58 protein-coding genes (2 of these 58 cut by a window edge) are annotated in these 56,463 nt (G+C 55.4%); 21 read left to right on the forward strand and 37 right to left on the reverse strand.

The features are described 5' to 3' along the window. Positions 1–165: the 3' portion of a DNA-binding transcriptional activator PunR gene (gene punR / locus ABFV38_RS09505; protein ID WP_039266192.1), read on the forward strand. The gene continues 747 nt to the left of window position 1, outside the view; the window shows 165 of its 912 coding nt (coding positions 748–912); the start codon falls outside the window, past its left edge; it ends in the stop codon at positions 163–165. A gap of 17 nt (positions 166–182) precedes the next feature. Here the strand turns inward: punR and purR are convergent, their stop codons facing one another. Then, the gene (purR, locus tag ABFV38_RS09510) at positions 183–1,208 is read right to left on the reverse strand and encodes an HTH-type transcriptional repressor PurR (protein WP_008500597.1); all 1,026 of its coding nucleotides are present in this window, start codon (positions 1,206–1,208) and stop codon (positions 183–185) included. A gap of 297 nt (positions 1,209–1,505) precedes the next feature. On the opposite strand from purR, the gene ABFV38_RS09515 reads away from it, so the two are divergent. Continuing rightward, positions 1,506–1,595 carry a YnhF family membrane protein gene (locus ABFV38_RS09515; protein WP_008500596.1) on the forward strand — a complete coding sequence of 30 codons (90 nt, stop codon included), beginning with the start codon at positions 1,506–1,508 and terminating at the stop codon, positions 1,593–1,595. A gap of 163 nt (positions 1,596–1,758) precedes the next feature. Next, a complete protein-coding gene (locus ABFV38_RS09520) occupies positions 1,759–2,925 on the forward strand; it encodes an MFS transporter (protein WP_348959240.1) in 1,167 nt (388 codons plus the stop codon). A gap of 38 nt (positions 2,926–2,963) precedes the next feature. On the opposite strand, the gene sodB is transcribed toward ABFV38_RS09520, so the two are convergent. Both sodB and ABFV38_RS09530 read right to left on the reverse strand, forming a co-directional pair. Then, entirely contained in the window at positions 2,964–3,545 is a 582-nt protein-coding gene (sodB, locus tag ABFV38_RS09525; RefSeq protein WP_029739795.1) for a superoxide dismutase [Fe], read from the reverse strand. Positions 3,546–3,667: 122 nt separating this feature from the next. Beyond that, positions 3,668–4,441 carry a C40 family peptidase gene (locus ABFV38_RS09530; RefSeq protein ID WP_023327204.1) on the reverse strand — a complete coding sequence of 258 codons (774 nt, stop codon included), beginning with the start codon at positions 4,439–4,441 and terminating at the stop codon, positions 3,668–3,670. A 338-nt stretch (positions 4,442–4,779) separates the two neighbouring features. On the opposite strand from ABFV38_RS09530, the gene grxD reads away from it, so the two are divergent. Then, positions 4,780–5,127 (forward strand): monothiol glutaredoxin 4, encoded by a 348-nt coding sequence (gene grxD, locus ABFV38_RS09535; RefSeq protein ID WP_003832760.1) that lies wholly within the window; start codon positions 4,780–4,782, stop codon positions 5,125–5,127. 74 nt (positions 5,128–5,201) lie between these two features. On the opposite strand, the gene rnt is transcribed toward grxD, so the two are convergent. The 5 genes from rnt to eptA all read right to left on the reverse strand — a co-directional run bounded on the left by rnt (position 5,202) and on the right by eptA (position 9,883). Next, positions 5,202–5,861, reverse strand: coding sequence for a ribonuclease T (rnt, locus tag ABFV38_RS09540; protein WP_023618191.1), 660 nt, complete (start codon positions 5,859–5,861; stop codon positions 5,202–5,204). Positions 5,862–5,956: 95 nt separating this feature from the next. Beyond that, positions 5,957–6,364: a lactoylglutathione lyase gene (gloA, locus tag ABFV38_RS09545; RefSeq protein WP_008500591.1), complete on the reverse strand. Its 408-nt coding sequence runs from the start codon at positions 6,362–6,364 to the stop codon at positions 5,957–5,959. Between the two features lie 100 nt (positions 6,365–6,464). Next, on the reverse strand, positions 6,465–7,562 hold the full coding sequence (locus ABFV38_RS09550) for an alkene reductase (RefSeq protein WP_039023853.1): 1,098 nt from the start codon (positions 7,560–7,562) through the stop codon (positions 6,465–6,467). Between the two features lie 54 nt (positions 7,563–7,616). Further along, on the reverse strand, positions 7,617–8,216 hold the full coding sequence (locus ABFV38_RS09555; RefSeq protein WP_045910326.1) for a TetR/AcrR family transcriptional regulator: 600 nt from the start codon (positions 8,214–8,216) through the stop codon (positions 7,617–7,619). A 41-nt stretch (positions 8,217–8,257) separates the two neighbouring features. Then, positions 8,258–9,883, reverse strand: coding sequence for a phosphoethanolamine transferase EptA (gene eptA / locus ABFV38_RS09560; RefSeq protein WP_196364695.1), 1,626 nt, complete (start codon positions 9,881–9,883; stop codon positions 8,258–8,260). Between the two features lie 149 nt (positions 9,884–10,032). Here eptA and ABFV38_RS09565 point away from each other — a divergent pair, with 149 nt between their 5' ends. The 3 genes from ABFV38_RS09565 (at position 10,033) to sodC (ending at position 11,816) form a co-directional block, all read left to right on the forward strand. Then, entirely contained in the window at positions 10,033–10,272 is a 240-nt protein-coding gene (locus ABFV38_RS09565) for a DUF1289 domain-containing protein (RefSeq protein WP_008500587.1), read from the forward strand. A gap of 48 nt (positions 10,273–10,320) precedes the next feature. Further along, positions 10,321–11,217 carry an aldo/keto reductase family oxidoreductase gene (locus ABFV38_RS09570; protein WP_021241132.1) on the forward strand — a complete coding sequence of 299 codons (897 nt, stop codon included), beginning with the start codon at positions 10,321–10,323 and terminating at the stop codon, positions 11,215–11,217. An 80-nt stretch (positions 11,218–11,297) separates the two neighbouring features. After that, the gene (gene sodC, locus ABFV38_RS09575) at positions 11,298–11,816 is read left to right on the forward strand and encodes a superoxide dismutase [Cu-Zn] SodC (RefSeq protein ID WP_048030739.1); all 519 of its coding nucleotides are present in this window, start codon (positions 11,298–11,300) and stop codon (positions 11,814–11,816) included. Here sodC and ABFV38_RS09580 read toward each other — a convergent pair. The 3 genes from ABFV38_RS09580 to ABFV38_RS09590 are packed head-to-tail and all read right to left on the reverse strand — an operon-like array spanning position 11,795 to position 14,927. Then, the gene (locus tag ABFV38_RS09580; RefSeq protein ID WP_348959245.1) at positions 11,795–13,828 is read right to left on the reverse strand and encodes an FUSC family protein; all 2,034 of its coding nucleotides are present in this window, start codon (positions 13,826–13,828) and stop codon (positions 11,795–11,797) included. The genes sodC and ABFV38_RS09580 overlap by 22 nt on opposite strands. Further along, complete coding sequence (locus ABFV38_RS09585; RefSeq protein WP_045910330.1) at positions 13,828–14,688, reverse strand: HlyD family secretion protein; 861 nt, start codon at positions 14,686–14,688, stop codon at positions 13,828–13,830. The genes ABFV38_RS09580 and ABFV38_RS09585 overlap by 1 nt, the downstream gene beginning before the upstream one ends. Before the next feature lie 2 nt (positions 14,689–14,690). Beyond that, positions 14,691–14,927, reverse strand: a complete 237-nt coding sequence (locus tag ABFV38_RS09590; protein WP_024909360.1) for a DUF1656 domain-containing protein — start codon at positions 14,925–14,927, stop codon at positions 14,691–14,693. Between the two features lie 186 nt (positions 14,928–15,113). Between ABFV38_RS09590 and slyA the strand changes: the two genes are divergently transcribed. Then, a complete protein-coding gene (gene slyA, locus ABFV38_RS09595) occupies positions 15,114–15,554 on the forward strand; it encodes a transcriptional regulator SlyA (RefSeq protein ID WP_021241135.1) in 441 nt (146 codons plus the stop codon). Between the two features lie 35 nt (positions 15,555–15,589). Here slyA and ABFV38_RS09600 read toward each other — a convergent pair whose 3' ends face one another. Together ABFV38_RS09600 and slyB are read right to left on the reverse strand one after the other, a co-directional pair. Continuing rightward, positions 15,590–16,951 (reverse strand): GGDEF domain-containing protein, encoded by a 1,362-nt coding sequence (locus tag ABFV38_RS09600; RefSeq protein WP_063621460.1) that lies wholly within the window; start codon positions 16,949–16,951, stop codon positions 15,590–15,592. 196 nt (positions 16,952–17,147) lie between these two features. After that, on the reverse strand, positions 17,148–17,615 hold the full coding sequence (gene slyB, locus ABFV38_RS09605; protein ID WP_008500578.1) for an outer membrane lipoprotein SlyB: 468 nt from the start codon (positions 17,613–17,615) through the stop codon (positions 17,148–17,150). A 255-nt stretch (positions 17,616–17,870) separates the two neighbouring features. Between slyB and anmK the strand changes: the two genes are divergently transcribed. The 5 genes from anmK (at position 17,871) to pdxY (ending at position 22,453) form a co-directional block, all read left to right on the forward strand. Beyond that, positions 17,871–18,995, forward strand: a complete 1,125-nt coding sequence (gene anmK / locus ABFV38_RS09610) for an anhydro-N-acetylmuramic acid kinase (protein ID WP_348959248.1) — start codon at positions 17,871–17,873, stop codon at positions 18,993–18,995. A gap of 93 nt (positions 18,996–19,088) precedes the next feature. Further along, a complete protein-coding gene (gene mliC / locus ABFV38_RS09615) occupies positions 19,089–19,412 on the forward strand; it encodes a C-type lysozyme inhibitor (RefSeq protein ID WP_025758348.1) in 324 nt (107 codons plus the stop codon). A gap of 57 nt (positions 19,413–19,469) precedes the next feature. Then, a complete protein-coding gene (pdxH, locus tag ABFV38_RS09620) occupies positions 19,470–20,126 on the forward strand; it encodes a pyridoxamine 5'-phosphate oxidase (protein ID WP_008500575.1) in 657 nt (218 codons plus the stop codon). A gap of 125 nt (positions 20,127–20,251) precedes the next feature. Continuing rightward, positions 20,252–21,526, forward strand: a complete 1,275-nt coding sequence (tyrS, locus tag ABFV38_RS09625) for a tyrosine--tRNA ligase (RefSeq protein WP_023335449.1) — start codon at positions 20,252–20,254, stop codon at positions 21,524–21,526. Between the two features lie 66 nt (positions 21,527–21,592). Beyond that, on the forward strand, positions 21,593–22,453 hold the full coding sequence (gene pdxY / locus ABFV38_RS09630) for a pyridoxal kinase PdxY (protein WP_348959250.1): 861 nt from the start codon (positions 21,593–21,595) through the stop codon (positions 22,451–22,453). 90 nt (positions 22,454–22,543) lie between these two features. On the opposite strand, the gene gstA is transcribed toward pdxY, so the two are convergent. From gstA to blr, 12 genes are all read right to left on the reverse strand, one after another. Continuing rightward, the gene (gstA, locus tag ABFV38_RS09635; protein WP_008500572.1) at positions 22,544–23,149 is read right to left on the reverse strand and encodes a glutathione transferase GstA; all 606 of its coding nucleotides are present in this window, start codon (positions 23,147–23,149) and stop codon (positions 22,544–22,546) included. Between the two features lie 105 nt (positions 23,150–23,254). Further along, positions 23,255–24,763, reverse strand: a complete 1,509-nt coding sequence (dtpA, locus tag ABFV38_RS09640; RefSeq protein ID WP_348959253.1) for a dipeptide/tripeptide permease DtpA — start codon at positions 24,761–24,763, stop codon at positions 23,255–23,257. Positions 24,764–25,354: 591 nt separating this feature from the next. Further along, positions 25,355–25,990: an endonuclease III gene (gene nth / locus ABFV38_RS09645; RefSeq protein WP_008500570.1), complete on the reverse strand. Its 636-nt coding sequence runs from the start codon at positions 25,988–25,990 to the stop codon at positions 25,355–25,357. Beyond that, positions 25,987–26,673: an electron transport complex subunit RsxE gene (locus ABFV38_RS09650; RefSeq protein ID WP_008500569.1), complete on the reverse strand. Its 687-nt coding sequence runs from the start codon at positions 26,671–26,673 to the stop codon at positions 25,987–25,989. The genes nth and ABFV38_RS09650 overlap by 4 nt, the downstream gene beginning before the upstream one ends. Before the next feature lie 2 nt (positions 26,674–26,675). Beyond that, a complete protein-coding gene (rsxG, locus tag ABFV38_RS09655; RefSeq protein WP_045261492.1) occupies positions 26,676–27,296 on the reverse strand; it encodes an electron transport complex subunit RsxG in 621 nt (206 codons plus the stop codon). Positions 27,297–27,306: 10 nt separating this feature from the next. After that, positions 27,307–28,359: an electron transport complex subunit RsxD gene (gene rsxD / locus ABFV38_RS09660; protein ID WP_024909350.1), complete on the reverse strand. Its 1,053-nt coding sequence runs from the start codon at positions 28,357–28,359 to the stop codon at positions 27,307–27,309. Continuing rightward, positions 28,360–30,396 carry an electron transport complex subunit RsxC gene (gene rsxC / locus ABFV38_RS09665; protein WP_348959256.1) on the reverse strand — a complete coding sequence of 679 codons (2,037 nt, stop codon included), beginning with the start codon at positions 30,394–30,396 and terminating at the stop codon, positions 28,360–28,362. Then, on the reverse strand, positions 30,389–30,967 hold the full coding sequence (gene rsxB / locus ABFV38_RS09670) for an electron transport complex subunit RsxB (RefSeq protein ID WP_348959258.1): 579 nt from the start codon (positions 30,965–30,967) through the stop codon (positions 30,389–30,391). Before rsxB ends, rsxC begins: the two co-directional genes overlap by 8 nt. Then, positions 30,967–31,548, reverse strand: a complete 582-nt coding sequence (gene rsxA, locus ABFV38_RS09675) for an electron transport complex subunit RsxA (protein WP_008500564.1) — start codon at positions 31,546–31,548, stop codon at positions 30,967–30,969. Before rsxA ends, rsxB begins: the two co-directional genes overlap by 1 nt. Positions 31,549–31,624: 76 nt before the next feature. Next, complete coding sequence (locus tag ABFV38_RS09680; protein ID WP_045910336.1) at positions 31,625–32,065, reverse strand: DUF2569 domain-containing protein; 441 nt, start codon at positions 32,063–32,065, stop codon at positions 31,625–31,627. Positions 32,066–32,151: 86 nt separating this feature from the next. Next, positions 32,152–32,367: a transcription modulator YdgT gene (gene ydgT, locus ABFV38_RS09685; protein ID WP_013096896.1), complete on the reverse strand. Its 216-nt coding sequence runs from the start codon at positions 32,365–32,367 to the stop codon at positions 32,152–32,154. Positions 32,368–32,598: 231 nt separating this feature from the next. Next, complete coding sequence (gene blr / locus ABFV38_RS09690; RefSeq protein WP_168112406.1) at positions 32,599–32,724, reverse strand: division septum protein Blr; 126 nt, start codon at positions 32,722–32,724, stop codon at positions 32,599–32,601. 243 nt (positions 32,725–32,967) lie between these two features. Between blr and ABFV38_RS09695 the strand changes: the two genes are divergently transcribed. Then, entirely contained in the window at positions 32,968–34,008 is a 1,041-nt protein-coding gene (locus ABFV38_RS09695; RefSeq protein WP_348959260.1) for an oxidoreductase, read from the forward strand. Between the two features lie 54 nt (positions 34,009–34,062). Here the strand turns inward: ABFV38_RS09695 and add are convergent, their stop codons facing one another. The 3 genes from add to malX all read right to left on the reverse strand — a co-directional run bounded on the left by add (position 34,063) and on the right by malX (position 37,974). Beyond that, positions 34,063–35,064: an adenosine deaminase gene (add, locus tag ABFV38_RS09700; protein ID WP_348959262.1), complete on the reverse strand. Its 1,002-nt coding sequence runs from the start codon at positions 35,062–35,064 to the stop codon at positions 34,063–34,065. Between the two features lie 96 nt (positions 35,065–35,160). Next, entirely contained in the window at positions 35,161–36,333 is a 1,173-nt protein-coding gene (locus tag ABFV38_RS09705) for a MalY/PatB family protein (RefSeq protein WP_348959264.1), read from the reverse strand. A 48-nt stretch (positions 36,334–36,381) separates the two neighbouring features. Further along, a complete protein-coding gene (gene malX, locus ABFV38_RS09710; RefSeq protein ID WP_063621468.1) occupies positions 36,382–37,974 on the reverse strand; it encodes a maltose/glucose-specific PTS transporter subunit IIBC in 1,593 nt (530 codons plus the stop codon). A gap of 179 nt (positions 37,975–38,153) precedes the next feature. Between malX and ABFV38_RS09715 the strand changes: the two genes are divergently transcribed. From ABFV38_RS09715 to ABFV38_RS09725, 3 genes are all read left to right on the forward strand, one after another. Beyond that, positions 38,154–39,182, forward strand: a complete 1,029-nt coding sequence (locus ABFV38_RS09715; protein WP_235404680.1) for a Mal regulon transcriptional regulator MalI — start codon at positions 38,154–38,156, stop codon at positions 39,180–39,182. Positions 39,183–39,417: 235 nt separating this feature from the next. After that, positions 39,418–40,323: a hypothetical protein gene (locus tag ABFV38_RS09720; protein ID WP_348959267.1), complete on the forward strand. Its 906-nt coding sequence runs from the start codon at positions 39,418–39,420 to the stop codon at positions 40,321–40,323. Positions 40,324–40,745: 422 nt separating this feature from the next. Continuing rightward, a complete protein-coding gene (locus ABFV38_RS09725; RefSeq protein ID WP_235403288.1) occupies positions 40,746–41,198 on the forward strand; it encodes a hypothetical protein in 453 nt (150 codons plus the stop codon). Between the two features lie 116 nt (positions 41,199–41,314). Here the strand turns inward: ABFV38_RS09725 and ABFV38_RS09730 are convergent, their stop codons facing one another. Then, complete coding sequence (locus ABFV38_RS09730) at positions 41,315–42,847, reverse strand: YdgA family protein (RefSeq protein WP_045910341.1); 1,533 nt, start codon at positions 42,845–42,847, stop codon at positions 41,315–41,317. 214 nt (positions 42,848–43,061) lie between these two features. Beyond that, positions 43,062–44,246 carry a mannose-6-phosphate isomerase gene (manA, locus tag ABFV38_RS09735; protein WP_348959269.1) on the reverse strand — a complete coding sequence of 395 codons (1,185 nt, stop codon included), beginning with the start codon at positions 44,244–44,246 and terminating at the stop codon, positions 43,062–43,064. Positions 44,247–44,445: 199 nt separating this feature from the next. Here manA and fumA point away from each other — a divergent pair, with 199 nt between their 5' ends. Then, a complete protein-coding gene (fumA, locus tag ABFV38_RS09740; RefSeq protein ID WP_348959271.1) occupies positions 44,446–46,092 on the forward strand; it encodes a class I fumarate hydratase FumA in 1,647 nt (548 codons plus the stop codon). 189 nt (positions 46,093–46,281) lie between these two features. Further along, positions 46,282–47,676 (forward strand): class II fumarate hydratase, encoded by a 1,395-nt coding sequence (fumC, locus tag ABFV38_RS09745; RefSeq protein ID WP_126534400.1) that lies wholly within the window; start codon positions 46,282–46,284, stop codon positions 47,674–47,676. Here the strand turns inward: fumC and tus are convergent, their stop codons facing one another. From tus to rstA, 4 genes are all read right to left on the reverse strand, one after another. Beyond that, complete coding sequence (tus, locus tag ABFV38_RS09750; protein ID WP_348959273.1) at positions 47,677–48,606, reverse strand: DNA replication terminus site-binding protein; 930 nt, start codon at positions 48,604–48,606, stop codon at positions 47,677–47,679. A 73-nt stretch (positions 48,607–48,679) separates the two neighbouring features. Further along, positions 48,680–49,978: a two-component system sensor histidine kinase RstB gene (gene rstB / locus ABFV38_RS09755; protein ID WP_111965685.1), complete on the reverse strand. Its 1,299-nt coding sequence runs from the start codon at positions 49,976–49,978 to the stop codon at positions 48,680–48,682. 75 nt (positions 49,979–50,053) lie between these two features. After that, entirely contained in the window at positions 50,054–50,314 is a 261-nt protein-coding gene (locus ABFV38_RS09760; protein WP_045910345.1) for a hypothetical protein, read from the reverse strand. A 244-nt stretch (positions 50,315–50,558) separates the two neighbouring features. Continuing rightward, positions 50,559–51,275 carry a two-component system response regulator RstA gene (rstA, locus tag ABFV38_RS09765; protein ID WP_021241154.1) on the reverse strand — a complete coding sequence of 239 codons (717 nt, stop codon included), beginning with the start codon at positions 51,273–51,275 and terminating at the stop codon, positions 50,559–50,561. Between the two features lie 128 nt (positions 51,276–51,403). Here rstA and ABFV38_RS09770 point away from each other — a divergent pair, with 128 nt between their 5' ends. Beyond that, on the forward strand, positions 51,404–51,739 hold the full coding sequence (locus ABFV38_RS09770) for a GlpM family protein (RefSeq protein ID WP_045910346.1): 336 nt from the start codon (positions 51,404–51,406) through the stop codon (positions 51,737–51,739). Here ABFV38_RS09770 and folM read toward each other — a convergent pair. From folM to ydgH, 3 genes are all read right to left on the reverse strand, one after another. Then, entirely contained in the window at positions 51,736–52,458 is a 723-nt protein-coding gene (folM, locus tag ABFV38_RS09775; RefSeq protein WP_045910347.1) for a dihydromonapterin reductase, read from the reverse strand. The two genes, ABFV38_RS09770 and folM, sit on opposite strands and share 4 nt — an antisense overlap. Positions 52,459–52,497: 39 nt before the next feature. After that, positions 52,498–53,880, reverse strand: coding sequence for an amino acid permease (locus tag ABFV38_RS09780; protein ID WP_045910348.1), 1,383 nt, complete (start codon positions 53,878–53,880; stop codon positions 52,498–52,500). A 184-nt stretch (positions 53,881–54,064) separates the two neighbouring features. Further along, positions 54,065–55,009 carry a DUF1471 family protein YdgH gene (ydgH, locus tag ABFV38_RS09785; protein WP_348959277.1) on the reverse strand — a complete coding sequence of 315 codons (945 nt, stop codon included), beginning with the start codon at positions 55,007–55,009 and terminating at the stop codon, positions 54,065–54,067. 535 nt (positions 55,010–55,544) lie between these two features. Here ydgH and pntA point away from each other — a divergent pair. Further along, positions 55,545–56,463, forward strand: the 5' portion of a protein-coding gene (pntA, locus tag ABFV38_RS09790; protein WP_348959279.1) for a Re/Si-specific NAD(P)(+) transhydrogenase subunit alpha. It continues 611 nt past the right edge of the window; the window shows 919 of its 1,530 coding nt (coding positions 1–919); its start codon is at positions 55,545–55,547; its stop codon lies beyond the right edge, outside the window.

Raw genomic sequence — 56,463 nt, forward strand, 5'->3', positions numbered from 1 at the left:
GATACCGGAGAATGGGTTGAACTGACGCTGGAGAATCCGTTCCCGGACGCGGCCTGCTGCCTGACCTGGCAACAAAATGATGTCTCGCCCGCCATGGCCTGGCTGCTGGATTATCTGGGAGACAGCGAAACGCTAAACCGGGAATGGTTACGGGAGCCAGCGTAGCTGGCCCCGTCAAGGGATTAACGACGGTAGTCGCGGAACGGACCATCCGCAACGGAACGGCGTTCAATCAGACGCGGGTGAACTTCAATGGACTGCGACTCTTCGCGTTTGTTGACGATTCTGTCCAACAGCATATTGAAGGCCGTTTCGCCCAGCGAATCTTTTGGCTGGTGAATGGTTGTCAGCGCCGGGGTGAAGAAGCGCGCGTTACGCACGTTGTCATACCCGATCACGGAAATATCCTGCGGTACGCGCAGACCCAGCTCATCGGCGGCGCAGAGCGCACCCATGGCCATGATGTCACCCCCGCAGAAAACGGCGGTCGGGCGGTGCGGCTGGGAAACGATCTGCTGCATTGCGCGGTAGCCTGATTCCGGCTCAAAGTCGCCCTGCACGATCCAGTTTTCCGGCACGGTGATCAGCGCTTCTTCCATCGCTTTCATAAAACCGGCCAGACGGCCCGCGCCGGTGTTACGCTCCAGCGGACCCGGGATCACGCCAATCTCGCGGTGACCGCGTTCGATCAGGTAACGACCCGCCATGTAACCGCCTTCAAAGGCGTTGTCGATAACGGAGTCGGTGAAGTCCGCGCGCGCTTCACCCCAGTCCATGACCACCATGGGGATATGGCGATACTCTTCGAGCATCGACAGCACGGATTCCGGGTACTCGGAACACATCACCAGCAGGCCATCCACGCGCTTCTGCGCCATCATCGACAGGTAGGCACGCTGTTTTTCTATGCTGTTCCATGCGTTGCCCAGAATCAGGGTATAGCCTTTCTGGAAGCAGTTCTTCTCTACCGCTTCAATGATCTCGGCAAAATAGGCCGCTTCACTGCTGGTGGCCAGCAATCCAATGGATTTGGTGTGATTAACCTTGAGGCTGCGCGCAACCGCACTTGGCGAATAGTGCAGCTCTTTGATCGCTGCCCAGACGGCGTTGCGCGTCTCTTCCGCCACGAAGCGGGTTTTGTTAATTACATGTGATACGGTTGTAGTGGAAACGTTTGCGCGTTTTGCTACGTCTTTAATTGTTGCCATTAAATGTCACTCCAGACCATATCCTAAACTCCTGAAAAACTTGAAGGTAAACGTTTGCCTTCTCTCACCCTTATCACGCAATCTTGAATTGCGGCACGCCGGGAAAACGACACGGGACGTCAGGAGGGGGTCAATGGCCGGTACGCTAATAAATTTAGCGTGGAATTTTGTCCTATCTTGATGAAAAGGGGAAGAGGTAAAGTGTTTATCAGCCTAAATCCAGGAAGATTTTTGACGTAAATTATGCAAAAATGAGCAGGCTCACTTTTCGTGGGGGGATTAAAAGGAGAAAAATTGATGAGTTCCGATCTGAAGTTTTCGCTGTTCACCACCGTTGTTGTGCTGGCTCTGATTGTCGCGGCGGGTCTGACGGCCGCGCTGCACTGATTTACGCGGAGGGAGAGCCTTCTCCCTCCCGCTCACCCCGATTGTTACTCCTAAGGCAAAAATCTTTTGCCATTTTGTTAACTTCTCATTTTTTGTGATTGATGTCATGCTTTCCGCTTCTTTGTTCTGTGTCACCACATGACACGGCATCCGGAGTTGACGCATGAAAATCAATTTTCCCCTGCTGGCCCTGGCGATTGGCGCTTTTGGGATTGGCACCACTGAATTCTCCCCGATGGGGTTACTGCCCGTCATCGCCCGCGGCGTGGACGTCTCGATCCCTGCGGCAGGCATGTTAATCAGCGCCTACGCTATCGGCGTGATGGTGGGGGCGCCGCTGATGACGCTTCTCCTTTCGCACCGCGCGCGCCGCAATGCGCTCATTTTCCTGATGGCGATTTTCACCCTCGGTAACGTGCTTTCGGCCATTTCGCCGGACTACACCACGCTGATGCTGTCGCGTATTCTGACCAGCCTCAACCACGGCGCGTTCTTTGGGCTGGGGTCGGTTGTGGCGGCAAGTGTGGTGCCAAAACATAAGCAGGCCAGCGCCGTGGCCACCATGTTTATGGGCCTGACCATTGCTAACATCGGCGGCGTTCCTGCGGCAACCTGGCTGGGCGAGGTCATTGGCTGGAGGATGTCCTTCCTGGCGACGGCCGGACTGGGCGTAGTCGCGATGGTGGCGTTGTTCTTCTCCCTGCCAAAAGGCAGCGCGGGTGAACGCCCTGACGTACGCAGAGAGCTGTCGGTGCTGGTGCGCCCGCAGGTGCTCTCTGCGCTGCTGACCACCGTGCTGGGGGCAGGGGCGATGTTTACCCTCTACACCTATATTTCACCAGTGCTGCATGACATCACCCACGCAACGCCTCTCTTTGTGACCGCGATGCTGGTGCTGATTGGCGTGGGCTTCTCGATTGGCAACTATCTCGGCGGGAAATTTGCCGACCGTTCGGTGAGCGGAACGCTGAAGGGGTTCTTAACATTGCTGATTGTTATCATGATCGCCATTCCGTGGCTGGCGCGTAACGAGTTTGGCGCCGCGGTGGCAATGGTCGTCTGGGGGGCTGCAACGTTCGCTGTGGTGCCACCGCTGCAGATGCGCGTGATGCGCGTCGCGCATGAAGCGCCGGGCCTCTCATCCTCGGTCAATATTGGTGCCTTTAACCTGGGCAATGCGCTCGGTGCGGCGGCCGGTGGGGCCGTGATTTCTGGTGGGCTGGGGTACAGTTTTGTGCCGGTGATGGGGGCGATTATTGCCGCGCTCGGCCTGCTGCTGGTGATGATATCGGGTCGTAAACAGCCAGAAGCAGCCTGCGCTGCGGAATAAACCAAAAACGCAGAAGGGCGAACCCTTCTGCGTGTCTCTTACGCGGCGAAGTTCTTCGCCACAAAGTCCCAGTTAACCAGTGCCCAGAAGTGCTCCAGGTAGTTAGGGCGCGCGTTACGGTAATCGATGTAGTAAGCGTGTTCCCATACGTCCACGGTCATCAGCGGCTTCGCGCTGGTGGTCAGCGGGGTGCCCGCGTTAGAGGTGGACACGATAGCCAGTTTGCCATCCGCCTCTTTGACCAGCCACGTCCAGCCTGAACCGAAGTTCTTGATGGCGGCATCGGTGAACTTCGCTTTGAAATCCGCGAAGCTGCCAAAGGCGGCGTTGATGGCGGTAGCCAGTTCACCGACAGGTTCGCCACCGGCGTTTGGCGCCAGGCAGTGCCAGTAGAAGGTGTGGTTCCACACCTGAGCGGCGTTGTTGAATACGCCACCCTCAGAACTGCGCACGATCTCTTCCAGCGTTTTGCCTTCAAAATCGGTGCCCTTGATCAGGTTGTTCAGGTTGGTGACGTACGTCTGGTGATGCTTGCCGTAGTGATATTCCAGGGTTTCCGCAGAAATGTGCGGGGCCAGGGCGTCTTTTGCATACGGTAGTGCAGGTAATTCGAACGACATTGCTTCTCTCCTTATTGTATTTTGTGTTGTCAATAACCACACAGACAACAAGGACAGGATAGCAAATTGAAAGGGTATGCAAAAGAGGAACTTACCCTGCCACGGGGGTGGCAGGGCAGGGGTTAGCGAATGGTTTTCGGCGTCATCACGCGGCGTGCGCCAACGTAATGGCGTACCCAGTAGTCTTCACTGAGAGAGGTGATCTGAATATCCTGGCCGCTACGCGGTGACTGGATGAATTTTCCGTTGCCGACATAGACGCCAACGTGGTCAGCTGTCCCGCGGCCCTGCGTGCGGAAGAAGACCAGATCGCCGTTCTCCAGCTCTCCACGGTTGACCGGGGACGCGTCGCGCAGGTGGTACATTTCGTTGGCAGTGCGCGGAATGCGGAACTTGACCAGATCTTTATAGGCGTAATAGACGAGGCCGCTGCAGTCAAAACCGGTACGCGGTGAAGTCCCGCCCCAGTGATAAGGTTTGCCAATCTGCCCCATCAGCTTGTTCATTGCGGTTTTTTGCGCTTTCTGGACGCGCACTTTATGCACTTCCGCTATTTTGGTGACCTTGGTGCATTTCGCCTTATGGCCTTTACGCGCGATGCATTTTTCAGTCACGAGGTTAGCGGCGGTTTGCGAAGCTTTACTTTTGGCGGTGTGGGCAGTGCGGGAAGAAGTGGTTTTCGTCTTGCTGGAAGCGGTTTTTTTAGTCTGTGTGTTTGTCTTTTTCTTGTCGTTCTTAGCGGTGGTTTTTTTCTTACGTTCTGTGGCTTTCACCAGATGGTTTTTTTGTACAGCAGAATGCCGCGCCTGCTGAGAGGCGTTTGCCACTGGCGTGAAGGTGAGTGAAGTAAACAGTAAAGCACAGAGCGTGATCGAGATTTTATTTATCCGCGCCACTGGGCAGTCCCCTGATAAATGCAGGTCATCAATAATACCCGCGTGTGATTTACAAAGCCCGTCGATTCTAATCCATAAAAAGCCAGAAAGTTAATACCATTTTTCAATCTCTAATCCTGTTTCGTTAGCAAGTGCAAAAAAATTCATCGTTCTGTCGTACATTTGCCCATTCCCTAAGCAAAACCCTGGCCGCCGCAGGGGTAAACACCATTTGCAATGCAACTTTTCGTGACTCGGCGTAAAATGTCTATACGTGACAAAAATGTTATTTTCCGATGCCAGTCTGAACCGCTACAATGTCAGACGAATGCCGTAACAGAAGTTAAAGGAAGCAAGACATGAGCACCACTATTGAAAAAATCCAGCGCCAGATCGCTGAAAACCCGATTCTGCTGTATATGAAAGGTTCTCCAAAGCTGCCAAGCTGCGGCTTCTCCGCGCAAGCGGTTCAGGCGCTGTCTGCCTGTGGTGAGCGTTTTGCTTACGTTGATATCCTGCAGAACCCGGACATCCGCGCTGAGCTGCCGAAGTACGCGAACTGGCCGACGTTCCCACAGCTGTGGGTAGACGGTGAACTGGTTGGCGGTTGCGATATTCTGATTGAAATGTATCAGCGCGGTGAACTGCAGCAGCTGATCAAAGAAACCGCGGCGAAGTACAAAACGGAAGAGCCGGACGCAGAGTAATTTTCTGCGGAAATAAAAAAGCGACCTGCTATGTGGTCGCTTTTTTTTGTCGGATGGCGCTGCGCTTACCCGACCTACGATTGGCGCTCGGCCTCATCGCCCATCGGCAGCGGCCAGCCGCCCAGACGCTTCCAGCGGTTGACGATCTCACAGAACAGCTCTGCGGTACGCTCCGTGTCATACAACGCGGAGTGCGCCTGCGTGCCGTCGAACGGAATGCCAGCTGTAATACAGGCCTTTGATAACACCGTTTGTCCCAGCGCCAGGCCGCTCAGCGCGGCGGTGTCGAAGGTGACAAAAGGGTGGAAGGGGTTGCGTTTGAGCGACGCGCGCTCCGCGGCAGCCATGGTAAAGCTGTGATCGAAGGTGGCGTTATGGGCCACCATAATGGCGCGGCTGCAGTTGCTCTCTTTCATGCCTTTACGCACCATTTTAAAAATGGCGTGCAGCGCGTCATATTCACTGACGGCACCGCGCAGCGGGTTATGCGGATCGATACCGTTAAACGCCAGCGCTTCCGGCTGTAAGTTTGCCCCTTCGAAAGGTTCAACGTGGAAATGCAGCGTGGTGTCCGGTGTAAGCCAGCCCTGTTCATCCATCTTCAGCGTGATGGCGGCAATTTCAAGCAGCGCATCGGTTTTAGCGTTAAATCCGGCTGTTTCTACATCAATGACAACGGGATAAAAACCACGAAAACGGTCGCACAGACCGCTAAATTGAGCGTTATCGGACATCAGGGTCTCTTACATGGGGAAAAAGCAGAGCGCATTATGGCAAATTTTGCGGGGTGATGCAGTAAAACTACGGGCGCACGTTGCGCCCTGAGGGATCAGTTGCCCAGACCGCGACCGGCGTCTTTGGCTTCAATCAGCTCGATTTTGTAACCGTCCGGATCTTCCACAAACGCAATCACGGTGGTGCCGCCTTTTACCGGGCCCGCTTCGCGCGTGACGTTACCGCCATTTTTGCGAATGCGTTCGCACGCGTCGGCCGCGTTATCCACTTCCAGCGCGATATGGCCGTAGGCTGTGCCCAGCTCATAGCTGTCAACACCCCAGTTGTAGGTCAGCTCGATCACCGCTTCATCCGTTTCCGGGCCGTAACCCACGAACGCCAGCGAGTATTTGTATTCCGGGTTTTCGCTGGTGCGCAGCAGCTTCATGCCCAGGACGTTAGTGTAGAAATCGATAGAACGTTGCAGGTCGCCAACGCGCAGCATGGTGTGAAGTAGGCGCATAATTTCCTCATTAACCAATGGAATAAAAAAGCTTTTTGATCAGAAACGATGTTTTAGTATAGCGGCGAAGTGTCGCCGCTATCAATGAACAATGGCGAGATTACAGTGAAGGGTAGTCGGTGTAGCCTTCCGCGCCGCCGCCGTAGAAGCTTTCCGGACGCTGCGGGTTGAGCGCCGCTTTTTTCTGCAGGCGAGCAACCAGATCCGGGTTGGCGATGTAGTCGCGGCCAAACGCGACGGCATCGATCAGCCCTTTATTAATCAGATCTTCGGCTTTCTCAGGCGTATAGGCACCTGCACCGATGATCACCCCGTGGAAGCGCTCGCGCACTTTCTGGCGGAAGGCTTCAGTGTAAGGCTTACCGCCAGCCCAGTCAGGCTCGGACATGTGCAGATAAGCGATGCCACGTTTAGCCAGTTCTTCGATCAGGTACAGAGCATCCGCTTCCTCGTTCGGGCCGTTGTCGACGTTCTGGAAAGACCCGATTGGGGAGACGCGGATCCCGATACGGTCCGGGCTCCACTCCTTGCATACCGCATCCACCACTTCCAGCACCAGACGGGCGCGGTTTTCGACGCTGCCGCCGTACTGGTCGGTGCGATGGTTAGACGACGGTGACAGGAACTGGTGCAGCAGATAGCCATGCGCGGAGTGCAGCTCAATCAGGTCAAAACCGGCTTCACGGGCGTTGGCCACGGCCTGACGGAAATCGTTAACAATCCCCGGAATTTCGTCCAGCTCCAGCGCGCGAGGCATAGAGGTATCCACGCGGATCGCGTTGCCGTTTTCATCGCGCAGGGAAGTACGGGTATTGGCGCTCAGGGCCGACGCAGAGACCGGTGCCTGACCGCCAGGCTGGATGCTGCTGTGTGAGATACGACCGGTATGCCACAACTGGACCGCAATACGACCCTCTTCAGCGTGAACGCCTGCGGTGATTTTCTGCCATGCCGCGATCTGTTCCGGGCTGTGAAGGCCCGGCGCACCGGCGTAACCCTTCGCCTGCGCAGATATCTGCGTGGCTTCGGTGATAATCAGGCCAGAGCTTGCGCGTTGACGATAGTATTCGCCCATCAGCGGGGTTGGGATGTCACCCGGCTCAATGCTGCGCAGACGGGTCAGCGGAGCCATGAACACGCGGTTTGGCGCCGTGACGGCACCCACTTTCAATGGGGTAAACAGTTTTTCAGCTGACATAAAGACTCCTGAGTAGACCAGTCGACTAGTAATAAGGTAAATAAAAAGCGCCCGTTATACGCCAGGCGCAGTAATGCTGTTTTTCACATGTGCCAGCGCGCTTTCCAGCGGCACGGCACTGCGTGAAATTTTTGCCTGCAGGTTGGCCCCTAACCACAGGGAGTAGAGCACCTGAGACTGCATTAAGGGATCGCCAGAAAAGGCCAGCGTTTTTTCGTCGCGGCCTTTTTCCAGCGCCTGGGCCAGCAGGGCGATCACGCCGCGGGCACCCTTATCCATCGCCGAGCGCATATCTTCGGAAAGATCGCACACCTCGGCAGACAGCTTGACCGTCAGGCATCCGCTGATAATGCCCTGCTGACAGAACTGGTTCAGCGTTTCCTGATAGTAGTTCAGAACACGATCCCGATAGTTTCCTTCACCCGACGCAAAGTGGGTGGCCAGACGCTGGTGGTATCCCGCGTAATGACGCTCCAGCATTGCCACGCCAAAGGCCTCTTTGGACCGGAAGTAGTGATAAAACGACCCCTTCGGTACCTCAGCGGTTTTTAATAACTCGCTCAACCCCATACCGGTAAACCCGCGATGCATGCAAAGACGCTCGCCGGTTGCCAGTAGATGTTCGCGGGTATCGTGTTCAGTATTTCTGCTCATGGCCGCACTCTAATAGACCGTTCGGTCTAATGCAAGCGAGTTTAATGGCGACATGCGTTCAGAATATCCAGCTGCTGTTGATAAACCGTTGATTTCACGTCCATCATACCCAATACGGTTGAGAATAAATTGTCCTGGGAGACCGCATTTTTTGCTGCATGGTCGCGTAAACACTGTTCATTGATGCCAAAGTTTTTCGCGTAGTCCGGTGACAGCCAGAACATAAACGGAATGTGCGTTTGCTGCTCCGGCGCCAGCATGTACGGCGTCCCGTGCAGATAAATGCCGCTTTCACCCAGTGACTCACCGTGATCCGAGAGATAAATCAGCGCGGTATTCATGCTTGCCTGGCGTGCTTTCAGGGCATCAATGGTTTTGCTGACCATGCTGTCGGTATACAGGATGGTGTTGTCATAGGTATTCATCAGCGCCTGATGATCGCAATCCTGAATTTCATTGGTGTCGCAGGTTGGGGTGAATTTCCGGAAAGTGTCCGGGTAACGGCGATAGTACGCCGGACCGTGGCTGCCCATCAGGTGGATAACCAGCACCGTGTCCTGCTTCAGACCATCCAGCACGTTGTCCAGACGGTAGAAATTCACATCATCAATACAGGATTTGTCTTTGCAGAACTGATCCAGATTCCACTGCGTCATATCGGTATGCGGCACGCGATCGCAGGCGCCTTTACAGCCGCCGTCGTTGTCGCGCCAGAGCAGGTTGATCCCCGCATGCTTCAGCACATCGAGCAGACCTTCCTGATGGTGCGCCAGGTCGGCATCGTATTTGCTACGCGTCATGCCCGAGAACATGCACGGAACGGAAACGGCGGTTTCAGTGCCGCATGAGGAGGCCTGCGGGAAGTTAATCACATCCTGTTTTTTCAGCTCCGGGTTCGTTTCACGATCGTAACCATTCAGGGAGTAGTTCGCCGCGCGAGAGGCTTCCCCAACGACCAGTACCAGAACGGTTTTCTTTTGTTGACCTGAAATCAACGGTCCTTTATGGGCATCTTCGCCAATCCGTACCAGCGTTTGATCGCCGGCAAACCAGCGCATTTTGCTGTACTTCACCACGGCGCTGACATAGTTGGCCGGGGTCACCATTTTGACGATGCTTTTGTTGTTGCGAAACAGCGAGGCGTAATCTTTATAAAACACGGCGGCAATCAGGATAATCACCAGCAGGGCGCCAAGCATCGCGGCAACGCGCGTCAGCAGGGCATACCACCATTTCCCGGTATGAATGCGGGTCAGCGCCAGCACCACGGAAGGCACGAGGCCAGCAATAACAATCCACAGAATCATCTGCGGCGTCACCAGGGCTGTCGCTTCCTGAGAGTTAGTTTCGAACACGTTCACAATCATGTTCTGATCGATCACCGCGCCGTAGGTGTACATAAAGTAGGTTGCCGCGGCGCATCCGATCGTCAATACAACCAGCAGCGGCTTGCGGATATAGGGGATATTCAGCAGGCTAAACACAATCACCCAGCCGCAAAACAGCACCAGCGGTACGGACGCGGCAAAGAGGATGTCGTGCAGGTGCGCAGGGGCAATAATGGCCCAGCTGCGCTGGATAAACAGCCCGTTGATTAGCGTAAAGAAGAGTGCACAGCCCAGAGTAAATTTAATGTCGTTACATTGTAACTTTTTGATTAACCACATCGATCGGTAAACCTGTCATTGTCATGATGGGCCGAGTATAAAGTGGGAAGATTAGTGAAACCTTAATGCCACAAATCTGTGGTATAGGCCTTGCACGTGGCGCGTTTAGCGTCTTCACTGTAGGTGAGAGTGGTTATCCGGAGGTGAGTGTGGCAGAGCAGCTGGAGTTTTTCCCCATCCAGAGCCCGTGCCGGGGGATTTGTCAGGTGGATGAACGCGGATATTGCCGCGGGTGCATGCGTACCCGCGACGAGCGTTTCAACTGGCAAAACTTTAGCGACACGCAAAAGCAGGAGGTGCTACGCCTCTGCCGACAGCGTCTTCTGCGCAAAATACGCGCAAACAAAGCCGGTGAGACCGAAGAACCCCAGCAACCTTCACTTTTTTAACACGGTAATTGCGTATACTCATGACATCACGTCCTTGAGGAAAATGTTATGGTTCAGCGAATTACCCTTGCCCCCCAGGGGCCAGAATTCTCCCGTTTTGTGATGGGCTACTGGCGCCTGATGGACTGGAATATGTCCCCGCTCCAGCTGGCGAGCTTTATTGAAGAGCATATCGATCTGGGCGTTACCACGGTCGACCATGCGGACATTTACGGTGGCTATCAGTGTGAAGCCGCATTCGGCGAGGCGCTTAAGCTGGTTCCGGCACTCCGCGACCGCATGGAGATCGTCACGAAGTGCGGGATTGCCACCACGGCAAAACCGGAACACGCCCTTGGGCATTACATCACCGACAGCGCGCATATCATCAAGAGCGCTGAGCAGTCGCTGGTCAATCTGGCGACCGACCGTATCGACCTGCTGTTAATCCACCGTCCGGATCCGCTCATGGATGCCGATGAGGTGGCAGAAGCCTTCCTGAACCTGCATCAGAGCGGCAAAGTGCGTCACTTTGGCGTTTCCAACTTTACCCCGGCGCAGTTTGCACTGCTTCAGTCTCGTCTGCCGTTTACCCTGGCCACCAACCAGGTGGAGATCTCCCCGGTACACCAGCCGCTGCTGCTGGACGGTACCCTCGACCAGCTGCAACAGCTGCGTATTCGCCCGATGGCCTGGTCGTGCCTGGGAGGCGGACGCCTGTTTAATGATGATGAATTCCAGCCGCTGCGCAACGAACTGGACACTATCGCCCGCGAGCTGAACGCGGAGAGCATCGAACAGGTGGTTTACGCCTGGATCCTGCGTCTGCCGTCAAAACCGCTGCCCATTATTGGTTCCGGCAAAATAGAACGCGTGCGTTCTGCACTGGCCGCTGAAGAGCTGCAGATGACCCGCCAGCAGTGGTTCCGCATCCGCAAAGCCGCGCTGGGTTACGACGTGCCATAAACCGCCAGAAGGTGACTTTCCGGTGAAATCTTTGCCCCTGGTATACACTTAAGGGGCAAAAAATAACCAGCGGAGGTCATATGAAGCGTTTTGCTCTGGCAATGGTCGCGCTGGTTGTTTGCGCAGGGGCGCAGGCAGCCAGCGACGAAGTGGAAATGAATCTCGTCACCTCTCAGGGTGTGGGTCAGTCCATCGGTACGGTGAAAATCACGGAAACCGACAAAGGGCTGGAGTTCGCTCCCAACCTCAAAGCACTCCCTCCCGGTGAGCATGGTTTTCATGTTCACGCCAAAGGCAGCTGTCAGCCCGCATTAAAAGAGGGTAAAGCGTCAGCGGCGGAAGCGGCAGGGGGGCACCTGGATCCCCAGCATACTGGCAAGCATGAGGGCCCGGATGGCATGGGACACCTGGGCGATCTGCCCGTGCTGGTGGTCAATAACGACGGTAAAGCCACCGATCCCGTTGTCGCGCCGCGTCTGAAAAAGCTGGATGAGGTAAAAGGTAAAGCGCTAATGATTCATGTCGGCGGCGACAATATGTCCGATCAGCCTAAACCGCTTGGCGGCGGCGGGGCGCGTTATGCCTGCGGCGTGATCTGATCCCCAATGGTACCCGGCGGTGGTGCTTGCTCCAGCTGCGACAGCGAGCAGTGCAGCCGCCAGATTATCGAGGCCAAATCACGGGCGGCGGGGAGATGATGTCGTGCAAGCGTATCGCAGATCCGCTGCAGTTCATTCAGCGTGGTTGCCAGCGGTCGCTGCTGGACACCGCGTTCGCTCATCACATCGCGCAGCAGAGAGATGCATACATCGCGAACCTGCGACAGCGGGTCGGAACGTGTTTCCCACCCGCGAAGCTGCCAGACCACGTGTGAACAGTTCAACAGCACCACGCCCCAGCGCAGCAGCCAGCGCCGGGAGAGCGCGTCCTGGCTGTTGTTGAGCTGGCTCACGTGATGATAAACCAGCGATTCATACTCGTTTTCACGAAGATACGGTTTACGGCTGAGCTGGTCCACAAACCCCCGGCGTAACTCCCGGATATGCCTGCGGCTTTTGCGGGCATCGGAGCCGGGGCGCAACACCGCGAAAGCCAGCCACGCCAGCCCCACGCCAAGGATTTTCGCCAGGTTGTCATTAAGAAAATCGGCGTAATCATAAACCGGCGGATTGGTCACGGAGATAAACGAGCCCATAAAGACAATCAGCTGCCCCCAGAGGCCCGCCTGTTTTGGCATTTGCAGCTTGAGTAGCTGCATGGTGGTCAACAGCGGAAACAGAAACAGCAGGAACTGCCACAGATCGCTTATCTGCACCATCAGGCCAAACTTCACCACAAAACTGAACAACGACAGCAGCACCAGAGTGCGTAGCAGGAGCGTCAGCGAGTTGAACGGCGAGGCCGCGACGGAGTAAAGCACGCAGCTGATGGCAGCAAGCGTCAGGGCCGCCGTACCGGACTCCCACTGCGTGGTGATGCTCCACGCCCCCACCAGCATCAGCGCGCAGAAGGTGCGAAAACCGCTCCACAGCGCTTCCAGGTAATCGGTATGGCGGGCGAGAGCCGGGCTCCCGGGCACGTTGAACTCCGTGACCGGCGTGGCATTCTCAACCGCGTTAATCCAGCGGCTGCTGCGCAGGTAGAGTCGGCAAAAGTAATTCAGACGCTGCCAGAAGGCGCGATGGCGATAGTCGTACTCATCAACCGGGGCGAGCGGGGCGATGATCTTCGCAACGGTGTAGATGTCCGCATCCGGGCGCGCGAGAGCCGCGAGCAGTGTTTCGATGACGGCACGGGTGTTTTCCGGCGGTGTCGGCCAGTTGAGCAGCATTCTGCGCAGGCTGGAGATGGCGCTGGTCATACGCAGTTGCTGGTGCAGTAAATAATTTAGCAGGGTGTTCTGACGACGAAAGCGGTAGTGGCTCCAGAACGCCTGAATACGCAACAGATTCATCGTCAGGATCTGTCCGATCACCTTTTCATGCGCGAGGCGGATCTCATCGCTGGTATCCGGTTGCCACAGCAGGCTCGCGTGCTCAAGCAGCCGGGTGTGCATGGTCTTGAGGGCGGTGATAAGCGCGGTGCCGTCGGAGGTGCTGGGGAGGATCATCATCATGAAGCCGCCGCTGAGGATCCCGACAATGACTTCACAGACGCGCGCCTGCGCAATATCCCACAGCTCGGTGGTGTCGAGCACGTTGACGACCGGGAAGGAGATAATGGCGGCGGTGTAGCCCGCCAGCTGGAAAGCGTAGGCGACGTTATTGGTAAAATGGGCGCAGGCCCAGGTACAGCACCCCAGCCACGCCGCCATGCTCAGCAGGAACATCCACGGATCGTTCAGCGTATGGCCGGCAATAATTAACGCCGCCGTGGCCCCCAGCAGGCTGCCGGCGATGCGCCCAAGGCTCTTACTGATCACCCCGCCGACCGTAGGAAAACTCACCACCGCGGCAGACGTCATCGCCCAGTAGGGTTCATCCAGGTTCAGGTAATAGGCGACGGTCAGCGCCAGACACATGGCAATGCCGTTACGCAGCGCGTAGCGCCACTGAGGGCGCGTCGCTTTGATCCACGGCGTGTTTTGCCAGGAGAGTGCCGGCAGCTTCATTACCGGTTTCCGATGGAGACAGTACAGGTGGTGCCGGAGACCAGCGTGATGTCCTGCGGTAAATGGTCAAACTCCACGCGAACGGGCACGCGCTGAGCGAGACGCACCCAGGGCACGTTCGGCTTGATGTCCGGCACCAGGCCGGAATCCGTTTCGACGCTTTGATCGTAAATGGCGCGGCCAATGCTGGATACGTGACCCTGTAACTTCTGCGAGCCACTGTAAAGCGTAATGGCGGCGGGCGATCCCTCGCGAATATGGCGAAGCTTGGTCTCTTCAAAATAGCCCACCACGTAGAAGGAGTGGCTGTCGACGAGGGCAAAAACGGGTTGGCCCGTGGTGGCATAATTCCCCACGCGAGCGGAAAGGTTGGTTACCCACCCGTCAACCGGCGCGGTAATCACCGTTTGGGTCAGCTCCCACTGGGCCTGCTTCAGCGTGGCTTCGGCCACGTTGACGCTCGCCTGCATGGCCTTCACGTTGATGTTGGCGGTGTCTAAATCTTCCGCTGAGATGTAATTTTGCGATAAATGCCGGCGGCGGTTGGCCTCGTTATTCGCTTTCGCTAAGTCTGACTGGGCTTTTGCCAGCTGCGCCTCGGCGTTCAGAATCGCGATGTGGTACGGGGTATCGTCGATCCGGAAGAGTACCTCACCCTTTTTGACGTACTGGTTATCTTTAACGAGCAGCGTCGTGATGCTTCCCGACACCTGAGGGGTGATGCTGACCTGTTCAGCGCGAATTTTGCCGTCACGGGTCCAGGGGGACTGCATATAAAAATTCCACATCCACCAGCCTGCAACCAGCGCGAGGGCAAGAACAAAGAGGGTGGAAAAGTACTTCAGCGTTTTCAGAGGCATAGTCACCACACCATCAAGACAGCAAGGCCCAGACATACGGAGAGGGCAAACAGGGAAAGATCCATCAGCATGGGATGCCAGATTTCGCCGGAGTACATCCAGTCGCGAAGCAGACGATGCGCGATGAGCCAGAGAATAAAGCCCACCAGCACGGCCTTAAACAGGGGAGGAAAGTAGACTGACGCACCGAAGATCAGATCCTGAAGGGGTAACCCCTCTGAGCGATGAAAAAACGTCACGGGCAGAAATCCTTTGCAGTGAACAGAATGCCGCGTTGGCTTGTCTTAGTATGATGAAGCATCACAATTCAGTGTAAGTCATACTTTTAAGTTCGATGAATGCAGTATTGCATTTGTTTTGGCAATACAAATGCTGCACACTATTCTAAAATCAGTATAATAACTTAGCAAGCTAATTATAAGGAGATGAAATTGGAATCGCCATTAGGTTCTGATCTGGCAAGGTTGGTACGCGTCTGGCGTGCTCTGATTGACCATCGCCTGAAACCTCTGGAATTAACACAGACGCATTGGGTCACGCTGCACAACATTCATCAGCTTCCGCCCGATCAGTCACAAATTCAGCTGGCAAAAGCGATAGGCATTGAGCAACCGTCGCTGGTGCGCACGCTTGATCAGCTGGAAGAGAAGGGGTTGATCTCCCGACAAACCTGCGCCAGCGATCGTCGTGCTAAGCGGATTAAACTCACTGAGAAAGCGGCGCCTATCATCACCGAAATGGAAGCCGTCATCACCAAAACGCGCGGTGAAATCCTCTCAGGCGTTTCACCGGCGGAGCTGGAAATGCTCATCAGCCTCATTGCTCGCCTTGAGCAAAATATCCATGAGCTGCAGTCTCGCGACTGATAAACACGAAGGCCTTGCACCAGCAAGGCCTTTTTTTACTTAAAGACGACCACACGATTACGACCCGTCTCTTTCGCTTCATACATCGCCTTGTCGGCACTTTCCACGCACGCTTCTGCGGTTATCGTTGATGACGTTGCCGTAAACACCCCCATACTGATGGTGATGGGCTCCGGCAACTGACCGCCGCTGCTGGTTTTATCAAAGCTGCTTAGCTTCAGACGTATGCGTTCGGCCACCTGGTACGCGGAGTCTGACGACGTGTTGGCCAGCATCAGCACAAACTCCTCGCCGCCGATACGGGCCGCGATGTCCTGCGGGCGCACGGAATCCATCAGCAGGTTGGCGACAAACTGCAGGACTTTATCGCCCTGGAGATGCCCGTAGGTGTCGTTAATGCGCTTGAAGCGATCGAGATCGCTGACAATGACGGAAACGGGGCGGTTAGGTCTGGCGATATCCAGCGCCTGGTTTAACGATTCATAAAAATAGCTGCGGTTATAAAGGCGCGTGAGCGGATCGCGGATCGAGTTCTGATAGGACTGCTGATATTTTACGTGCGAGTCGCGATACAGTCTGAAGACATCGTAAAGCAGAACAAAAATAATCAGCAGCGTGGCGACAGTTTCAAATAACCGGGCGCGGTACCAGGAGATATCTTCGGCATGTCCACCCGCTAACAGCATTGAAAGCGTGACGATATAGCAAACGCACAGAAAATTTCCGCCTACCCAGAATAAATTGCGCACGCGCGTGACAAACATCAGCGCTACTAATGTTATCACCCAGAAAACAATTAAAGAGATATTAATGCAATGGCTCCAGAGGACCATAAACTGCCGGGTTTCATTATCAACCAGGTCAATCGATAACAAGGGCGAGTGGCTGGAATATATCCAGGCCAGTCCCACGGCACAGGCGGTAAAAAGAGACGCCCCGCTCACAATTGAGATATGCGCCAGCCGTGAAAGAGGGTATTTGCGCATGGGATAGAGTATTGCCGCCACGATGAACAGCACCGCCATTAAAAAGTGGCGGAACATATAGTAGATCATCGCATCGTTGTAGTTCACGACGTTGAACTGATAGAGATCCAGCCAGGCGGGGAAGCTGGTCAGCGTTCCGACCATCAGCAATGCGGATCCGGCAAAGGCAAAGGCGATTGCGACCAGATACAGTCGTCTTTTGTCACACCCGTATTTCATCGCCATAAAGCAGGCAATAAACAGGTGAAACACCAGAAGAAAAATGGTGAGCGTAGGGAATAAAAGCGGTGAAAAGGACGGAACCCATTCAACGAGTTTTAAAAACAGCGCGTGCAATATCCCGATAACAACAAGGCAACCGAGACAGAACGCGATATAACGGCTCGTTAGAGCACGACGATTCGCAAGCATAGAATTTTTACAAATTATAATGAATAAAGAGAAAGTGATTGCGAAGAGTCTAATCAATTAGTGCAATAAATACTTTGCGCAGAAACAATATAAGGGGTGATTAATAATGGATGGTGTGAATGTATTTTGTAATTATATTTGTGAAAGTGATATATATTGTAAATGGATGTGGCCCGAAGACCACATCCACTTTTAATTAACGTGGAGAAACGGTCACCTGGCTTCCATTGCTCGCCAGTACAACGCGCTGGCCTGCAGAGAAGCGGGTGCTGCCCTGTTTCTGAACAACCATGATTGTGCTGCCGTCGTCTTTACGAATTTCCAGTTCTACGCCCTGCGTTTTGTTCATCGCACCCTGAACGCCCTGGCCGGCTACGCCACCCGCAACGGCACCTGCGGCTGTCGCCAGAGAGCGACCCGTACCACCGCCGACGGTATTACCCAGGAAACCACCCAGAACGGCACCGCCGATTGCGCCCATCACGTTGTTTTCATCACCACCCTGAATCTGTACAGGGCGTGCGTTAACAACGGTACCGTAAGTCACGTTCTGAACCTGTTTCGCTTCAGAAGCGCTGTAAACGTCGCCAGAAAGTGAACTGTCATTCACACAGCCAGCCAGAGTTAAACCAATCAGCGAAACGCCCAGTACACGTAAAATCATTTGAATCTCCTGTTCACCAAAAACGCCCGGTTGGGGGCATCCGTTATGGCTAAATTATATGGCATAAGGAGCCATAGTTCATATCTTTGCACTAACAATAGGAAAATTGTACTTGAATTTGACTTAACGAGACATAAACAGGATCCGCCCGCGCTACCCGTCTGACATTGTTAAAAAATATTATTGCCGGATGGCAAAGCGACGTCGTTTATGGTTGAGTGGATATCCTTAGCCCACGCAACGTAAGGAAAGCGCATGAAATCGGGTCGCTACATTGGTGTGATGTCAGGCACCAGTCTGGATGGGGTAGATGTCGTTCTGGCCGCCATTGATGAAAACATGGTGGCACAGCAGGCGAGCCTGACCTGGCCAATCCCCATTTCACTGAAAGAGGATATTCTCAGTATCTGTCAGGGGCAGCAGCTGACCCTCTCCCAGCTTGGGCAACTGGATGTCCGCCTCGGGGCGCTGTTTGCGGATGCGGTGCAGGCTTTGATGCAAAAAGAACATCTTCGCCCGCAGGATGTGGTCGCCATCGGGTGTCACGGACAAACGGTCTGGCATGAGCCCATCGGAGAGGCCCCGCATACTCTGCAAATCGGCGATAACAACCAGATTGTGGCGAAGACGGGCGTCACGGTGGTCGGCGATTTCCGTCGTCGCGATATTGCTCTTGGCGGACAGGGCGCCCCGCTGGTGCCCGCGTTTCATCAGGCGCTGCTGGCACACCCTTCAGAACGGCGTATGGTGCTCAACATTGGTGGGATCGCCAATCTGTCGATGCTTATCCCTGGGCAGCCGGTCCGCGGCTACGATACCGGCCCGGGCAATATGTTAATGGATGCCTGGATCTGGCGACAGTGCGGTCAACCGTATGATAAAAACGCGGAGTGGGCGAGCGAGGGTAAGGTGATTATCCCGCTGTTGCAGTCCATGCTGAGCGATCCTTATTTTGCTTTACCGGCACCGAAAAGCACGGGGCGTGAATACTTCAACTTTGGCTGGCTTGAGCGCCAGCTGGCGTCATTCCCGGCACTCGCGCCGCAGGATGTTCAGGCGACGCTTGCCGAGCTTACGGCCGTGTCGATTTCCGAACAGGTGCTCCTCAGCGGCGGATGTGAACGCCTGCTGGTGTGCGGCGGGGGAAGCCGTAACCCGCTGGTGATGGCGCGTCTTGCCGGGCTGCTGCCGGGCACCGAAGTGTCGACGACCGATGAGGCTGGCATCAGCGGTGATGATATGGAGGCGCTGGCCTTCGCCTGGCTTGCCTGGCGCACCATTGCCGGGCTGCCGGGCAACTTACCGTCGGTAACCGGCGCGCGCGAGGCGAGCGTCCTTGGGGCGATTTTCGCGGCAAATCCGCGTCATAATCAGAGTTAACTGAAATTCAGCGCGGCGCGTCGTCGTTAAAATGGAACGAAACAGGGGGGCAGCCATGCCCTCCAGGACCAGGAAAGTCTTCGGAATACGCCCATGAAAAAACTTCTTCTTATTGCCGCCCCTTTGTTGCTGTCAGGATGCAGCGTCTACAACCAGCTCCTTGAGCGCATGCAGACCGATACGCTTGAGTATCGCTGCGACGAAAAACCGCTGACCGTGAAGCTGAACAATCCACGCCAGGAAGCCAGTTTTGTTTATGACAATAAACTGCTGACGCTGAAGCAGGGCATTTCAGCCTCGGGCGCGCGTTACACCGACGGTATCTATGTCTTCTGGTCGAAAGGCGACAGCGCCACGGTCTACAAACGTGACCGTATTGTGCTGAACAATTGCCAGCTCGAAAATCCGAAGCGTTGAGATTTTTACAGGGGCGGCGCACAATAGCGCCACCCACTCTCAATGTCAGCTAACGCCATGTCAGATAACGACGAACTGCAGCAAATTGCGCATCTGCGCCGTGAATACACCAAAGGCGGCCTGCGTCGCCAGGATCTTCCCGCTGAACCCCTCGTTCTTTTTGAACGCTGGCTGAAACAGGCCTGCGAAGCGAAACTTGCCGACCCCACGGCCATGGTCGTCGCGACGGTGGATGAAAATGGTCAACCCTATCAGCGCATCGTATTGCTCAAGCATTATGACGAGAAAGGACTGGTGTTCTACACCAACCTTGGCAGCCGCAAAGCACACCATCTGGAAAACAATCCGCGTATCAGCCTGCTGTTCCCCTGGCACATGCTGGAACGTCAGGTCATGGTGACCGGCAAAGCGGAACGTCTCTCGACGCTGGAAGTGGTGAAGTATTTCCACAGCCGCCCGCGTGACAGCCAGATTGGTGCCTGGGTATCAAAACAGTCCAGCCGCATTTCCGCCCGCGGGGTGCTGGAAAGTAAATTCCTCGAGCTGAAGCAGAAGTTCCAGCAGGGCGAAATCCCGCTGCCGAGCTTCTGGGGTGGTTTCCGCATCCCGATTGAGCAAATCGAGTTCTGGCAGGGGGGCGAACATCGCCTGCACGACCGCTTTTTATACCAGCGCGAGAATGGCGGCTGGAAAATCGACAGACTGGCGCCGTAATCCCCGAAATTTGTTGATTTAAGCGCTAGCGCACACCGCGCTTGCGCTTTATTCTATGGTCCTTTCGCATCAGGCGAAAAGTCGTGTACCGGCAAAGGTGCAGTCGTTTATACATGGAGAATTTGATGGCAAGCAGTAACTTGATTAAACAATTGCAAGAGCGGGGCCTCGTGGCCCAGGTGACGGACGAGGAAGCGTTAGCAGAGCGACTGGCGCAAGGCCCGATCGCGCTCTATTGCGGCTTCGATCCCACCGCTGACAGCTTGCATTTGGGGCATCTTGTTCCATTGTTATGCCTGAAACGCTTCCAGATGGCGGGCCATAAGCCTGTTGCCCTGGTGGGCGGCGCGACCGGTCTGATTGGTGACCCAAGCTTCAAAGCCGCTGAGCGTAAACTGAACACCGAAGATACCGTGCAGGAGTGGGTCGATAAGATCCGCAAACAGGTTGCACCGTTCCTCGACTTCAACTGTGGCGATAACGCCGCGATTGCCGCGAACAACTACGACTGGTTTGGCAGCATGAACGTGCTGACCTTCCTGCGTGACATCGGTAAGCACTTCTCTGTTAACCAGATGATTAACAAAGAGGCCGTGAAGCAGCGTCTGAACCGTGACGACCAGGGTATCTCCTTTACCGAGTTCTCCTACAACCTGCTGCAGGGGTATGACTTTGCCTGCCTGAACAAACTGCACGGTGTTTCCCTGCAGATTGGCGGTTCTGACCAGTGGGGTAACATCACCTCCGGTATCGACCTGACCCGTCGCCTGCACCAGAATCAGGTCTTTGGTCTGACCGTTCCGCTGATTACCAAAGCCGACGGTACCAAATTTGGTAAAACCGAAGGCGGCGCGGTATGGCTCGATCCGAAGAAAACCAGCCCGTACAAATTCTACCAGTTCTGGATCAACACGGCGGATGCCGATGTTTATCGCTTCCTGAAGTTCTTCACCTTTATGGATATTGAAGAGATCAACGCGCTGGAAGAAGAAGACAAGAACAGCGGGAAAGCGCCGCGCGCGCAGTACGTGCTGGCAGATGAAGTGACCAAACTGGTTCACGGTGAAGAAGGTCTGGCCGCGGCAAAACGCATTACTGCTAGCCTGTTTAACGGCACCCTGAGCGATCTGAGCGAAGCGGACTTCGAACAGCTGGCGCAGGACGGCGTGCCAATGGTTGAGATGGAGAAAGGGGCTGACCTGATGCAGGCGCTGGTGGACTCTGAACTCCAGCCTTCACGCGGTCAGGCGCGTAAAACCATCGCGTCCAACGCCATCACCATCAACGGTGAAAAGCAGGCCGACCCGGAATACACTTTTGTTGACGGCGACCGTCTGTATGGTCGCTACACCCTGCTGCGTCGCGGTAAGAAAAACTACTGCCTTGTCTGCTGGAAATAAGTCACAGTCTCCAGGGGCGTGGGAAACCACGCCCCTTTTGTTTTTTCAGGGTTGGGTAAGCATAAAATGAAGAACATCCTCGCCATTCAGTCCCACGTTGTTTTTGGACATGCTGGCAACAGCGCAGCGGAATTCCCGATGCGCCGCCTCGGCGTCAACGTCTGGCCCCTCAATACCGTTCAGTTTTCCAACCACACGCAGTACGGCAAATGGACCGGCTGCGTAATGCCGCCTTCACACCTCACCGAGGTGGTGCAGGGCATTGCCGATATCGGCCAGCTCAAGCGCTGTGACGCCGTACTGAGCGGTTATCTTGGTTCTGCGGAGCAGGGGGAACATATCCTTGGCATCGTGCGTCAGGTAAAGGCTGCCAACCCGTCGGCAAAATACTTCTGCGACCCCGTTATGGGCCATCCGGAGAAAGGCTGCATCGTGGCGCCGGGTGTCGCGGAGTTCCACGTCCGCCACGCGCTGCCCGCCAGCGATATCATTGCGCCAAACCTGGTTGAGCTGGAAATTCTCTGCGAGCATCCGGTTAACAGCGTAGAAGAGGCCGTAAGCGCGTCTCGCGAGCTGATTGCGCAGGGGCCTGAGGTTGTGCTGGTAAAACACCTCGCGCTCGCAGGGCTAAGTCAGGATCGCTTTGAGATGCTGCTGGTGACGAAAGAGGATGCCTGGCACATCAGCCGTCCGCTGGTGGATTTTGGCCTGCGCCAGCCGGTGGGCGTGGGGGATGTGACCAGCGGCCTGCTGCTGGTGAAATTACTGCAAGGGGCAACGCTGCGCGATGCGCTGGAGCATGTTACTGCGGCAGTGTACGAAATTATGATGGCGACGAAAGAGATGCAGGAATATGAGCTGCAGGTGGTCGCAGCACAGGATCGAATCGCGAAGCCGGAGCACTATTTCAGCGCAACCCAGCTTTAAACACCGCCCGGCGGCGCTGCGCTTGCACGGGCCTACGGAATTCGTAGGCCGGGTAAGCGTCAGCGCCACCCGGCAACACAGTCTGCTCGGTTAATTCAACCCTTCGGCTTTCAGCGCCGCAGCCACCGCAGGACGCTCTGCCACACGCTTCATATACGATGCAATGTGGTCTAACCCTTCCAGATTCAGCTTAACCGCACGCGCCCAGCGCAGCACGGTGAACAGGTACGCATCAGCGATCGTGAAGCGTGACCCGCCAATCCACTGCTCGTCTTTCAGCGATTCGTTAACGTACTGCAGCTTTTTCTCCAGCAGGGCGCGCAGGGTAGGCTTAAACTCTTCCGGCGTATCCGGGCGGAACAGGGGGGTAAAGCCTTTGTGCAGCTCGGTGGCAATGTAGTTCAGCCACTCCAGCGTTTTATAGCGAGAAATGGTACTGACCGGGGCCAGCAGCTGGCGATCGGGCACGCTATCGGCCAGGAACTGCATAATCGCCACGCCTTCGGTCAGCAGAGTACCGTCATCCAGCAGGAGCGCCGGAACTTGTCCTTTCGGGTTAATGGCAAGAAAATCATCGCCGTTTTCCAGACGTTTTTTCATCAGATCAACGCCATCCAGCGTGAAATCTTTGCCGCTCTCGCGCAGGGTGATATGGGAAGCAAGAGAGCACGCGCCCGGTTTGTAGAACAGTTTCATCGGTAACTCCTTTTCGCTGAGGTTTCAGCTATGTTAGTGCGCAAACGGATAAAAAAAAAGCCGCTAATAGATTAGCGGCTTCTGGTCAGTCGTTTCTCACGGATATCACGCGGTAGCGGTTTTGGTCGCCTTAGCGGTCTTGTCGTCGTCCTGAGTCATTCGATTCAGTTTCGGTGCAGTCAGCAGCATCAGAACGGCAATAACGGCAGTCGCGATACCAATCTGCATGAACACGGTACCGTAGACGTTCAGAGAAACCAGTGGGTCAGTGACGTTTTCCGGTACGGCCATCAGGTTCGCAATCTTGCCTGCGATAATGGCTGCACCCGCAGTCGTCAGGAACCAGCTACCCATAATGAAGCCCATCAGACGCTGTGGCACCAGCTGTGCAACCATTGCCAGACCCAGACCGGAGATCATCAGTTCGCCGATAGACTGCAGCGCGTAGCTCAGGATCAGCCAGTTAACGGATACGATACCGGCGTCGGTAGCAAATTTGGTACCCAGCGGCAGCACCAGGAACGCGCCGGAGCACAGCACCATACCGATAGCGAACTTGTGCGGCATTGGCAGACGGTCGCCCATCTTGTTATAGATCGCGGCCAGAATCGGGCTACCAATCATGATCCAGAACGGGTTCAGCGCCTGATACTGCTCCGGTTCGAACGCAATACCCAGGATGGAGTGCTCAACGTTACGAATGGCGAAGAAGTTCAGAGAGGTTGGCATCTGGCTGTACAGTACGAAGAAGATAATCGCTTCCAGCATCAGAATGAACGCCACGATCATCTTACGGCGGGCAGCACCCTGCATGGCGAATGCTTCTTTCGCAAAGATGACCACGATACCCAGCGCAACCACGCCCAGAACGGCACGTGCGATGCCCTGGTTGTGCAGCAGCCAGGTGGCGATCGCCGCCAGCGCAACAACGCCCACAATGGTCGCCAGCAGTTTGCCCATATGCACAGGCTCGAAGTCCGGTTTTGAACCGTAGTTTTTAACCCAGCTGCGGCAGAACAGGAAGTTCACCACGGTGATCAGCATACCGACGAAGCTCAGCGCAAACGCCACGCTCCAGCCGAATTTTGCTGCAAGCCATGGGGTGGCCAGCATTGAGAAGAACGAACCGATGTTGATGGACATGTAGTACATGGTAAATGCACCGTCCAGACGCGGATCGTCTTTGCTGTAGCAGGTAGAGAGCAGGGAGGACGGGTTCGCTTTGAACAGACCGTTACCGACGGCAATCGTCGCCATACCCATATACACGACAGCGGCATCGTGCCCTGACCATGCAACCAGACCATAGCCAATTGCCAGGACAATGGCGCCCAGCATGATGACACGTTTAGTGCCGAGGACTTTATCGCCCAGCCAGCCGCCAATCGCGACCAGACCGTACACCAGAGCACTGAAGGAGGAGAACAGCGTGATGGAATCGGCTTCGGACATACCCAGCTGTTTCACCAGGTAAACTGCCATGATCCCTTGCAGGCCGTAATAACCAAAACGCTCCCATAACTCGATAGAGAAGATGAGATAGAACGCTTTTGGTTGTTTAAAAGCGTTAAGACTCACGCTTTCATCTGTTGGTTTATTGTTTGCAGTAGACACATATACCTCTTTTTTTACATCCCATATTAACGGGGGTGTTCATAGCGTGATGGCCGTAGTCCATACGCCTTATAGTTATATTGGGAGGAGAAACGGCGGGTAATGTTCACTATCCTGCCCCATCTGGCAATACGTTTGTAATAATCTGTTACATATATCTGGGTTGGTATAATCGTCGGTTCATGCAAATGTTATTCAGCGTTAAATTTTATACGATGTGTAAAGGTAGTTTTTTCGACTGGCAGAGACCCATCAGGACCGGTGCTTGGCGATATGTTCTGCTATTTGCCGTCTCTGGTAGTGATATAGCCCAAATTCTGAAAAATAGCTGGTCTTATCGTCGGTAAAAAAAGAAGAGTGTCTTGTCAGACAAAGGCTTTAGCTCGATTTTGACAACAAAAAAACAACATGAAGTTATCAGGGTGATCGCGATCACAGATGTATAGAAATTTTCGGCTATGAAAAAAGTATTAACCTGTTTGAGCGTTAAAGCACCGAACAAGTGACAGCCTGGGGGAGACGAAAGGCGAACAAATAACGGCCAAAAGAAGCGTGTACCATCACCCTTCTTTTGGTGTGGGCTTGTGTGGCTCAGGGATACACTTTTTCTTTGTATTCGCAGAGATCTTCAATAATGCAGGAGCCGCAGCGAGGCTTACGGGCAATACACGTGTAACGGCCGTGCAGAATCAGCCAGTGATGGCAATCAACCTTAAATTCAGCCGGAACCACTTTAAGCAGCTTCTCTTCGACCTGCTCGACATTTTTCCCCGGCGCAAAGTTGGTCCGGTTAGACACGCGAAATATATGCGTATCGACGGCGATAGTAGGCCAGCCAAACGCGGTATTGAGCACCACGTTCGCGGTTTTACGACCTACGCCCGGTAAGGCTTCCAGCGCAGCACGGTCTTCCGGCACTTCGCCTCCGTGCTGTTCCAGCAGGATCCGGCAGGTCTTAATGACGTTCTCGGCTTTGCTGTTAAACAGGCCGATGGTTTTGATATACGACTTCACGCCTTCCACGCCCAGCTCCAGCATGGCCTTCGGCGTATTGGCGACCGGATAGAGCAGGGCGGTGGCTTTATTGACGCTCACGTCGGTAGCCTGTGCAGAGAGCAACACCGCGATCAGCAGCTCAAACGGGGAGGTAAAATTCAGCTCCGTCGTCGGGTGCGGGTTCTCGTCCCGCAGACGGGTCAGGATCGCAATGCGCTTTTCTTTATTCATGAGGCCTTCTCGGGTGTCCCTTCCAGAACGCTGCGCTCAGCCGCGCGGCGCTTACGTTTCTCATCAATCAGGTATTTTATCGCCAGCATCATGCCAAGGCCAATAAACGCACCGGGCGGCAGCATCGCCAGCAGGAATGGCGTATCGGTGTGGAACACTTCAATGCGCAGCGCTTTGGCCCAGCCGCCCAGCAGCGCATCTGCGCCGTCAAACAGCGTACCGTTGCCGAGGATTTCACGCAGGGATCCCAGCACGAACATGGCGCACGTGGCGCCCATGCCAATGGAAAAACCATCCAGCGCCGACATGGCCGGACTGTTTTTCACCGCGAAGGCTTCCGCACGCCCGACCACGATACAGTTGGTGACGATAAGGGGAATGAAGATCCCGAGCGACTGGTACAGACCGAACGCGTAGGCGTTAATCAGCATCTGAACAATACTGACCACCGACGCAATGATCATGACGTAAATCGGAATACGAATTTCCGACGGCGTCCAGCGGCGCAGGGCAGAGATGGAGAGGTTGGTCAGGGTCAATACCAGCGTGGTTGCCAGACCCAGACCGAGCGCGTTGGTGGCGGTGGATGTCACCGCCAGCAGTGGGCACATACCCAGAAGCTGAACCAGCGCGGAGTTGTTTTTCCACAACCCCTGGACAATGACCTCTTTAACCTGGCTCATGATTACTCCTCACAGGCCGGAAGATTGTTGATTTGCGCGGGCAGCGTTTCAGCATACAGCCCGGCTCGTTTTACGGCATTCACCACCGCACGTGGGGTGATGGTCGCACCGGTGAACTGGTCAAACTCGCCGCCATCTTTCTTCACCGCAAACGCGGTGTCATCTTCACCATGGATCACTTTACCGGCAAAGTGCAAAATCCAGTCGCTCAGACGGGTTTCAATTTTATCGCCAAGACCCGGCGTTTCATGGTGTTCCGTCACGCGGGTGCCCAGTATGGTGCCGGAGAAATCGCTGCCCACAAGCAGTTGAATGGCACCGGAATAGCCGTCAGGCGCCGTCGCTTCCATCACTGCGCCGACCGGTTTATCCCCTTTGCGGGCAATAAAGAGGCGGTGCGGGCCTTTCCCAAGCTGGGGCGCGTCTACCACAAAGCAGCTTTTTTGCAGGTCGTTATCGTAGAAGTCAGACGGGATCACCTGATCGAACAGGGCCTTTTGCTGCTTCGAGGCCTGCTCTTCGATGGTCGTTTTGGTCAACGCATTAACCAGCGCCGTCAGCCCTGTCAGGACCGCGGCGAAGACAGCCAGCGTGACGCCGTGTTTTTGCATCGTTTTTAACATGGCGAAACCCTTAGCGATGACCGTACACGCGTGGACGCGTGTAATAGTCGATGAGCGGAACGGTAATGTTGGCGAGCAGGACGGCAAAAGCCACGCCGTCCGGGTAGCCGCCGAAGCTGCGAATGAGCCAGACCAGCAGGCCTGCCAGCGCGCCGAAGATCAGGCGTCCGCGGTTAGTCGTTGAGGCCGTCACCGGATCCGTAAGGATAAAGAAGGCACCCAGCATGGTCGCGCCGGAGAGCAGGTGCATCTGCGGGCTGGCCAGTGATTCAGGAGAGAATACCCAGCCCAGCGTGGCGCAGACCGCCAGCGTCACGAGGAAGCTGACCGGAATATGCCAGCGGATGGCTTTCTGCTGCAGCAGGAACAGGCCGCCCAGCAGATACGCCAGGTTGACCCACTGCCAGCCGGCACCCGCCAGCACGCCGCTGTAGATCGCCGATTTCATGATCTGCTCAACGCTGTGCCCGGCATGCAGGGACGTTTTAAAGGTATCAAGCGGCGTCGCCTGGCTGATACCGTCCACGCCCATACGCAGCGCGTTCATATCGGCACCGAGTGCCGTATGGCCGGTAAAGATCACGTGCAGAGCATCCATGAAGCCCGGAACCGTGGCCGCAATCTCGTGCGGTGGCAGCCAGCTGGTCATCTGTACCGGGAAGGAGATCAGCAGCACCACGTAGCCAATCATCGCCGGGTTAAACGGGTTATGGCCCAGTCCACCATACAGCTGTTTGGCAATGATCACCGCAAACACGGTGCCGAGGATCACCATCCACCACGGGGCAAACGGCGGGATACTGATAGCCAACAGCAGGCCGGTCAGCAACGCGGAGTTATCGGCAAGAATGCGGGAGACCGCTGCCTTGCGCAGCTTAAGGACAAGCGCTTCCGCCGCCAGGGCGCTGGCGCAGCCCAGGATTATCTGGAACAGGGTTCCCCAGCCGAAAAACCAGCACTGAACGGCAATGCCCGGCAGCGCCGCCAGGCAGACCAGCATCATAATGCGCGATGTCTGGCGCTGATTGTGGGTGTAAGGGGAGCTTGCGATTCTGAAAACCATTTAATCCTCGTTAACTGCTTGCTGTGCGGCTTTCTTTGCCTGAACGCGCGCAATGGCGGCGGCGACGGCGGCTTTGCGCGGGTCATCGTTGGCGGCCTGCGGTTGTTCATCCTGCTGCGCCGCTTTGCGCGCTTTAGCGCGGGCAATCGCCGCTTCGACGGCGGCTTTACGCGGGTCGACCGGCGCTTCGGGTTCTGCGGTTTGCGTCTGCTGTGCCGCCTTGCGCGCTTTGGCACGGGCAATCGCCGCCTCAACGGCCGCTTTGCGAGGGTCGACAGCGTCCTGCTCGACCACCACATTCTGTTCACCGGCTTTGCGTGCTTTGGCGCGGGCTATTGCCGCTTCAACGGCGGCTTTGCGTGGGTCAACCTCAGCATCCGTCTGGGTCGTATCCGTCTGGGTCGTTTGCGCTTTTTCTGCCTGACGGGCGCGGGCCTGAGCTTTACGCGCTTCACGCGCAGCAATCGCTTCGCTGTTGTCCGGCTTCTCGCCGGCCGGGATCACCACAGGCTGTGCCGCAGTGGCTTTTTTCTCGCGAACGCGCGCCAGTGCGGCGTTAATCGCATCCTGATCTTTCTCGCCAGGCTGAACGGCGGCCTGCTTATGGCGCTCCTGACGGGCAATTTTTTCGCGTTCCAGTCGCGCCTGACGTGCTTCAAAGCGCGCTTTGGCTTCTGCTGCGCGTTTTTCTTCCATGGAGATGGCATAAATTTCAGCCTTCTCCTGGCGGAAATACTGCACCAGAGGAATGTTGCTAGGGCAGACCCAGGCGCAGGCACCGCATTCGATACAGTCGGCCAGGTTATGGGCTTTCGCCTTGTCGTGCAGTTGGCCTTTGCTGTACCAGTACAGCTGCTGCGGAAGCAGATCCGCCGGGCAGGCGTCGGCACAGGCGCTGCAGCGAATACAGCCTTTTTCTTCCTGCTCTTCACCCATCTCGGTCGGAGAAGGGGCGAGCAGGCAGTTGGTGATTTTGACTACCGGCACATCGAGCCACGGCAGGGTAAAGCCCATCAGCGGACCGCCCATGATCACCATCTGGTCGCTTGACGGGCAAAACTCAGCCTGCTCCAGCAGGTGACGCACCGGCGTACCCAGACGCGCCCAGACGTTGCCCGGACGAGAGACCGCTTCCCCGGTCAGCGTTACCACGCGCTCGGTCAGCGGCTCGCCGTCGATTACCGCGCGCTTCACGGCGTACGCGGTGCCGACGTTCTGCATCAGCACGCCGATATCCGAAGAGCGTCCGCCGTGCGGAACCTGCTTACCGGTGAGAATTTGCGTCAGCTGTTTAGCACCACCAGAGGGGTACTTGGTCGGGATAACGCGCAGGCTAATATCGTGACTGCCCGCCAGCACGGCGCGCAGCATTGAGATGGCCTGCGGTTTATTGTCTTCGATACCGATCAGCACTTCCCGCGGCTGCAGAATGTGCGCGAGGATGCGGATGCCTTCCACCACCTGGGCGGCGCAGTCCTGCATCAGACGATCGTCGGCGGTGATGTACGGTTCGCATTCGGCGGCGTTAATAATCAGCGTCTGAATATTATCGCCACCGCCGCGCAGTTTGGCGCCGGTCGGGAAGCCTGCGCCGCCGAGGCCGGCAACGCCGAACTGATGAATGCGCTCGATGAGCGCTTCGCGGCTATGGGAGCGGTAGTCGCTCCAGCCGTCACGGTCGATCCAGCGGTCTTCGCCGTCGGCTTCAATCATCACGCTCAGCTCTGAGAGCGCTGACGGATGGGCCACCGTATGGGGCGCGATGGCGACCACCTTACCGGAGGTGGGGGCGTGCACCGGCAGCATACGTCCGCGACCAAAGGTCAGCGGCTGACCGCGAAGAACCGTATCGCCTTCTTTCACGCACAGCTCACCCTCCGCGCCGATGTGCTGCTTGAGCGGCATAACGAAACGGGTCGCCAGCGGAATTTGACGCAGCGGCGTGCCGTTAGACTGGGTTTTCATCTCCGGTGGGTGAATCCCCCCGTCAAAGTCCCAAATCTTCTCTTTTCTGAAAGCAGAAAATAACTTAAGCATGTTGTTCCACAGGAATATTGCGAACCGGAATGGTTTGAAGATCCCACTTCCAGCTTTCGGTAGTCGTTTCAACCGGGCGCAGCTCGATACATTGCGTCGGGCAGGGTGCTACGCAGAGGTTACAGCCGGTGCACAGGTCCGCCACCACGGTGTGCATGGCGCGCGTTGCGCCAACAATGGCATCGACCGGGCAGGCCTGAATACATTTGGTGCAGCCGATGCAGTTCGCTTCGTCGATCACGGCCAGCGCGCGGACCGGCTCCTGCACATCCGCCTCGCCGTCAACAGGCTGCGGATCAACGTTTAGCAGGGCCGCAATTTTCAACATCACCGCTTCGCCACCGGGCGCACAGCGGTTAATTTTCTCACCCTGAACCCCTACCGCTTCGGCATAGGGGCGGCAGCCCGGGTAGCCACACTGCCCGCACTGGCTTTGTGGCAGAAGCTCATCAATTTTCTCTACAACGGGATCGTCCTCTACCGCGAAACGGCGGGAGGCGTAACCCAGGATAAGGCCAAACACCAACCCCAGGACGCTGATAGAGGCGATGGCAATCCAGATAGCATTCATTACAACTTCACCAGACCACTAAAGCCCATAAAGGCCAGAGACATTAAACCGGCGGTCACCAGCGCAATCGCGTTACCGCGGAAGGGCGCAGGGATATCCGCTGCTGCCAGGCGCTCGCGAATAGAGGCAAACAGCACCATGACTAGCGAGAAACCGACGGCCGCAGAAAAACCATACAGCGCCGACTGCATAAAGTTATGACCAAGGTTGATGTTCAGCAGCGCTACGCCGAGAACCGCACAGTTGGTGGTGATCAGCGGCAGGAAGATACCCAGCAGGCGATAAAGCGCCGGGCTGGTTTTGCGCACCACCATTTCGGTAAATTGCACCACCACCGCGATAACCAGAATAAAAGCCAGCGTACGGAGATAGGTTAACCCCAGCGGAATGAGGATCCAGGTATCAATCCACCACGCGCAGATGGACGCCAGCGTCATGACGAAGGTCGTCGCCAGCCCCATGCCCATTGCCGTTTCCAGTTTTTTGGAAACGCCCATAAACGGACACAGGCCAAGGAACTTCACCAGAACGAAGTTGTTAACCAGCACGGTGCCGACAAAGAGCAGTAAGTAATCGGTCATTATTTAGCCTGAAATAAAAAAGCCGCCTATTATCGGACAAACACACGCAGGCGACAACAGGTTATCTGTAGGGTTATTACGGGTTCACGAAAGTGTTTTTCACCCGTGTCGAACGCTTGAAGTAGGGCACCAGCAGCGCCGCGGCCAGCAACGGGAAAAGCAGCTGACGAACGGCCAGCGCGTCTGAAACGGGCGAAAAAGCAAATGCCTTCACCGCCAGCAGGACCGAAACCAGCAGCCAGATAATGTAGTGCTTAGGCACATTCTTACGGCGCTTAAAGAAGGCGATGGTCAGCCACAGCGTGTAGTACCACATCCCGATCGCGAAAACGAACGACACAAACCACAACGCAATATTAAGCACGCTTTGCGACATCAGGGTCTGGATGGCGTGGGGGGTAATCAGTGCGGTGGTATAAAGCAGCAGCGCAAGTGATGCGCTTAATAAGGCAACCAGCAGCCATGCCAGTGGGGCGATTAACCAGCCTCCAATGCGTTCTCCAGGCGTTGCGGTCATGAACTCTCCCATAATCTGCGCGAAATGTTGTACAGCCAGTTGGCAGGGCGGAGAGTATATAACATTTCGCGCGGATGGCTACTTTCTTATAAAACGTAACGCCATACGGACTTAGGCACTTCGCCGACGTTGAACAAACGACCACCAGAGACCAGCTCCGCACGGCGATGATCAGCGGCGCGATACATATTAATGATGTCCTGATTATCCGACAGGGTGTAGTTCAGATGGTCAAACAGTTTTTCCAGGCTCTCAAGCGAATTGATCTTGCGAAATTTTAATAAATAGTCCTGAACTGTCATATTAATAAGTTTCCATATAAAAGTGAGTAATACCAGTTAAGGTAATTCGTTCGAATAATAAACGGATTAATAAAGACGTAAACAGCCCACTCAGGTAACGCGACGAAATTAGGAGTTTTCTTTGCTGAAATTCAGGCATCAGACGATGCCTGGAAGAGAAGGTTAACCGTGTTCACCAGGGCTGGCAATAAGTAACTGACATATTATGTCACTCTTTATTGCAGTAACCGGTTACTTAGGTTGAGCGACGGTGACAGGCTCCGGCGGCTGGTAGTTATCGATATGGCTGGCAACGCCCAGCAAAATGACCGAAACCCCAAGGACAATCCATCCCGCTAATTCAATGATTCGATTAATAATTGACGTCATGATACGTAATTGTACTTTATCCATAAAGACAGGGCGCAAATGTTACAGCGACGTTTCCCTGACGGCAAGGGCTTTGGGAACGGTTCCCTTAAACAAAATCAGTAGGTTAATACTATGTAACAAAAACAATCCGTATAACCTGCTATTTTACGTCATAGGGCACATTATTAATCCGTGGTAATGCCAGGCTAGCCAGTGTGAAATAAGAACGACATAACAGAGGATGGCACTATGAGTGATAATATCCGCGTTGGGCTTATCGGTTACGGGTACGCGAGCAAAACGTTTCATGCGCCTCTGATAGCCGGGACGCCGGGCATGGCGCTGGCGGCGGTATCCAGCAGCGACGCTGCAAAAGTCCATGCCGACTGGCCTTCCGTGCCGGTTGTTTCAGAGCCGAAACATCTTTTCAACGATCCCAATATTGATTTAATCGTCATCCCCACGCCGAACGATACCCACTTTCCGCTGGCAAAGGCCGCGCTGGAAGCCGGGAAACATGTGGTTGTCGATAAACCCTTCACCGTGACGCTGTCACAGGCACGCGAGCTGGATGCGCTGGCAAAGAGTCTGGGCAGGCTGCTGTCGGTGTTTCATAACCGCCGCTGGGACAGCGATTTTCTGACGGTAAAACGGCTTCTCAGTGAAGGCGCGTTAGGGGAGATCCTCTTTTTTGAATCCCACTTTGACCGTTTTCGCCCGCAGGTACGAAACCGCTGGCGCGAGCAGGCCGGCCCTGGCAGCGGCATCTGGTATGATTTAGCCCCGCATCTGCTGGATCAGGCCGTCAATCTTTTTGGCCTGCCGGTGAGCATGACGGTCGATCTGGCCCAGCTCAGACCCGGGGCACAGACAACCGATTACTTCCACGCGGTGCTCAGTTACCCGCAGCGGCGGATTGTGCTCCACGGTACGATGGTCGCGGCTGCAGAATCTGCCCGCTATATTATTCACGGCACGCGCGGGAGCTACGTGAAGTTTGGTCTCGACCCGCAGGAAGACAGGCTGAAAAACGGTGAGCGTCTGCCGCAGGAAGACTGGGGCTATGATATGCGCGACGGCGTCATCACGCGGGTGGAAGGCGAGGAGCTGGTCGAAGAGACCTTGCTGACGATACCGGGTAACTATCCGGCGTATTATGCCGCTATCCGCGATGCGCTAAACGGCACGGGGGAGAACCCGGTTCCGGCCAGCCAGGCGATACAGATTATGGAGCTGATTGAGCTGGGCATCGAATCTGCCAAACATCGCGCCACGCTCTGTCTGGCATAAGTTTTGACGTTGTTGTAGGCCGGGTAAGGCGTAGCCGCCACCCGGCAAAAGGGTTTACGCGGTTGCCACCTTATCCCGCAGCGCCTGCTTCTCAGCAGGCGTCAGGAAGGCGATCTCCAGCCCGTTAATTTGCGCCTGACGGATCTGCTCGCGGCTCAACCCCGCCTGCGGAGCTGCGATGTTGTACTCGTGGATGATATCCACGCCCTGAACCGCCGGATCGTCCGTATTCAGAGAGGCCAGCACGCCGTGTTCAAGGAACGTTTTCAGCGGGTGCTGCGACAGCGATGCTACGGTGCTGGTCTGAATGTTAGACGTCAGGCACGACTCAATACCGATACGCTGCTCCGCCAGGAAATCCATCAGCGCGCGATCTTCGACCGCCTTCACGCCGTGACCAATACGTTCTGCGCCCAGCTCGCGGATGGCCTGCCAGATGCTTTCCGGGCCAGCCGCTTCACCCGCATGTACGGTAATGCGCCAGCCGGCATCGCGCGCGCGGTTGAAGTGGGAGAGGAACAGGCTACCCGGGAAGCCCAGCTCGTCACCGGCGAGGTCGACGGCGGTGATGGCATCACGATGGGCCAGCAGCGCTTCCAGCTCCTGCAGGCAGGCAGCTTCACCGAACGTACGGCTCATGATGCCGATCAGACGGGCCTGAACGTCGAAGGTTTTACATCCTTCGCGGACGCCTTCAATAACGGCTTCCACCACGCCTGCAACGGGCAGATTGTGGGTCATCGCCATGTAGCCCGGCGAGAAGCGCAGCTCGACGTAGTGCAGGCCGTTGCGGGCGGCATCTTCGATGTTCTCAAACGCCACGCGGCGGCAGGCATCCAGCGACGCCAGCATCTTCACGCCCCAGTCGAGTTTGCTCAGGAAGCTCACCAGGTCCGGTTCATTAGAGGTCACCTGTACGTGAGGGATCAAGGACTCAAGGGTCTGAGCAGGAAGCGTTAAATTGAACTGGCGGCCAAGATCGAGGATGGTTTGGGCACGAATGTTACCGTCAAGGTGACGATGAATATCAGTTAAAGGCAGGCGTGTATCAATCATGGTCGCACTCTTTTCTGGTTAAAGTGCGCCATATTATAAAAACAAAACGGGGTAAAAAGCTATTTGCGCAAGGGAATATTCCGTTGCGCAAGTTAATTACAGGAGCGTGTTAATCCCGGCGATGAGGCGTTGAACCCCTTGCTCCAGCTTGCTGCGGGGGCAGCCCGCATTTAAGCGCACGAAGCCATTTCCCTCTTTCCCGTAGGTATATCCCGGCATGATGGCGACTTTTTGCTGCTCGATCAGCACTTTTTGCAGCGCCCGATCGTCAATGTTCAGTGGGCGCAGATCGATCCAGGCCAGATAGGTCGCTTCCGGTGGCTGCCAGTTCAGTTTCGGAAAAGCGCGGTTTACTTCCTGCGCAATATACGACAAATTCCCTTCGAGATAACCCCGCAGGGCATCCAGCCACGGCTCCCCCTGCTGGTAGGCGGCGATATGCGCCGTCAGCGCCAGCACGGAAGGGGAAGAGAGCCCGTCCCGTCCTTTTAGCGCGCTGAGATAGCCGTTACGGCTCTCTTCATCGCCAATCAGGCCGTAAGCCCCCGTCAGCCCCGGAATGTTAAAGCTTTTCGAGCCGGAGGTCAGAAGCGCCCATTTGCCCCGCGCCACGGCGTTCCACGGCGTGTGACGATGTTCTCCCCACACCATGTCCATATGGATTTCATCGCTGATAACCGCCACGTCATAGCGTGCGCACACTTCCGCCATGTGCGTCAGCTCATCCCGCGTCCAGACCTTGCCGGTCGGGTTCTGCGGGCTGCACAGCAGCAAAATTTTGTTTTCCGGTTTCGCCAGCGCCGCTTCGAGGGCCGCCATATTGCCCTGCCAGCCTGCAGCCTGCTTTTCCATCTCAACCGCCACAACACGACGCGCGTTACCCTCAATGGCTTTATAAAACGCATCGTAAGCCGGGGTGTGCACCACCACGCCGTCGCCAGGGGTTGACCAGAGGCGTATCAGTTCAGAGACCATGTAGATGACTGACGGACCATAAACCACGCTTTCAGTATCAATCCGGCTGTTAAAACGCTGCTGGAACCAGTGCGCGACGGCGGCGAGAAACTCGTCGTTTTTCCAGCGACTATAGCCAAACACGCCGTGATGAATGCGCTGATGCAGCGCGTCGATTATGCAGGGGGCGGTGGCGAAATCCATATCCGAGATGGTGAAGGGCAGCAGATCGTCCGCGCCAAAACGGTCGGCGACGTAGTCCCACTGCGTACACCAGGTGCCGTGTCGATCCACGACGGTGGAGAAATCAAACATGCTTAAATCCTTAACGTAAAACCCCCTCATGGTGAGGGGGCGGAGGCATCAGGCTTCTACTGTTCGCATCAGGGTTGCCAGCTCATCTTTCACTGACTGTACCTGCGGGCCGATAACCACCTGCAAATTGTGCTGATTTAACTGTACCACGCCGATGGCCCGGTTGGCTTTCAGGGCGTTGGTATCCACTTTTGACATATCCGCCACCGACAAACGCAGGCGGGTAATGCAGTTATCCAGCGAGGTGATGTTATCCGCACCGCCCAGCGCCGCCAGAATGGCAGGGGTGTTGTAGCCGGATTTGCCCACGGTACCGGCAACCGCCTGTTCCACGCTGGTGGCCGTATCGGTATCGCGGCCTGGCGTTTTCAGGTTAAAGCGGGTGATGGCGAAGCGGAAGATCCCGTAGTACACCACAAACCAGATTGCCGCCACGACCGGGACCAGATACCACTTGGTGGAGAGGCCGTGCAGGATCCCGAAGACCACGAAGTCAATCACGTTGCCGTCGGTGTTACCGATGGTGACGCCCAGCACCGCCATCACGGTAAAGCCCAGACCGGTCAGCACAGCGTGAATCAGATACAGCACCGGCGCAACGAACAGGAACAGGAACTCGATAGGCTCGGTGGTCCCGCCCACGACGCAGGCGATCACGCCGGAAATCAGCAGGCCTTTAATTTTATGACGGTTTTCCGGACGTGCGCAGTGGTACATCGCCAGTGCGGCACCCGGCAGGCCGCCGAGGAAGGCAGGCATTTTACCCTGAGACAGGAAGCGGGTGGCGCTTTCGGAGAAGCCGTGTGTCGTCGGGCAGCTCAGCTGCGCCTGGAAGATGGTCAGCGCACCGCTCACGTCGTGACCGCACACCTCCATCGTCCCGCCCGCTTCGGTGAAGCGAATCAGGGCCACCAGGATATGCTGCAGGCCAAACGGCAGCAGCAGACGCTCGCCGGTACCGAAGATCATCGGACCGAAATCTCCCGCGCCGTTGATGATGCGGCCAATGCCGTTGATGCCCATCGCGAAGACCGGCCAGATCAGCGGAATGATCAGACCAAACAGGCCCATCACCACCAGGGTGATAATCGGTACAAAGCGGGTACCGCCGAAGAAGGCCAGGGCATCCGGCAGACGGATATTGTGGAAGCGCTCGTGCAGCATCCAGATAATCACCCCGGCGATCACCGCCCCGAGGATCCCGGTATCAATAGACTGGATACCAATCACGCTCTGAATGTTGTTAGCTTTCAGTACGGCAGCGTCGGTGGTCGGCAGAATGCCTTTCGCGGTCAGCCAGAAGTTAACCGCGAGGTTCATCACCGCGTAACCCACAAAACCGGCAAACGCCGCGACGCCTTTGTTCTCGCGGGCCAGGCCCAGCGGGATAGCAATACAGAACATCACGGGCAGGAAACTAAACGCGAAGGAGCCGACTTTACTCATCCAGATAAAGATCGCCTGCAGCACGGGGGTGCCGAGGAACGGGATCAGCGTGATGACGTCTTTACTGCTGAGGGAGCTGCCGATACCCAGCATGATCCCGCAGAACGAGAGGAGTGCCACGGGCAGCATAAAGGTTTTACCCAGTTGCTGGAAAAATTCCCACAGCGATATTTTTTGTGCTGCTTTCGCCGTCATAAAACGACTCCTTTATTGTTAAAATCAGTTTGTCTGCTTCAATGCTGCGAGAAGATAAAACGTTTTATCAAAGTTTAGTGCGCGCTAAATCACATTCTCAGGCTTTGACTGGTAGTATAAAGATAACGTATTGATAAAACGTTTTACCGATCTCATTTTTCAGGGAGTCACTCCAGGACATGGCTGTAGCGAAGAAAGTCACCATCAACGATGTCGCGCTGGCGGCGGGGGTTTCCGTCAGCACCGTTTCTCTGGTACTGAGCGGAAAAGGGCGCATCTCTCCCGCGACCGGTCAGCGGGTGAACGAGGCGGTTGAACAGTTGGGCTTTGTGCGTAACCGCCAGGCGTCGGCGCTGCGCGGTGGGCAAAGCGGGGTGATTGGCCTGATTGTTCGTGACCTGACGTCACCGTTCTATGCGGAGTTAACCGCCGGGTTAACCGAAGCGCTTGAAGCGCAGGGGCGGATGGTCTTTCTGCTGCACGGCGGGCGCGAGGCCGGGCAGTTGCTTTCCCGGCTCGATATGCTGCTGAACCAGGGGGTGGACGGGGTGATCGTCGCCGGGGCATCGGGCGTGGGCAGTGAACTGTGCGAGCGCGCCGCCGAAAAAGGCGTGCCGCTGGTGTTTGCCTCGCGCGCCAGCTACCTCGACGAAGCCGATACGTTGCGCCCGGATAACATGCAGGCCGCGCAAATGCTGACCGAGCATCTTATTCGTCGTGGGCATCAGCGCATTGCCTGGCTGGGCGGTAAAAGCTCGTCCCTTACCCGCGCCGAGCGGGTCGGCGGCTATTGTGCGACGCTGATTAAATACGGCCTGCCGTTCCACAGCGAGTGGGTTGTTGAGTGTGAGTCCAGCCAGAAGATGGCGGCGGAAGCGATAGGCGCGCTGCTGCGAAGCAGCCCGACCATCAGCGCCGTTATTTGCTATAACGATGTGATCGCCATGGGCGCCTGGTTTGGCCTGATCCGCGCCGGGCGTCAGAGCGGCGAGGGCGGGGTGGAAACCTTCTTCGGCCACCAGGTGGCGCTGGGGGCGTTCGCCGACGTTGGTGAAAACGCCCTCGACGACCTGCCGATCGTCTGGGCCACCACCCCTGCGCGGGAGATGGGTTACACCCTGGCTGACAGAATCATGCAGCGTATCGACAATGCGGATGTGCAGGCCGGGCACCAGATTGTGGGGGCGCGGTTAGTGACGGTGAAATAATCTCCGCTGCACATCGCCCGGCGGCGCTGCGCTTGCACGGGCCTACAACGGCTCGGGATCGTAGGCCGGGTAAGGCATAGCCGCCACCCGGCTAGAAATTATGTGTAATAGTACTATCTGCTATTTATTATATCTTATATGCATGATTCTTATGTGCTGCGCTTAAGTGGAATAAATGATATGTTCATAAGTCATTACTTTTATATAATGATGCTAACTCTTATGGAGGAATTCTATGCCCAGCCCAGATCTTTTTTCTATTGTTATAGCTATCAATCATCTATCCGATTCCGTGAAGGAAACTCAAGAAATAGTAAAGCAGGTTAATAATATCGATTGGTCTAAAGATTATATTATGCCATTTTTAACGCTTTTGCTCTCAGCCGCTGTTGCTTACTTGAGTGCTAAGTCTGGTTATAGGTGGCAGGATAAACTTCTTACAAATAAGCTTAAGATAGATACTGTCAACAAGACAATATTGGGCTTTCAGAATATGCAGGGGATATTATTAAGCCTCAAGGGGAATTATGCAAATAATTTATCTGAACATCCATTACAACGCACTATTGCAGTACCGCAAATGATCTATTCATTCTCACCGTTAAATCTAAATTATGAGCATCTTCTTCAAGTTATAATGACAAATGATATAAGCATTAAAAATCAACCGTGGTTAAGTATCTCATCATACGTGTCAGTGCAAGATCAATTTAATCAGTTAGATAAGGTTATTCAGGAACGGAATTCTTATGATTATAAAATAAAAGATAGCTTGGCTCGTGAATACGAACGTAAATCCTTTAGCGTGGACGAGATACTCTCTAATGTCAATCCTGTAGATTTGCACAAATACATAGAGTTAACTGAAATTATTATTAACATGATTGATAACTTAACGATCTCGGCAAATGACTTCTTAAGGAATTTTCCTGAAACTGCAAGTCAGTTAATCGGGAAGGATAAATCTAAATATTATAAAATGGTTCAAGGATACAAAAATGAGTCAGAGTTAGTGAAGAACTTGCAAAAAAGAACTGTGCCACTTGACTTTGAATTGGCTGAGGAAATATTAAATATACCAAGTGCTGATATAAAGAGAGTACTATGTGATCAAAGTTACACAATACAAACCCCAAAATGATGGATGAGTGTATAAAAGTTTGAGTTTGGTTTTTTAATTATAGGGTGTATTGCAATTTATAATATATTTTGGATGGAAGTGTTATCGAATGCACGACTCCCTTTTTTGGAATCATGCTCGCATAAATTTGATAAATCCTGTGCAAATACATAAAATTAGTTCCTTAAATTTTCCATTCCGTATAAGGTGCCCCCACTGCGGCAAATTCCGCAGTCAGGCGTGGAAACCTGATCTATCACACGACGACACAGTTTTAGTGTCGAGGCAGCGCATATCCTTGTAAAATCAACGGTGGCGCTGATAGGGCAGTCGAAAGACTGGCTGAAGACCGTGTGATTCAGTTTCCACCCCTGTCAGCGCCGCCACCCTCTGAGCGTGGAAACTTAGACGGTGGCCTTAAAACATCACACGGAGGCTGCCCTATGGCTACGATCCCAACCCTTGCTAACCCTCAATCCACTGACAGTATTGCCTGCCAACTTCTTGACCTGCCGATATCCTCAACGCTGGATCTCTTCGAACTGACGGATTGCTGCTGCGCTTTTGTTAATGTGCTGCTGGAAAACCACGACAAAGCAGAGCGCTTAGCGCTGTGTGGCCGTCTGGCTTTTACTCTCGATGAGATAAAAAACCGATGCGATGAAGATTTACCTCTTCATCTGGTAGAGCAACTGAGTACCGAAATATCTGCGCAATCCTGCGTTCCGGATTGCTGGCAAGATACTGCGATGCTGGTGGGATATGCTCAGGCACTTAATCAGGCCCTGTTGAGTCAGACTCTGGCAAGTGCTGTCTCGCAAGAACTTGCTGGCTTATTGCATGACCTGGTTTATCTCCTGGCCGACTTTGTCAGAGAACCTTATCTGCAGCACTGAGGTCACGCCCGGCGGCGCTGCGCTTGCACGGGCCTACAACGGCTCTGAATCGTAGGCCGGGTAAGCGTCAGCGCCACCCGGCAATAAAAAACCCCTCATGCGAGGGGTTTTGACGTTTACTGTTGCGGTGCCGCCGGTTCGGCTGGCGCTGCAGGCTCAGCCGGTTCCGGCATCCCCAGAGCAGGCATACCAAACATGCCGACGAAGTCTTCCAGCGGCATTTTGTCGCCGTTGAGCGTGACCTGGCCGTTGGCGTACTGCAGGCTGGTGGAAATCGTGTTGTTGTCCACCTTCGTGATGCGGAACATCTGGCCCATTGCCGCCAGACCTTTCACCTGCTGGTTCGCCAGCTTGCCGGCATCTTCATCGCCGTAGCCTTCCAGTTTCGCAATCTGGGTCATAAACTCGGTCGCCATATCCATCGGGATGGTCAGCTTGCTGTCGAGCGACTTCACGCTGCGATCCACTTCCTGCGCCAGCGTCTGCGGTTCACCCGTTGCGGTGGCCGGATCTTTCAGGAACAGAGACAGGTTGAAGCTGGTTTCGCCTTTGCTGTTTTTCCAGCTCAGCGGCGCAACGGTGATCACCGGCTCGCCTTTCAGCAGGATCGGCAGGTTGTTGAACAGTACCGCCATCGCCTGCTGCTGGTACACTTCCGGATTCTGCTGCAGTGCGGTATCGGTCAGCAGCGCCTGGCTCTCTTTGCTGTATTTCTGGCTGAATTCGTGCCACGCCTGGCCGTCGATATTGCCGATCTTCAGCGACAGTTTGCCGGTGCCCAGATCCTGATTCTGTACTTTCAGGCTCTTCAGCGTGTAATCCAACTGGGTATTAATGCTCTTACCGTCTTTGGACACGTCGGATTTTCCGTTTACGTCCATGCCTTCCAGCACGGCCATCTCTTTCCCTTCAACCGCAATGGCAACTTTATCGAGAGACAGTTTCTGATCGCCGATACGCTCTTTGAAATCGGTCATGCGGCTGTTGCCGTCGGCTTTCAGGTTGTTGAAGGTGAGCTGAACTTTTTGATTGTATTCGTTCACGGCATTGACTAGGCCGCTTTCCGCTTCACCCGTCAAGGAGAACACGTTCCCGTCGCGGTCCGCGTCAAGTTTGAAGTGACCGCCGCTAAAAGCGACTTTCTCATTCTCTTTCTCGTAGTTCAGCGCTTTCAGGGCAATATCAGAACTCGTGTCACCGGCATAGCTGATGCGGGTGTCGATCTCGAAAGGTGAGGTATTTTTTGCCAGATCGAACAGCGGTTTGGTGACGTCGTTATTCACCAGGACCGTGTGAACGGACGCCATCGACGGGATCAGATTAAAGGACTTCAGCTGCGCCAGCGGGAATGGACCGTGGCTTACCACTTCATCCAGCACCACGCTCTGGCCCGGTTTCAGCCAGCCGTTTTCCGTACCGGCAACCGGCTTCACCACAACCTGCATACGGCTGGTAAACACACCGCGCTCATAGTTCTGGTAGCTCAGCTCAAGGCCCGCTTCCGGCGCGCTGCGCTTAATCTCTCCGTTAGCCTGCGCCACCATCTCAGCCAGACGGCCTTCCAGCTGTTTCCCGGTAAACCAGGAGGCACCCGTCCAGACCACGCCTAACGCTACAATCACTCCTACCGCTACGACCGATTTTTTCATTGCGACTATCCCTAAAATGAAACCAGGCGGTAAAAACCGCCTGGAGATATTAAGCCTGCAACTAGCTTAGCAAGAGTTGTTAAAAAAATCAGTAAGTCCCTAATACCCGTCATACTTCAAGTTGCCTGTGCGTTGGCTTTCCTCGCTCACCCCAGTCACGTACTTATGTACGCTCCTGGGGATTCGCTGCGTCGCCGCCTTCATGCAACTCGAATTATTTAGGGTATAGCTTATTGAAAACGCGCGCCAGACGACCGGTGCCGCTTACGCTAACCGGAGACTCATTGGCAGCAACGAATGCTGACTCACCGGGCTTAAGCGCCAGACGCTGTTCGCCTTTGCGCAACGTCGCTTCGCCCTCGACGCAGAACAGGATCGCCGCGCTCTCCTGAGCGACCGACGTTTCGGCGCTGCTCAGGTCGTGCAGGGAGAAGGCAAAATCGTCCACCGGAATCGGGAAGTCCAGCTCTGCGCCGTTTTTCACCGGCTGAGTCAGCAGCTCTGCGGCAGGTTTCGCCACAAACTTCACGTTGGCAACCAGCTCGGGGATGTCGATGTATTTTGGCGTCAGGCCCGCGCGCAGCACGTTATCGGAGTTGGCCATCACCTCCAGCGCCACGCCCTGAAGGTAGGCGTGCGGGGTTTCAGCGAACAGGAACATTGCTTCACCCGGATTCAGCTTCACCACGTTCAGCAGCAGAGGGGAGAACAGGCCGCTGTCGTCCGGATAGAATTCGGAAATCAGACGGATGGTCTCCCACGGTTCACCCTGCTGGCTGTCCAGGGCGGCTTTCAGTACCGCCAGCGCGTGGGACTTCTCTTCACCCTGCATATTCAGCAGGCTGGCAAACAGCTGGCTAAGCGCGTCGGCGTTCGGGTTTTCAAGGAAATGCGCGATAGCGTTATGGGCACCCGCGACCGGCTGCAGCAGGGAGATAATTTCTGAAAACTCGCGGAACGCGTTCATCGCCAGGAACGGCGTCAGCGCGAACACCAGCTCCGGCTTGTGGTTAGGATCTTTGTAGTTACGCTCGGCGGCGTCTAACGGAATACCTGCCGCGTTCTCTTTCGCAAAGCCGATTTCAGACGCTTGCTTGTTCGGGTGAACCTGGATGGAGAGCGGCTGGTCTGCGCACAGCACTTTAAACAGGAACGGCAGTTCGCCAAAGCGCTGAGCCACCTTGTCGCCCAGCAGCGCGGCTTTATCGACCTCGATTACGTCACGCAGGCTGCGTACCTGACCGCTGGCGTCTTCAATTTTTGAGCTGCTCTTCGGGTGCGCCCCCATCCACAGTTCTGCCATCGGCAGGTTGTTCGGGTTCGCGATACCGTAGAGATCCGTTAACGCAGTTTTACTTCCCCAGGCGTAGTTCTGCACTGAGTTAATGAGTTTTTGCATTATCAAGCCCTGATTCAATGATGGAATTAACTTCGGGTATTAAAGCAATAAACCACATGGAAGTAACCTGTGGATGTAAAAAGTCGTACTAGTCTCAGTTTTTGTTAAAAAATTGTGTAGGATAAGCTGACTCGCTTTTAAGCCGGGCAGCGGAACATCTGCCCTGAATAAACAGACCGAAGCAGTAAGTGAGAGAACAATGTCGAATAAACCCTTCCATTATCAGGATCCTTTTCCCCTCAGTAAGGATCAGACCGAGTATTACCTGTTAACCCGCGATCACGTCTCCGTCTCTGAGTTTGAAGGACAAGAGATCCTCAAGGTGGATCCGCAGGCGCTGACGCTGCTGGCGCAGCACGCTTTCCACGACGCCTCGTTTATGCTCCGTCCTGCGCATCAGCAGCAGGTTGCCGATATTCTGAGTGACCCGGAAGCCAGCGAAAACGATAAGTACGTTGCCCTGCAGTTCCTGCGTAACTCCGATATCGCGGCGAAAGGCATTCTGCCAACCTGCCAGGATACCGGTACGGCGATCATCGTCGGTAAAAAAGGCCAGCGCGTCTGGACCGGCGGCGGTGATGAAGCGGCGCTGGCGCACGGTGTTTATAACACCTACACCGAAGACAACCTCCGCTATTCGCAAAACGCCGCGCTGGACATGTACAAAGAGGTCAACACCGGCACCAACCTGCCAGCACAGATTGACCTCTACAGCGTCGACGGTGATGAGTACAAATTCCTCTGTATCGCCAAAGGCGGCGGTTCGGCCAACAAAACCTATCTCTATCAGGAAACCAAAGCGCTGCTTACCCCGGGCAAGCTGAAGAACTACCTGGTTGAGAAGATGCGCACCCTCGGCACCGCGGCGTGCCCGCCGTACCATATCGCGTTTGTGATTGGCGGTACCTCGGCGGAAAGCACGCTGAAAACCGTGAAGCTGGCCTCAACCAAATACTACGACGGCCTGCCTGGCGAAGGTAACGAACATGGTCAGGCGTTCCGCGACGTGCAGCTTGAGCAGGAGCTGCTGGAAGAAGCGCGTAACCTGGGCCTCGGCGCGCAGTTTGGCGGCAAATACTTCGCTCACGACGTGCGCGTGATCCGTCTTCCGCGTCACGGCGCTTCCTGCCCGGTCGGGATGGGCGTCTCCTGCTCTGCGGATCGCAACATCAAAGCGAAGATCAACCGCGAAGGCGTGTGGATCGAAAAACTGGAAAACAACCCGGGTAAATACATTCCGGAAGCGCTGCGTAAAGCGGGTGAGGGGGAAGCGGTTCGCGTTGACCTGAACCGTCCGATGAAAGAGATCCTGGCGCAGCTGTCTCAGTATCCGGTTTCGACCCGTCTCTCCCTCAACGGCACGATTATCGTGGGCCGCGACATCGCGCACGCGAAGCTGAAAGAGCGCCTGGACAACGGCGAAGGGTTGCCGCAGTACATTAAAGATCACCCGATCTACTACGCGGGCCCGGCGAAAACGCCTGAAGGTTACGCCTCTGGCTCGTTAGGCCCGACTACGGCTGGCCGTATGGACTCGTACGTCGACCAGTTGCAGGCCAACGGTGGCAGCATGATCATGCTCGCGAAAGGCAACCGCAGCCAGCAGGTGACGGACGCCTGTCACAAGCACGGCGGCTTCTACCTCGGCAGCATCGGCGGCCCGGCTGCGGTTCTGGCGCAGGGCAGCATCAAGAGCCTGGAGTGCGTGGAATACCCGGAACTGGGTATGGAAGCGATCTGGAAAATTGAAGTGGAAGATTTCCCGGCGTTTATCCTCGTGGATGACAAAGGCAACGACTTCTTCAAGCAGATCCAGTCGTCCCAATGTTCGGCGTGTGTGAAGTAATTCTGTAAATTGCCGGGTGGCGCTGACGCTTACCCGGCCTGGATTCTCGTAGGTCGGGTAAGGCGCAGCCGCCACCCGACACCCGACACCAAAAAGAGCGCACAAAGCGCCATAACGTTTCTCAGAAGTCATCAATACTTATCCCTTAAGCATGTGAGCAATCCCGACAGTGTTATCAAGGAGAAAGTAATGACAACGGTACGCCATGAGAAAGACTCGATGGGCGCCATCGACGTCCCGGCCGACAAGCTATGGGGCGCGCAAACCCAGCGTTCGCTGGAGCATTTCCGTATCTCGACTGAAAAAATGCCCGTCTCGCTGATTCAGGCGCTGGCCCTCACCAAACGCGCGGCCGCAAAAGTGAACCAGGATTTAGGCCTGCTGGCGGCAGACAAGGCCACCGCCATTATTAATGCCGCCGACGAAGTGCTGGCGGGCAAGCATCCCGACGAATTCCCTCTCGCCATCTGGCAGACCGGTTCCGGCACCCAAAGCAACATGAACATGAACGAAGTGCTGGCGAACCGGGCAAGCGAACTGCTGGGCGGCGTGCGCGGCATGGAGCGTAAGGTTCATCCGAACGATGACGTCAACAAGAGCCAGAGTTCTAACGACGTCTTCCCCACGGCCATGCACGTGGCGGCGGTGATTGCGATTCGCGAACAGCTAATCCCACAGCTTAACGTCCTGAAATCTACGCTCAACGAGAAGGCGCAGGCCTTCCGCGACATCGTCAAAATTGGCCGTACGCACCTGCAGGACGCCACGCCGCTGACGCTCGGCCAGGAGATTTCCGGCTGGGTGGCGATGCTGGAACACAACCTGAAGCACATTGAGAACAGCCTGCCGCACCTGGCGGAGCTGGCGCTCGGCGGCACGGCGGTGGGCACCGGGTTAAACACCCATCCGGAGTATGCGGTGCGCGTGGCGGAGGAGCTTGCAAATATCACCGGGCAGCCGTTCGTCACGGCGCCCAACAAGTTCGAAGCGCTGGCGACCTGCGATGCGCTGGTCCACACCCACGGCGCGCTGAAAGGGCTGGCGGCGTCGCTGATGAAAATCGCCAACGACGTGCGCTGGCTGGCCTCGGGCCCGCGCTGCGGCATCGGTGAAATCAGCATTCCGGAAAACGAGCCGGGCAGCTCCATCATGCCGGGTAAAGTCAACCCGACCCAGTGCGAAGCCATGACCATGCTCTGCTGTCAGGTACTGGGCAACGACGTGGCCGTTAACCTGGGCGGTGCATCCGGCAACTTTGAGCTGAACGTCTATCGCCCGATGGTGATCCACAACGTTCTGCAATCGATTCGTCTGCTGGCAGACGGCATGGAGAGCTTTAACGAACACTGCGCGGTGGGGATCGAGCCAAACCGCGAGCGCATCAGCCAGCTGTTAAATGAGTCGCTGATGCTGGTGACCGCGCTCAATACCCACATTGGCTACGACAAAGCCGCCGAGATCGCCAAAAAAGCGCATAAGGAGGGGCTGACGCTGAAAGCCTCCGCCCTGGCGCTGGGCTATCTGACGGAGGCGGAGTTCGATGCCTGGGTGCGCCCTGAGGCGATGGTCGGCAGCCTGAAATAATCAACTCGCCACGTACAGGTGCAGCCGCGGAATAATCAGCTGCAGCGGCTGCGCCTGAGGTCGGTAACGGTGCTGGACATTTTCAGCATCGTAATTCAGCAACTCACCAATATCCGGCACGATAGCCCCCTGATCGGCATCATAGAGCGCAATCAGCGGCGTTGGACAGGCATACTGCACCTGTTTTTGCTGGCCGGAATACCAGACGCGGGCGATAGGCTGAACCTTCACCGGGCGCTTAATTTTGAGGCGCGTATCCGCCGGTAGCGAGGCGATGCTGTGGTACTCCTGCTCCAGGCGCTCAATCCACTGCTCACGCGACCACGGCGCTACGGTGCGCGGCGTCTTCAGGCTCTTTTCCAACTGCGCCAGAATTTCATCCCGGGTGAAGTTTTTAATGATGTGCTTATTCGCCCAGCCGAAGCGCAGCGTGGCGGGATGGCGCAGTACCGTCAGCGTTCGATAGGCATTCAGCGTAATTAACCCCGGAAGCTGACGGTGTACCCATTCAAACCGGGCGGCAGGGGCCAGGCCCGACTCCTCGGTAACGATCTTCTCAAATGCCGCTTTCAGGCTGTTGATATGGGCAATCTGGCTTTCCAGCGCCTCGCGCGCGGCGGCATCGGTTTGCAGGCAGATCACGCCCGGCAGCCGCACGGCCGCCTTGCTGCTGCGCTGTTCAGACTGCTGCTGGATAAAAAGATGGCGATAGTGTTTCATCGCCAGATCCAGCGCGGCCTTGCCGATGTGCTGCTTCACGTCGATGGTGTCCAGCGGATCGTGCTCGGCCCCTTTGACCACCTCGGGCAGGGTAAAAACGCGCGCGGCCAGCAGGCGGCAGGTCTGCAAACGTTCTGTCAGGGTCAGCAGCTCGTGTTCTATTTCCCGAAACGTGCTGTTCAGCCGTTCAATCAGATCGTAGGACGCCATAAGTACCCTCATTAGTTACAACATACTTATCATATAGCACAGCACGCCGGATCAGGCCAGCGTGCGGTTAAGGTCAGGCAGGAACGGGAAGGGCGATGTTATGGTACACCGGCCAGTTAAAGCAGAAGCGCGCACCGCCGAGCTCGCTCTCCTCGCAATGTACCGTGCCGCCCATGGCCTGCGCGATAGAGTAGACAATGGCCAGCCCCAGACCACAGCCTCCGGTGGCGCGATCGCGGCTGGGATCGAGGCGGACAAACGGTTCAAACACGGTTTCGCGTGCCTCCGGCGCAATCCCCGGCCCGTCATCCTCTACCGTCAGGCTGGCCTGATTGCCCTGCAAATCCAGCCCAATCTGTAGCGTACTTTCGCTGTAGCGCATGGCGTTGTTCATCAGATTGTCCAGCACGCGTTCCATCAGGCGCATATCGAGTGCGCCGTAGTCACCCGGCGTAACGCGCGTCAACAGCGTACGCTGCGGGTTCACGCTCTGAACGTCGTCAATGTGGGTTTGCAGCCACGCGGGCAGATCCGGCGTGCTGAGGTTAAGCTCGTTTTGCGGACGATCGAGGCGCGCGTAGGTCAGTAGCTCCTCAATCAGCGCCTCAAGCTGGCCAATGTCGCGGTTAAGCGCCTGAGACTCTGCTTCTGTCAGATTCTCACTCATCTCCAGACGATAGCGCAGGCGCACCAGCGGCGTGCGCAGCTCGTGCGCAATCCCGTCGATCAGCTGTTTCTTACTGGCGATAAGGGCATTGATGTTATCGGCCATCTGGTTAAAGGCCACGCCCAAACGTTCAAAGCTGGAACCGCTGTCGAAGTGAATGCGCTCGGTAAAGTGTCCCTCACCAAAACGCTGCGCGGCGGATTCCAGCTTCAGCATGTCCTGCCAGTGCGGGCGCATCCAGATAAAAACCGGAAACGCCAGCGAAATGGCGATAAAGGCCATCAGCGCCATGTCCAGCAGGCGCATCTGATGCAGATAATAGAGATAGGGCACCGGCCCGACGGCCAGCACGTAATGGCTGCGCGGAATACGCTGGATAAAGGTGTATTTCTCATCCAGCGCGACGATATCCCCGTCGCGCAGACGCTGCATGGCGGGCGGGTCCAAATCGAAATCTTTCAACGGCTCAATGCGTAAATCGAATGACAGATTGAGATCCAGCTCTTTCAGGGTTTTCGCCCAGTCGTGGGGTGGGATCTCTCTCAGCTCGCTGCGCATCAGATACAGCGAGCTTTTCATCAGGTCATCCAGAGACTGCCTGCCCGCACGTTCGGCGGTAAATTTATACACCAGCCCGACCAGCATGGTCATCACCAGGAAGCAGACAAACAGCAAAAGATAAAACTGCACAAACAGCTTTTTCATTGGGTCTCACCGAAAAAACGCTATATGCAGAATATACATGAAAACCCTTCGAGTTTTTCACGTCTGTCGAGCGTGTTACATGGCTTTCGCGCTGTTTTTTACCTTGGCGATGAATTTTTCCGTCACGGCCAGGCCTTCTGCAATGTGCGTATCAATCACATCCGTTCCGTATTCGCTGATGAGGTCCAGCAGTATTTCGTAAGACTGGATGAGTTCCAGCAGGTCAAAGAGCGCTTTTTGATCGGTGCGTGAGGGGGAGGCGTGGTTCAGGGTTGCCTGATTAACAATCCACTCAAGATTAGTTTTTATCGCTTCTACCTGACCGTAGCTATACATAATTCATGAGCTTAAATCCTCATTTCAAGATTTATGGGAGAGATGTCGTGAAAGCTTCACGGCGAAAATGAGTAAAACAATCGCAAGAGCGGGGCGAGCTGAAGAAAGGAGAGTCGAGAAGGTAATTATGGAATAGTTCGCGTGCTTAGCAAGTTAATTGTTGCGCAAACGTAAAAATAAACGCCCGAAAAGAAGGCATTGTCGCGCAATGCCTTCATTTCGCGCAGGTTATCTTATCCGGCGATCAGGTTTCCCACGCATGTGGGGCAAACAGATAGCCCTTGTTACGCACGGTTTTAATGCGGTAGGGCTCGGTGGCGTTATCCTGCAGTTTTTTGCGCAGACGCGAAATCGCCACGTCAACGCTGCGGTCCATTCCGTCATAGCTTACGCCACGCAGGTTTTTCAGCAGCGCGTCACGGTCCATGATCTGCCCGGCATGCGTTGCCAGCTCCCACAGCAGGTCAAAATCTGCGGTGGAAAGGGCGATAAGCTCGCCAGAGAGCAGCACCTGACGGTTAATCGGATCAATAGACAGCGTACCGAAGCGCATCGCTTTGTGCGGCGTCAGAGACGGCGCCGGTGCTTCGCGTTCGATGCTGGCGTGCTGGCGTAAATGGAGGCGCAGGCGAGCGAGCAGGACGGCAGGCGGTGTGGTTTTCAGAATGTAATCATTGGCACCCATCTCCAGCGACAAAATATGGTTCATATCGCTGTCCAGTGAGGTGAGCAGGACGATAGGGCCCTCCCAACGGGCGCGCAGGTCCCGGCAGAGCGTCATGCCGTCTTTGCCTGGCAACATAATATCCAGCAATACCAGATCCGGGTTTTCACGGACGACCACCTCTTCGGCACGATCGCCGCGAGGTTCAACAATGACGTCCATATCATGTTTACCCAGATAGGCGGCGATCAGCTGCCCGACTTCGGGTTCGTCTTCAACATAAACAATCTTATTCATACAGCGTCTGTTTTCGTGAAAAAAGCCAACATACACCGCGAAACCTTAACCTTCCATTAATCTTTCAAAATTAACGCCGGTTCCGTTATTCTGGCTGATATTGTGAGTTGATTATTATAGGGAAAACGATGGGGCTGGTGATCAAAGCCGGGCTGGGCGCGCTGGTGGTGTTGCTGATTGGCATGCTGGCGAAAACGAAAAACTACTATATTGCCGGGCTGATCCCTCTCTTCCCGACCTTTGCGCTCATTGCCCACTATATCGTGGCATCTGAACGCGGTACGGAAGCGTTACGCACGACCATCGTGTTTGGCATGTGGTCAATCATTCCGTATTTTCTCTACCTGCTTTCGCTGTGGTATTTCACCGGTTTTCTGCGTCTCCCACTGGCGCTGAGCGGGGCGGTGGTCTGCTGGGGGCTCAGCGCCTGGCTGTTAATTTTCTTCTGGAGCCGCTTTCACTAACGCAGCGGTCGGCCGCCGTCCACGGCAAAGGTTCTGCCGGTGACGTAGCAACTGGTGAGCAGGTAATCCACGAGGTCGATGACCTCTTTCTCACCTGGGGCAATTTTCATGAGCGACTTATTCAGTGCCTGCTGGCGATACTCCGCATCATCGTTTTCGTTGAATAAAATCATCGCCGGGGCAATGGCGTTCACCTTCACCTCGGGGGCGAGCTTGCGGGCAAACGAGCGGGTCATGTTATCCAGCGCGGCTTTACTGGCCGCATAGGCGATGTGCTTGTCGCTGCCGCGCTCCACCACATAATCAGTGAAGTGAATGATGTCGCCCGCAGCATGCCCGTGGCCGCGAAGCAGATCCTGCAGAGCATGGTTCAGCAGATAAGGGGTATTAACATGGATCTGCAACATGGCGGCAAGCGTTTCGCTGAGTGAGGTACCGGATTTCTCGGCCTGCCATGCGCTGGCGTTATGGATCACGGCGCGCAGCCCCGCAGTGGTGGATTTCACCTTTTCCGCAAAGGCCAGAATGCCTTCATCGGTTGAAAAATCAGCCTGAATGCAGACCGCCCCGGCTTTGCGTAACCCTTCAATCGACGGGTATTCCGTACGGTAGCTCACAATGACCGGATGGCGAAGGTTGAGAAAGTGATGGGCGAGAGCGAGGCCGATACGGCGGCCTCCACCGGTGATCAGTATGGGGCGAAGCGGTGCATTTCCCATCGTATTCTCCTTTACAGTTCAACAATGGGAAAGGCGATGCTATCCCACTAACATCCAGGTTGCCGGCACGGCAGCAACCAGTAAGAGTCCAATTAATGCCATTTCGCGGCGTTTCAGCGCGTTCTCCAGCTGATGCGTGCGGCGGGCGTAGATAAACACCAGCAGGCCCGGTGCGTACAGCACCACCGACAGCAGCAGATGCATAGGTCCGGAAGCATACAACAACCACAGGCCGTAAATACAGGCTCCGACACCCACGACATAATGCGCGGGGCGAGTGGCAATTTTTAACAAATACGCCCCCACTAAGAAATAGGGTACCAGAATCATCTCCGAGGCGATGGTCAGCAGCGTGTTATAGTCTGAACCTGTGAGCCAGATCAGCACCAGGCAGATCTGAACGCTGATGTTGGTTAGCCAGAGTGAGGCAGACGGCGCGCTGTTTTTGTTTTGACGCGCAAACAGCCGTGGGAACGCCTTGTGCGTAGAGGCCAGGAAGGGCACTTCAGCCGCCATGATGGTCCAGCTCAGGTAGGCTCCGCAGACGGAGATAATAAGACCCGCCGCAATCACCACGTCGCCCCAGGGGCCGAGCATTTTCACCATCAGGCCTGCCATTGACGGGTTACGCATTTCAGCCAGTTCAGGACGCGCCACCACGCCGAGCGACAGCAGCGTGACCAGCAGATAGACCCCGAGCGCAGCCAGTACGGCCAGCAGCGTGGCGCGGCCTACATCGCGTTTATTTCGGGCCCGGGCAGAAACCACAACCGCACCCTCAACGCCGATGAATACCCACAGGGTAATCAGCATCGTGTTTTTCACCTGCTCCCAGACGGGGACGCCCAGCGCAACGCCGCTGAAATCGAGCTTAAACACGTCGAGACGGAACGCAATAAAGGCCAGAACGATAAACAGACCGAGCGGAACCAGCTTCGCGAGCGTCGCCACCAGGTTAATGCTGGCGGCCGTTTGTACGCCACGCAGCACCAGCCAGTGGACGAACCACAGTAATACCGAAGCGCCCACAATAGACTGCCAGGTATTCCCGTCGCCAAAGAGGCGCAATTCAGGCGTATCGGTAAAGAAACTGAGCGCCGAGAAGACAATCACCAGATAGGAGACGTTGGCGATAACCGCACACAGCCAGTATCCCCAGGCGGAACAGAAGCCAATCAGCTCGCCGAAGCCTTCACGGGCATAGGTGAAAATGCCGCCGTCCAGGTCCGGGCGAATGCGGGTCAGCAGCAGCATGGCGAAGGCCAGCAGCAATATTCCGACTCCCGTAATGCCCCAGCCAATGATGAGCGCAGACGGGCTGGCGACGGCAGCCATATTTTGCGGCAAACTGAATACGCCCGCACCCAGCATTGAGCTTAAAACGAGTGCAGTCAGAGCACTCAGGCCAAGTTTCTTTTCCATTGGCTTCCTGTTATGAAAGGTCAAAATCCAGAATAATTATTTCGCTCAGGCGCATAAAAATGGTGGATCACACTAAGGCGCGGGATTTTACGGAGTGTAACGAAAGCATGCAATGACGTGTGGCAGAAATTCAAAAAAAGTAACAAAAAAGGCGGCATTGCGCCGCCTTTCTTAAACGATTTTGTTACTTGTACAGATCGGCGCTGATGGTCACGTTGTTACCACGTTCCTGCCACTGGCGGGTGATGTGGTAGAACTTCGCCCCTTTCTTCGCCGCACGCTTCGCGACCTGGTAAGAGACTTCCGTCATGTTGCCGTAGTTGCCGGTAAATTTGATGCTGTCGAACGGCACCATCTGCGCGGCAGTGGCGTTGTTCAGCTCTTCAATTTTGGTACCGTCTGGCAGCGTAACCGAATAACGGCCACCTTTCGTGGACTGCGTTTCAAAGAAACGGCCCACTTCAGCGCTTGGCGCAGCCGTCGTTGCGACGCCTGGGATTTCCACTTTCTTCGCTTCTTCGCCGCCTTTCGCTATCGCCGCGCGACCGGCTTCTGAGTTCGCCGGAATCGCATCCGGGCTCTGCAGAACACGTTTCTTCGCATCTTCTTTATAGATGAACGCGGTAATACGCTGGTTGCCGCCCTGGTTAGCATCGACCTGACGCACGATGTAGAACGAGTAGGCCCCTTTCTCTTTCGCGGCTTTGGTGATGGCATCGTTCACTTCAGGCTGGCTGCGGTAGAAGCCCTGAACGGTGACGGTGTCGTACGGTTCCAGCGCAATTGCCTGATCTTTCGGCAGTTCAACAACACCGTTGATCACGCGGTTTTTCGGTGCGTCAGCTTTTGGCGCGTTGTCTTTATACAGCGCAATAGTCACGCGCTGGTTACCGCTGTTGCCGTTATCAGACTGGTCAACAACATAAAACGAGGCTGCCCCGTTTTTATCAGCGGCCTTTGATGCAGCGGCGACGGCGTCGCCAATAGAATTATAACGACCCACAATGACCTTATGGTCAAAAGGTTTTAACGCTGCCGCTTGCTCCGGCGTTAACTCTGTTGCGGCATTCGCAGACAGGGCGGTCGCACAGAGAAGTGCGGACGCCAGGAGTGTGTTCTTAAGCTTCATAAAAATGATCCTTCGCCTTGCGCAAACCATGTACTGGTATTGTTGTTAATTTGAGACGGTCCCGATTATGGCATTTAAAACCCGTCGCTGTCTGCGCCATTTTTCACTGCCTGTGCTCACTGAATCACCTTATTCGATAACATTTAGTGATATGTTGAAAAAACACGCGTTTGACAAGTAAAACTGATAAAGCTTATGACTTTTACAAGTTAATTTAATGTTAATAAGTTGTTCTCTTATGGCGCTATATCATGTTTTTACCGCTTCGCTTGCGCGAATTATCGGTTCTGGCGATGAATTTAAGGTAAATATCACTGTCAGTGACGCCGATCGCTTATTTTTCACAGATAAAGTAAGAAATAGTGTTTTCTGGCGGTAGATCACGGCCGGTATTTTCAGTAGGTTATAGACAGTTTGTTACTGTTTTATTTTCCGGGGTGAATTGTGTCTCATTGCTTGTGTGATGGCGAAAAATGATACAAACCGCGGGCATTTATCGATAAACCATCATCAAAAACCGATGGAAGGGAAAACTATGCGTATTGGGGTACCAAAAGAACGGTTAGCCAATGAAACCCGCGTAGCGGCAACACCGAAAACGGTGGAGCAACTGCTTAAGCTGGGTTTTACCGTCGCGGTTGAAAGCGGCGCAGGCAAACTGGCGAGTTTCGATGACGAGGCCTTTATCCAGGCTGGCGCGGAAGTGGTGGACGGTGCCGACGTATGGCAGTCGCCGGTAATTCTGAAGGTCAATGCACCGGAAGAGAGTGAGATAGCGCTGCTGAATCCGGGCACCACGCTGGTGAGCTTTATCTGGCCTGCGCAAAATCCTGAGCTGATGGAAAAACTGGCCGCGCGCGGCGTTACCGTCATGGCGATGGACTCCGTGCCGCGTATTTCGCGCGCCCAGTCGCTGGACGCCTTAAGTTCGATGGCAAACATTGCGGGTTATCGCGCCATCGTTGAAGCGGCCCACGAATTTGGACGCTTCTTTACCGGTCAGATCACCGCGGCGGGTAAAGTCCCTCCGGCGAAGGTGATGGTGATTGGCGCGGGCGTGGCGGGACTTGCCGCCATCGGTGCGGCAAACAGCCTGGGCGCTATCGTGCGCGCGTTCGATACCCGTCCTGAAGTGAAGGAACAGGTCCAGAGTATGGGCGCCGAATTCCTTGAGCTGGACTTCAAGGAAGAAGCGGGCAGCGGTGATGGTTACGCGAAGGTGATGTCTGAAGCCTTTATCAAAGCCGAAATGGAACTTTTCGCTGCGCAGGCGAAAGATGTCGACATCATTGTCACCACCGCGCTTATCCCGGGCAAACCGGCGCCGAAGCTGATTACCCGTGAAATGGTTGACTCCATGAAGTCGGGTAGCGTGATTGTCGACCTGGCTGCGCAAAACGGCGGCAACTGTGACTATACCGTACCGAATCAGGTGACCACGACCGCGAACGGCG

Source organism: Enterobacter cloacae complex sp. Mu1197 (assembly GCF_040059225.1).
Taxonomy (GTDB): domain Bacteria; phylum Pseudomonadota; class Gammaproteobacteria; order Enterobacterales; family Enterobacteriaceae; genus Enterobacter; species Enterobacter quasiroggenkampii.

Excerpts from the sequence above, each read along its gene's own strand:
- purR (WP_008500597.1), bottom strand. The coding sequence starts at position 1,208 with ATGGCAACAATTAAAGACGTAGCAAAACGCGCAAACGTTTCCACTACA.
- ABFV38_RS09515 (WP_008500596.1), top strand. The coding sequence starts at position 1,506 with ATGAGTTCCGATCTGAAGTTTTCGCTGTTCACCACCGTTGTTGTGCTG.
- ABFV38_RS09520 (WP_348959240.1), top strand. The coding sequence starts at position 1,759 with ATGAAAATCAATTTTCCCCTGCTGGCCCTGGCGATTGGCGCTTTTGGG.
- sodB (WP_029739795.1), bottom strand. The coding sequence starts at position 3,545 with ATGTCGTTCGAATTACCTGCACTACCGTATGCAAAAGACGCCCTGGCC.
- grxD (WP_003832760.1), top strand. The coding sequence starts at position 4,780 with ATGAGCACCACTATTGAAAAAATCCAGCGCCAGATCGCTGAAAACCCG.
- rnt (WP_023618191.1), bottom strand. The coding sequence starts at position 5,861 with ATGTCCGATAACGCTCAATTTAGCGGTCTGTGCGACCGTTTTCGTGGT.
- gloA (WP_008500591.1), bottom strand. The coding sequence starts at position 6,364 with ATGCGCCTACTTCACACCATGCTGCGCGTTGGCGACCTGCAACGTTCT.
- ABFV38_RS09550 (WP_039023853.1), bottom strand. The coding sequence starts at position 7,562 with ATGTCAGCTGAAAAACTGTTTACCCCATTGAAAGTGGGTGCCGTCACG.
- ABFV38_RS09555 (WP_045910326.1), bottom strand. The coding sequence starts at position 8,216 with ATGAGCAGAAATACTGAACACGATACCCGCGAACATCTACTGGCAACC.
- eptA (WP_196364695.1), bottom strand. The coding sequence starts at position 9,883 with ATGTGGTTAATCAAAAAGTTACAATGTAACGACATTAAATTTACTCTG.
- ABFV38_RS09570 (WP_021241132.1), top strand. The coding sequence starts at position 10,321 with ATGGTTCAGCGAATTACCCTTGCCCCCCAGGGGCCAGAATTCTCCCGT.
- sodC (WP_048030739.1), top strand. The coding sequence starts at position 11,298 with ATGAAGCGTTTTGCTCTGGCAATGGTCGCGCTGGTTGTTTGCGCAGGG.
- ABFV38_RS09580 (WP_348959245.1), bottom strand. The coding sequence starts at position 13,828 with ATGAAGCTGCCGGCACTCTCCTGGCAAAACACGCCGTGGATCAAAGCG.
- ABFV38_RS09585 (WP_045910330.1), bottom strand. The coding sequence starts at position 14,688 with ATGCCTCTGAAAACGCTGAAGTACTTTTCCACCCTCTTTGTTCTTGCC.
- slyA (WP_021241135.1), top strand. The coding sequence starts at position 15,114 with ATGAAATTGGAATCGCCATTAGGTTCTGATCTGGCAAGGTTGGTACGC.
- ABFV38_RS09600 (WP_063621460.1), bottom strand. The coding sequence starts at position 16,951 with ATGCTTGCGAATCGTCGTGCTCTAACGAGCCGTTATATCGCGTTCTGT.
- slyB (WP_008500578.1), bottom strand. The coding sequence starts at position 17,615 with ATGATTTTACGTGTACTGGGCGTTTCGCTGATTGGTTTAACTCTGGCT.
- anmK (WP_348959248.1), top strand. The coding sequence starts at position 17,871 with ATGAAATCGGGTCGCTACATTGGTGTGATGTCAGGCACCAGTCTGGAT.
- mliC (WP_025758348.1), top strand. The coding sequence starts at position 19,089 with ATGAAAAAACTTCTTCTTATTGCCGCCCCTTTGTTGCTGTCAGGATGC.
- pdxH (WP_008500575.1), top strand. The coding sequence starts at position 19,470 with ATGTCAGATAACGACGAACTGCAGCAAATTGCGCATCTGCGCCGTGAA.
- tyrS (WP_023335449.1), top strand. The coding sequence starts at position 20,252 with ATGGCAAGCAGTAACTTGATTAAACAATTGCAAGAGCGGGGCCTCGTG.
- pdxY (WP_348959250.1), top strand. The coding sequence starts at position 21,593 with ATGAAGAACATCCTCGCCATTCAGTCCCACGTTGTTTTTGGACATGCT.
- gstA (WP_008500572.1), bottom strand. The coding sequence starts at position 23,149 with ATGAAACTGTTCTACAAACCGGGCGCGTGCTCTCTTGCTTCCCATATC.
- nth (WP_008500570.1), bottom strand. The coding sequence starts at position 25,990 with ATGAATAAAGAAAAGCGCATTGCGATCCTGACCCGTCTGCGGGACGAG.
- ABFV38_RS09650 (WP_008500569.1), bottom strand. The coding sequence starts at position 26,673 with ATGAGCCAGGTTAAAGAGGTCATTGTCCAGGGGTTGTGGAAAAACAAC.
- rsxG (WP_045261492.1), bottom strand. The coding sequence starts at position 27,296 with ATGTTAAAAACGATGCAAAAACACGGCGTCACGCTGGCTGTCTTCGCC.
- rsxD (WP_024909350.1), bottom strand. The coding sequence starts at position 28,359 with ATGGTTTTCAGAATCGCAAGCTCCCCTTACACCCACAATCAGCGCCAG.
- rsxC (WP_348959256.1), bottom strand. The coding sequence starts at position 30,396 with ATGCTTAAGTTATTTTCTGCTTTCAGAAAAGAGAAGATTTGGGACTTT.
- rsxB (WP_348959258.1), bottom strand. The coding sequence starts at position 30,967 with ATGAATGCTATCTGGATTGCCATCGCCTCTATCAGCGTCCTGGGGTTG.
- rsxA (WP_008500564.1), bottom strand. The coding sequence starts at position 31,548 with ATGACCGATTACTTACTGCTCTTTGTCGGCACCGTGCTGGTTAACAAC.
- ABFV38_RS09680 (WP_045910336.1), bottom strand. The coding sequence starts at position 32,065 with ATGACCGCAACGCCTGGAGAACGCATTGGAGGCTGGTTAATCGCCCCA.
- ydgT (WP_013096896.1), bottom strand. The coding sequence starts at position 32,367 with ATGACAGTTCAGGACTATTTATTAAAATTTCGCAAGATCAATTCGCTT.
- ABFV38_RS09695 (WP_348959260.1), top strand. The coding sequence starts at position 32,968 with ATGAGTGATAATATCCGCGTTGGGCTTATCGGTTACGGGTACGCGAGC.
- add (WP_348959262.1), bottom strand. The coding sequence starts at position 35,064 with ATGATTGATACACGCCTGCCTTTAACTGATATTCATCGTCACCTTGAC.
- ABFV38_RS09705 (WP_348959264.1), bottom strand. The coding sequence starts at position 36,333 with ATGTTTGATTTCTCCACCGTCGTGGATCGACACGGCACCTGGTGTACG.
- malX (WP_063621468.1), bottom strand. The coding sequence starts at position 37,974 with ATGACGGCGAAAGCAGCACAAAAAATATCGCTGTGGGAATTTTTCCAG.
- ABFV38_RS09715 (WP_235404680.1), top strand. The coding sequence starts at position 38,154 with ATGGCTGTAGCGAAGAAAGTCACCATCAACGATGTCGCGCTGGCGGCG.
- ABFV38_RS09720 (WP_348959267.1), top strand. The coding sequence starts at position 39,418 with ATGCCCAGCCCAGATCTTTTTTCTATTGTTATAGCTATCAATCATCTA.
- ABFV38_RS09725 (WP_235403288.1), top strand. The coding sequence starts at position 40,746 with ATGGCTACGATCCCAACCCTTGCTAACCCTCAATCCACTGACAGTATT.
- ABFV38_RS09730 (WP_045910341.1), bottom strand. The coding sequence starts at position 42,847 with ATGAAAAAATCGGTCGTAGCGGTAGGAGTGATTGTAGCGTTAGGCGTG.
- manA (WP_348959269.1), bottom strand. The coding sequence starts at position 44,246 with ATGCAAAAACTCATTAACTCAGTGCAGAACTACGCCTGGGGAAGTAAA.
- fumA (WP_348959271.1), top strand. The coding sequence starts at position 44,446 with ATGTCGAATAAACCCTTCCATTATCAGGATCCTTTTCCCCTCAGTAAG.
- fumC (WP_126534400.1), top strand. The coding sequence starts at position 46,282 with ATGACAACGGTACGCCATGAGAAAGACTCGATGGGCGCCATCGACGTC.
- tus (WP_348959273.1), bottom strand. The coding sequence starts at position 48,606 with ATGGCGTCCTACGATCTGATTGAACGGCTGAACAGCACGTTTCGGGAA.
- rstB (WP_111965685.1), bottom strand. The coding sequence starts at position 49,978 with ATGAAAAAGCTGTTTGTGCAGTTTTATCTTTTGCTGTTTGTCTGCTTC.
- ABFV38_RS09760 (WP_045910345.1), bottom strand. The coding sequence starts at position 50,314 with ATGTATAGCTACGGTCAGGTAGAAGCGATAAAAACTAATCTTGAGTGG.
- rstA (WP_021241154.1), bottom strand. The coding sequence starts at position 51,275 with ATGAATAAGATTGTTTATGTTGAAGACGAACCCGAAGTCGGGCAGCTG.
- ABFV38_RS09770 (WP_045910346.1), top strand. The coding sequence starts at position 51,404 with ATGGGGCTGGTGATCAAAGCCGGGCTGGGCGCGCTGGTGGTGTTGCTG.
- folM (WP_045910347.1), bottom strand. The coding sequence starts at position 52,458 with ATGGGAAATGCACCGCTTCGCCCCATACTGATCACCGGTGGAGGCCGC.
- ABFV38_RS09780 (WP_045910348.1), bottom strand. The coding sequence starts at position 53,880 with ATGGAAAAGAAACTTGGCCTGAGTGCTCTGACTGCACTCGTTTTAAGC.
- ydgH (WP_348959277.1), bottom strand. The coding sequence starts at position 55,009 with ATGAAGCTTAAGAACACACTCCTGGCGTCCGCACTTCTCTGTGCGACC.